The sequence below is a fragment of the Paenibacillus lautus genome (assembly GCF_050482385.1).
In the GTDB taxonomy this organism is placed as follows: Bacteria; Bacillota; Bacilli; order Paenibacillales; family Paenibacillaceae; genus Paenibacillus_AQ; species Paenibacillus_AQ lautus_B.
In genome coordinates, this window is record NZ_JBCNHV010000005.1 from 346029 (window position 1) to 403699 (window position 57671).

The 57671-nt window shown below is 47.2% G+C and carries 53 protein-coding genes (2 of these 53 cut by a window edge); 9 read left to right on the plus strand and 44 right to left on the minus strand.

The window, feature by feature from the left end; genetic code table 11:
- Positions 1 to 1296, minus strand: partial view of a helix-turn-helix transcriptional regulator gene (locus ABEW73_RS09245; RefSeq protein ID WP_430164523.1) — the 5' portion only. Its footprint begins 93 nt before the window's first position; the window shows 1296 of its 1389 coding nt (coding positions 1-1296); it begins with the start codon at positions 1294 to 1296; its stop codon lies beyond the left edge, outside the window.
- Between the two features lie 295 nt (positions 1297 to 1591).
- Entirely contained in the window at positions 1592 to 2353 is a 762-nt protein-coding gene (locus ABEW73_RS09250) for a hypothetical protein (RefSeq protein ID WP_430164526.1), read from the minus strand.
- A gap of 238 nt (positions 2354 to 2591) precedes the next feature.
- Between ABEW73_RS09250 and ABEW73_RS09255 the strand changes: the two genes are divergently transcribed.
- Entirely contained in the window at positions 2592 to 2984 is a 393-nt protein-coding gene (locus ABEW73_RS09255; RefSeq protein WP_430164528.1) for a hypothetical protein, read from the plus strand.
- A gap of 119 nt (positions 2985 to 3103) precedes the next feature.
- Here the strand turns inward: ABEW73_RS09255 and ABEW73_RS09260 are convergent, their stop codons facing one another.
- The 13 genes from ABEW73_RS09260 to ABEW73_RS09320 form a co-directional block, all read right to left on the minus strand.
- A complete protein-coding gene (locus ABEW73_RS09260) occupies positions 3104 to 3280 on the minus strand; it encodes a hypothetical protein (protein ID WP_430164530.1) in 177 nt (58 codons plus the stop codon).
- A 524-nt stretch (positions 3281 to 3804) separates the two neighbouring features.
- Entirely contained in the window at positions 3805 to 4143 is a 339-nt protein-coding gene (locus tag ABEW73_RS09265; RefSeq protein ID WP_430164532.1) for a DUF3221 domain-containing protein, read from the minus strand.
- A gap of 39 nt (positions 4144 to 4182) precedes the next feature.
- On the minus strand, positions 4183 to 5469 hold the full coding sequence (locus tag ABEW73_RS09270) for a S1 family peptidase (RefSeq protein ID WP_430164534.1): 1287 nt from the start codon (positions 5467 to 5469) through the stop codon (positions 4183 to 4185).
- Between the two features lie 416 nt (positions 5470 to 5885).
- Positions 5886 to 6296: a GTP pyrophosphokinase gene (locus tag ABEW73_RS09275; protein WP_430164537.1), complete on the minus strand. Its 411-nt coding sequence runs from the start codon at positions 6294 to 6296 to the stop codon at positions 5886 to 5888.
- A gap of 2 nt (positions 6297 to 6298) precedes the next feature.
- The gene (locus ABEW73_RS09280; RefSeq protein ID WP_430164539.1) at positions 6299 to 8890 is read right to left on the minus strand and encodes an ABC transporter permease; all 2592 of its coding nucleotides are present in this window, start codon (positions 8888 to 8890) and stop codon (positions 6299 to 6301) included.
- Positions 8887 to 9570: an ABC transporter ATP-binding protein gene (locus ABEW73_RS09285; protein ID WP_430164997.1), complete on the minus strand. Its 684-nt coding sequence runs from the start codon at positions 9568 to 9570 to the stop codon at positions 8887 to 8889. Before ABEW73_RS09285 ends, ABEW73_RS09280 begins: the two co-directional genes overlap by 4 nt.
- 24 nt (positions 9571 to 9594) lie before the next feature.
- Positions 9595 to 10533, minus strand: a complete 939-nt coding sequence (locus tag ABEW73_RS09290) for a VanZ family protein (protein WP_430164541.1) — start codon at positions 10531 to 10533, stop codon at positions 9595 to 9597.
- A gap of 101 nt (positions 10534 to 10634) precedes the next feature.
- Positions 10635 to 11636 carry a sensor histidine kinase gene (locus ABEW73_RS09295; RefSeq protein ID WP_430164543.1) on the minus strand — a complete coding sequence of 334 codons (1002 nt, stop codon included), beginning with the start codon at positions 11634 to 11636 and terminating at the stop codon, positions 10635 to 10637.
- Complete coding sequence (locus ABEW73_RS09300; protein ID WP_430165000.1) at positions 11637 to 12320, minus strand: response regulator transcription factor; 684 nt, start codon at positions 12318 to 12320, stop codon at positions 11637 to 11639.
- 322 nt (positions 12321 to 12642) lie between these two features.
- Complete coding sequence (locus ABEW73_RS09305) at positions 12643 to 13437, minus strand: ABC transporter ATP-binding protein (RefSeq protein ID WP_076322082.1); 795 nt, start codon at positions 13435 to 13437, stop codon at positions 12643 to 12645.
- On the minus strand, positions 13437 to 14357 hold the full coding sequence (locus tag ABEW73_RS09310) for an ABC transporter permease (RefSeq protein WP_096774428.1): 921 nt from the start codon (positions 14355 to 14357) through the stop codon (positions 13437 to 13439). The genes ABEW73_RS09305 and ABEW73_RS09310 overlap by 1 nt, the downstream gene beginning before the upstream one ends.
- 61 nt (positions 14358 to 14418) lie before the next feature.
- A complete protein-coding gene (locus tag ABEW73_RS09315) occupies positions 14419 to 15459 on the minus strand; it encodes an ABC transporter substrate-binding protein (RefSeq protein WP_339290737.1) in 1041 nt (346 codons plus the stop codon).
- Positions 15460 to 15742: 283 nt separating this feature from the next.
- Complete coding sequence (locus ABEW73_RS09320) at positions 15743 to 16381, minus strand: SGNH/GDSL hydrolase family protein (protein WP_430164548.1); 639 nt, start codon at positions 16379 to 16381, stop codon at positions 15743 to 15745.
- Between the two features lie 201 nt (positions 16382 to 16582).
- On the opposite strand from ABEW73_RS09320, the gene ABEW73_RS09325 reads away from it, so the two are divergent.
- Positions 16583 to 17488: a rhodanese-related sulfurtransferase gene (locus ABEW73_RS09325; protein ID WP_430164551.1), complete on the plus strand. Its 906-nt coding sequence runs from the start codon at positions 16583 to 16585 to the stop codon at positions 17486 to 17488.
- 103 nt (positions 17489 to 17591) lie between these two features.
- Here ABEW73_RS09325 and ABEW73_RS09330 read toward each other — a convergent pair whose 3' ends face one another.
- The 7 genes from ABEW73_RS09330 to ABEW73_RS09360 all read right to left on the minus strand — a co-directional run bounded on the left by ABEW73_RS09330 (position 17592) and on the right by ABEW73_RS09360 (position 26204).
- A complete protein-coding gene (locus ABEW73_RS09330) occupies positions 17592 to 17846 on the minus strand; it encodes a DUF1450 domain-containing protein (RefSeq protein ID WP_009590675.1) in 255 nt (84 codons plus the stop codon).
- Between the two features lie 85 nt (positions 17847 to 17931).
- Positions 17932 to 18723, minus strand: a complete 792-nt coding sequence (locus ABEW73_RS09335) for an SDR family oxidoreductase (protein WP_430164554.1) — start codon at positions 18721 to 18723, stop codon at positions 17932 to 17934.
- A 73-nt stretch (positions 18724 to 18796) separates the two neighbouring features.
- Positions 18797 to 19879, minus strand: coding sequence for a lactonase family protein (locus ABEW73_RS09340; protein WP_430164556.1), 1083 nt, complete (start codon positions 19877 to 19879; stop codon positions 18797 to 18799).
- 417 nt (positions 19880 to 20296) lie between these two features.
- Complete coding sequence (odhB, locus tag ABEW73_RS09345; RefSeq protein WP_430164558.1) at positions 20297 to 21571, minus strand: 2-oxoglutarate dehydrogenase complex dihydrolipoyllysine-residue succinyltransferase; 1275 nt, start codon at positions 21569 to 21571, stop codon at positions 20297 to 20299.
- 5 nt (positions 21572 to 21576) lie between these two features.
- Positions 21577 to 24453: a 2-oxoglutarate dehydrogenase E1 component gene (locus tag ABEW73_RS09350; RefSeq protein ID WP_430164561.1), complete on the minus strand. Its 2877-nt coding sequence runs from the start codon at positions 24451 to 24453 to the stop codon at positions 21577 to 21579.
- Positions 24454 to 24674: 221 nt separating this feature from the next.
- Positions 24675 to 25577 carry a DUF72 domain-containing protein gene (locus tag ABEW73_RS09355; RefSeq protein ID WP_430164563.1) on the minus strand — a complete coding sequence of 301 codons (903 nt, stop codon included), beginning with the start codon at positions 25575 to 25577 and terminating at the stop codon, positions 24675 to 24677.
- Between the two features lie 117 nt (positions 25578 to 25694).
- Positions 25695 to 26204: a metallophosphoesterase family protein gene (locus ABEW73_RS09360; protein WP_430164566.1), complete on the minus strand. Its 510-nt coding sequence runs from the start codon at positions 26202 to 26204 to the stop codon at positions 25695 to 25697.
- A 242-nt stretch (positions 26205 to 26446) separates the two neighbouring features.
- On the opposite strand from ABEW73_RS09360, the gene ABEW73_RS09365 reads away from it, so the two are divergent.
- Positions 26447 to 27082, plus strand: coding sequence for a LysE family translocator (locus tag ABEW73_RS09365; RefSeq protein ID WP_430164569.1), 636 nt, complete (start codon positions 26447 to 26449; stop codon positions 27080 to 27082).
- On the opposite strand, the gene ABEW73_RS09370 is transcribed toward ABEW73_RS09365, so the two are convergent.
- Complete coding sequence (locus ABEW73_RS09370) at positions 27079 to 28455, minus strand: amino acid permease (protein WP_430164572.1); 1377 nt, start codon at positions 28453 to 28455, stop codon at positions 27079 to 27081. The two genes, ABEW73_RS09365 and ABEW73_RS09370, sit on opposite strands and share 4 nt — an antisense overlap.
- A gap of 224 nt (positions 28456 to 28679) precedes the next feature.
- Here ABEW73_RS09370 and ABEW73_RS09375 point away from each other — a divergent pair, with 224 nt between their 5' ends.
- The 3 genes from ABEW73_RS09375 to ABEW73_RS09385 are packed head-to-tail and all read left to right on the plus strand — an operon-like array spanning position 28680 to position 32337.
- Complete coding sequence (locus ABEW73_RS09375) at positions 28680 to 29792, plus strand: GerAB/ArcD/ProY family transporter (protein WP_430164575.1); 1113 nt, start codon at positions 28680 to 28682, stop codon at positions 29790 to 29792.
- Positions 29789 to 31201 carry a spore germination protein gene (locus ABEW73_RS09380; RefSeq protein ID WP_430164578.1) on the plus strand — a complete coding sequence of 471 codons (1413 nt, stop codon included), beginning with the start codon at positions 29789 to 29791 and terminating at the stop codon, positions 31199 to 31201. The genes ABEW73_RS09375 and ABEW73_RS09380 overlap by 4 nt, the downstream gene beginning before the upstream one ends.
- Entirely contained in the window at positions 31198 to 32337 is a 1140-nt protein-coding gene (locus ABEW73_RS09385; protein ID WP_430164581.1) for a Ger(x)C family spore germination protein, read from the plus strand. Before ABEW73_RS09380 ends, ABEW73_RS09385 begins: the two co-directional genes overlap by 4 nt.
- Positions 32338 to 32427: 90 nt before the next feature.
- Here ABEW73_RS09385 and ABEW73_RS09390 read toward each other — a convergent pair whose 3' ends face one another.
- From ABEW73_RS09390 to ABEW73_RS09405, 4 genes are all read right to left on the minus strand, one after another.
- On the minus strand, positions 32428 to 33903 hold the full coding sequence (locus ABEW73_RS09390) for a PTS transporter subunit EIIC (RefSeq protein WP_430164584.1): 1476 nt from the start codon (positions 33901 to 33903) through the stop codon (positions 32428 to 32430).
- Between the two features lie 360 nt (positions 33904 to 34263).
- Positions 34264 to 34761: a PTS sugar transporter subunit IIA gene (locus ABEW73_RS09395; RefSeq protein WP_430164587.1), complete on the minus strand. Its 498-nt coding sequence runs from the start codon at positions 34759 to 34761 to the stop codon at positions 34264 to 34266.
- 1 nt (position 34762) lies between these two features.
- The gene (locus ABEW73_RS09400; RefSeq protein WP_430164590.1) at positions 34763 to 35650 is read right to left on the minus strand and encodes a PRD domain-containing protein; all 888 of its coding nucleotides are present in this window, start codon (positions 35648 to 35650) and stop codon (positions 34763 to 34765) included.
- A 274-nt stretch (positions 35651 to 35924) separates the two neighbouring features.
- Positions 35925 to 38609, minus strand: coding sequence for a CHASE3 domain-containing protein (locus tag ABEW73_RS09405; RefSeq protein ID WP_430164593.1), 2685 nt, complete (start codon positions 38607 to 38609; stop codon positions 35925 to 35927).
- A gap of 308 nt (positions 38610 to 38917) precedes the next feature.
- On the opposite strand from ABEW73_RS09405, the gene ABEW73_RS09410 reads away from it, so the two are divergent.
- Positions 38918 to 39424: a cupin domain-containing protein gene (locus ABEW73_RS09410; protein ID WP_430164596.1), complete on the plus strand. Its 507-nt coding sequence runs from the start codon at positions 38918 to 38920 to the stop codon at positions 39422 to 39424.
- A gap of 68 nt (positions 39425 to 39492) precedes the next feature.
- Here ABEW73_RS09410 and ABEW73_RS09415 read toward each other — a convergent pair whose 3' ends face one another.
- Positions 39493 to 39870: a DivIVA domain-containing protein gene (locus tag ABEW73_RS09415; protein ID WP_098746829.1), complete on the minus strand. Its 378-nt coding sequence runs from the start codon at positions 39868 to 39870 to the stop codon at positions 39493 to 39495.
- Positions 39871 to 40108: 238 nt separating this feature from the next.
- Between ABEW73_RS09415 and ABEW73_RS09420 the strand changes: the two genes are divergently transcribed.
- On the plus strand, positions 40109 to 40672 hold the full coding sequence (locus tag ABEW73_RS09420; protein ID WP_430164599.1) for a TraR/DksA C4-type zinc finger protein: 564 nt from the start codon (positions 40109 to 40111) through the stop codon (positions 40670 to 40672).
- A gap of 66 nt (positions 40673 to 40738) precedes the next feature.
- Here the strand turns inward: ABEW73_RS09420 and ABEW73_RS09425 are convergent, their stop codons facing one another.
- The 7 genes from ABEW73_RS09425 to hrpB all read right to left on the minus strand — a co-directional run bounded on the left by ABEW73_RS09425 (position 40739) and on the right by hrpB (position 49083).
- Complete coding sequence (locus ABEW73_RS09425) at positions 40739 to 41299, minus strand: ArsR/SmtB family transcription factor (RefSeq protein WP_430164602.1); 561 nt, start codon at positions 41297 to 41299, stop codon at positions 40739 to 40741.
- Between the two features lie 81 nt (positions 41300 to 41380).
- Positions 41381 to 42652: an MFS transporter gene (locus tag ABEW73_RS09430; RefSeq protein ID WP_430164605.1), complete on the minus strand. Its 1272-nt coding sequence runs from the start codon at positions 42650 to 42652 to the stop codon at positions 41381 to 41383.
- A gap of 194 nt (positions 42653 to 42846) precedes the next feature.
- The gene (locus tag ABEW73_RS09435) at positions 42847 to 43851 is read right to left on the minus strand and encodes a Gfo/Idh/MocA family protein (protein WP_430164608.1); all 1005 of its coding nucleotides are present in this window, start codon (positions 43849 to 43851) and stop codon (positions 42847 to 42849) included.
- A 42-nt stretch (positions 43852 to 43893) separates the two neighbouring features.
- Complete coding sequence (locus tag ABEW73_RS09440; RefSeq protein ID WP_071220214.1) at positions 43894 to 44253, minus strand: helix-turn-helix transcriptional regulator; 360 nt, start codon at positions 44251 to 44253, stop codon at positions 43894 to 43896.
- A gap of 294 nt (positions 44254 to 44547) precedes the next feature.
- Positions 44548 to 45744, minus strand: a complete 1197-nt coding sequence (locus ABEW73_RS09445; RefSeq protein ID WP_430164611.1) for an acyltransferase — start codon at positions 45742 to 45744, stop codon at positions 44548 to 44550.
- A 198-nt stretch (positions 45745 to 45942) separates the two neighbouring features.
- Positions 45943 to 46494, minus strand: a complete 552-nt coding sequence (locus ABEW73_RS09450; protein ID WP_430164614.1) for a general stress protein — start codon at positions 46492 to 46494, stop codon at positions 45943 to 45945.
- A 78-nt stretch (positions 46495 to 46572) separates the two neighbouring features.
- Positions 46573 to 49083, minus strand: coding sequence for an ATP-dependent helicase HrpB (gene hrpB / locus ABEW73_RS09455; protein ID WP_430164617.1), 2511 nt, complete (start codon positions 49081 to 49083; stop codon positions 46573 to 46575).
- Between the two features lie 182 nt (positions 49084 to 49265).
- Between hrpB and gluQRS the strand changes: the two genes are divergently transcribed.
- A complete protein-coding gene (gene gluQRS / locus ABEW73_RS09460) occupies positions 49266 to 50243 on the plus strand; it encodes a tRNA glutamyl-Q(34) synthetase GluQRS (RefSeq protein ID WP_430164620.1) in 978 nt (325 codons plus the stop codon).
- Positions 50244 to 50367: 124 nt separating this feature from the next.
- Here gluQRS and ABEW73_RS09465 read toward each other — a convergent pair whose 3' ends face one another.
- The 9 genes from ABEW73_RS09465 to essC form a co-directional block, all read right to left on the minus strand.
- On the minus strand, positions 50368 to 50748 hold the full coding sequence (locus tag ABEW73_RS09465; RefSeq protein WP_430164623.1) for a DnaJ family domain-containing protein: 381 nt from the start codon (positions 50746 to 50748) through the stop codon (positions 50368 to 50370).
- A 108-nt stretch (positions 50749 to 50856) separates the two neighbouring features.
- Entirely contained in the window at positions 50857 to 51654 is a 798-nt protein-coding gene (locus ABEW73_RS09470; protein ID WP_430164626.1) for an SDR family oxidoreductase, read from the minus strand.
- A 160-nt stretch (positions 51655 to 51814) separates the two neighbouring features.
- Positions 51815 to 52657 (minus strand): hypothetical protein, encoded by an 843-nt coding sequence (locus ABEW73_RS09475; RefSeq protein WP_430164629.1) that lies wholly within the window; start codon positions 52655 to 52657, stop codon positions 51815 to 51817.
- Positions 52658 to 52669: 12 nt separating this feature from the next.
- Positions 52670 to 53422, minus strand: coding sequence for a vWA domain-containing protein (locus ABEW73_RS09480; RefSeq protein ID WP_430164632.1), 753 nt, complete (start codon positions 53420 to 53422; stop codon positions 52670 to 52672).
- A gap of 44 nt (positions 53423 to 53466) precedes the next feature.
- Positions 53467 to 55551 carry a hypothetical protein gene (locus tag ABEW73_RS09485; protein WP_430164635.1) on the minus strand — a complete coding sequence of 695 codons (2085 nt, stop codon included), beginning with the start codon at positions 55549 to 55551 and terminating at the stop codon, positions 53467 to 53469.
- Positions 55552 to 55716: 165 nt separating this feature from the next.
- Positions 55717 to 55983 carry a WXG100 family type VII secretion target gene (locus ABEW73_RS09490; protein WP_430164638.1) on the minus strand — a complete coding sequence of 89 codons (267 nt, stop codon included), beginning with the start codon at positions 55981 to 55983 and terminating at the stop codon, positions 55717 to 55719.
- Between the two features lie 157 nt (positions 55984 to 56140).
- Complete coding sequence (locus ABEW73_RS09495) at positions 56141 to 56653, minus strand: WXG100 family type VII secretion target (protein ID WP_076322113.1); 513 nt, start codon at positions 56651 to 56653, stop codon at positions 56141 to 56143.
- A 27-nt stretch (positions 56654 to 56680) separates the two neighbouring features.
- Complete coding sequence (locus ABEW73_RS09500) at positions 56681 to 57487, minus strand: hypothetical protein (protein WP_430164641.1); 807 nt, start codon at positions 57485 to 57487, stop codon at positions 56681 to 56683.
- A gap of 16 nt (positions 57488 to 57503) precedes the next feature.
- On the minus strand, positions 57504 to 57671 hold the 3' end of the coding sequence (gene essC / locus ABEW73_RS09505; protein ID WP_430164643.1) for a type VII secretion protein EssC. 3810 nt of this gene lie beyond the right edge of the window; 168 of the gene's 3978 nt are visible here — the last part of the coding sequence; its start codon lies beyond the right edge, outside the window; its stop codon occupies positions 57504 to 57506.

Here is a 57671-nt window from a genome sequence, read left to right on the forward strand (position 1 = left end):
AGAAATATGACGATACTGTTCAAATAACCCCATACATCTTAGCATGCCATTATTACTATTGATTGTAATGGAACTTCCCAAACTTTCCAATATAAATTCTATTCCTTTATCGAACTCCTCCGAATTTATATAATAAATACCTAATTCGGCTAATAAACGCGTATGTCTCTCTAATGTTACTTGCTTACTCACTTTACCTATGTAATTTCGTTGTTGCTTATAAACTAAATATTCTTTGTAATCCTCCAAGATATCGTCTACCTGAAATTTATGTCGATTAGCTGCTATCATTATGTTACACATAGCCACGAAAATTTCATCTTCACGTGTCGATACGTATTTCACATATTCAGAAAGCACCTCTGCTTGCCCGACCATTAACTGGTACACATATCTATTAGCAACTGCCCACTCTTTAAACTGGTTAATTATTTGTAGTTCTTCATTATTTGTGTTACTTACCCATGAAGGATCTGCATATTGTGATACATAGTATAATGCCTTTTCGTATTCTCCACGCTCACTATAGCTATTTTCTAATGATAAATTTGCGTATAAAATATAAAAGACAAGAGGATTCTTCCTTCTTACTTCAATATAACTTTTAGTCTCACTATACTTAAACTCAATCATTGCTTTATGCAACATTAGCTCAGCGAATTCCTCTACTTTATCCCATCTATGAATAGAACCATTTACATTAATTAAATCAACTAGCGCATCCAATTGATATACTTCATCTAATCTATCAATATAAGGTTCGAAGTATACTGCAGCCCGAGAATTGATCTCCTGATCATCGCCTAGCCCAAGCGTAAACAACCGATACTGACACAGGGCCAACCGCTCCGAATGCTGAAATCGTTCACTCTCCGCCACACTTTTATACAGCAGTACAGCCGCCTCATGTTTTCCCTCTTTGAAAAAAAACTCTGCCGTTTCAAAGAGTAAGGGTGAATACGAGATATTATCCATCGTCATCCGGACAGCCTTGTCCAGACAATCCAGCTTCCCCAGCTCCGCGCAGCGGTGAAGAAACGGACCCAGCCGACGCCAATCCGGCGTAGCATGAAAGATACATTCTTCTATATACAGCTCGTAAAAGTAACCCTCTTCCAGACCCATACCTAACGTAATCCGGTCCAACTGCTGCATGGAAATCGGGCGGTTGCCATTCAGAATATTGCTGAGCGTGCCGCTATTGACCCCCGATATCTCAGCAAACCGATTAATCGTCATTTCGTGCTTATGTAGAAACTCTTCCATTTGTTCGCGAATCGTGGCTGTCCTTTCCAAGCTAACACCACCCTTTAGGATCAGAACCCAAATATTAGTATATTTCTCTATACAGTAATCATATTGATTAATATTCCAGCGGTCAATACTTATTTACGTCATTTTATTACAAAAAATACCCAATACCATTTAAAAATACCAAATTCAATACTTTTCTTTACTATTATATATCGTCATATTGATCACTACGATGAGAAAAAGCGCTCCGAAATTTTCGGAAGCGCTTTTAAGTTGGGCTATATAATAACGGCCCTGACTTCAACTAAGTCAGGGCCGTTACTTACTATATCCTCTCCTAGCTCCTTCTTGCCTGAATTAATGTGAACCAATTCGAATCCCCATTAAATACACCGTGTACTGTGTATACAGGCTGATAGAAATTTTTCGTGTCATACATAAACGAAAGCTCAACTCCTGTTATATCCAGCTGATCCCCCTTTTTAATAACGAGTTGTTCAGGCTTTAATATTGCATTTCTTTTGATTTGTGGAAATTCGCCATTCTTTATACGCTCATATACTTCTGCAGGAGACAATATATCTACTTCCTTAATATATTGATTCTCTTGGATCCCATTATTTATCAAATAGATACTGCCATCTTGTTTAAGACCGAGCAAGAGTTCGCCAGTCCAATAACTCTCGTGTACACCCGCTTTATCCGGGAGGGACCATTGAAATTCTCCGTCATCCAACGCTGTAAAATCAGCGTCTTGAGGAAGTAGCCCAAGATCGGCCATCATGGTTTTCGCCTTTGCGAGCATCGGTTCTTGGTCAGCGAATGAAGTTCGTTCTGGTATATCATTGTTCTCGGTTAACGACCAATTTCCCTCTTTGGATTGATAGAATGTATAGGGTGTTCCTGATTTGTCTTCCAATAGAACCTCACGATCGCCATCCCAATCCTTAACCTTCAACTCAGATAATCCTAATTTCTGCTGCAGCAGGGCTTCTACTCCATCCCGCTGAGTGATTTTCTTGTAGACGGGGGCGACTGAAGGTGCCGTGCTTAGCTGAAGGGATGTTGTCAGCGTGTTAGCATGTTCATCAACCTCCAAATGTAGTGTTGCAGGACTTACCCTTCTCCCTTCGACTGTATAATTGCAGGTGTCTGGGGAGACTTGTCCCGGATGCCGAGCGCCCAGATTTGTTTAAGCAGCTTACCGTGACTGACGTTATCAAAGAAACCTTTGATGTCAATGTCGATCACTTGGCTGAACCATAAGTTCTTTGTTGAAGTAACATTATATAAAAAAACATGCAGGGATCCCAGGAATCCATGAAGGAAGTATTGACTTGCCAGGGCATTTAAATAATAAGACTAACGAAGTATTAAGAATATATGGTCCGCCGGCTTCTCACCGCCCAGACTTTGATAATGCTGATTATGTACTTCGAAAAGATCAAGGAACCATTGTTGTATGGGGAGAGAGCTGGGGTTGTGATGGTTTTTATGTCCCTGCAGACAGAAAGCTAAAGCAATTGGTAACCGGCTTTGTAGATGGGCCAATCGCAGTTAAATTCGTTCCTCCTTTTACTGTAACTATCACCCAAGAAGGCGCCGTTTATATTGTTGATCAACCAAACTTTGGGATATTTAAACCTGAAGAATTTTGCCGACATACGGACTACCCAAAATGTTTGAATTGGTATATACCAAACGAGGTTTATCCCGAAGTCGAAAAATGAGCCACTCAAAACTCATAGAGGTGGATATCCTTATAGTATGACAAACTATGCTACGATGTGTTTAAGAGGCATTAGAAAAAGGCACCTGAATTATCCAAGTGCCTTCTTCTCTTTCTTCTTTATCTTTGTTGGGCTTTTTCCTTACGCATGATTTCAATCATGGATTTCCGGATTTCCAATCGCTCTTTTTTGCTGTCGACCGGCGAAGCCAGAACGGATTGACCAGAGTCTGTAATTCGTTCAAGCTCTTCTTCGAAATTTTTGGGGATTGGTTGGACTTTAATTTTAATGCTCACAAGTTTTTTCTGACTCCATAAGTTTTTGATTAAACTCCTCGATTTTTTTAACTAATACATCCATTCAAACAGCACTCCTTCTTGTTTCAAATATTTGGGTCAGGCAGAAAAAAAGCAACTTAACGAAAAGGACCCATTTACCTTAATAGGTAAGCTGCCATATAGGCAAATAAGTCACTTTCGTTAAAGTGCATTCATTAAGATAATCCCTTAAAGCGCATGCTAGGGACTGATAAAGATAGTAGTTAACTATCTATAATAACAGGATGTTTGCTCGATTAAAAGTTCTGTTAATCAAAAAGAAGCGGGATGACCCGCTTCAATTGGAACAAAATACACCAAGTTTATCAACTTTTATAGTGCTTCATGGAGCTTGACACATAAAAGGAGCAACTGTAACCAAAGGTATTGTTTATAACCATCAATTAAAGATTTGGATTTTCGAAAAATTCTCTTTTATTAAGAATATTCGTTATTCAATCCTAAAGATAAAGTACAGTGTAAGATCTTATCCAAGTTATCTTTTAATGATCTAGCTTAGTGATGTTTTTAGCAGTGACCTGTCCTGGATATGAATCTTCTATAGAATTATATGAGATCTCAACTTTCTCACCGATTGTAAACTTAGAAGAATCAATTCCACTTACCCATAGTACTTCTTTATATTTTTTCAATTCTATTAATACCTTGTAATCTTCTTGCAAATCTTCTTTCTTCAATCCAGAAATGACAAGGATTTTTTTGTTTTCTACATCAATCTCTTTAACAACGCCAGTCAATGTCTCATAATCAGATTTAGAACTACTGCAAGCAGTTAGAAAGAACAAACATAAACATATTAACAATGCTTTTTTCTTATGCATAAAATCGCTCCCAGTTAGTATCACTATTGTTTTCTCAAATTAATTTAATATAGCATTCATTTGAAGTCGACTTAATACATTACCTACATGTGAATATGTTCCTTCGCCATTATGTCTCCCTTTATGAACTCCTTTTAAAACAGAACTATAGTAGATTGGACCTCCACTGTCTCCTCCATAAGAACTGTAACTGGCACTCCTTAAACCTGTAAAATTCACACCTTCAATAGTATAAGAAACAGATTTACTTTTCAGCACACCGCATGAAACTGGATTGTTATATGAAGACGCGCCTGAGATACAAATCATTTCCCCGACAAATTCATTACTACTATTTTGAACAGTATCAAAATATCCTCCTCTTGAATTACTAGTGTACAAATGATTGCTATATGTTAGAGAAGATATACCAATTGCTGCTGCATCTACATTACCACCGTATATTCTTGAACCCATTGAACCAACACTATTTGTTCCTTGTTTGAAGCTATTCCCAGCATTACCACAATGGGCTGCCGTAATAATATATCCTGAACTAGTACTTGGGAATTTTGCCATAAAGCCAAGGGTACACAGCCCACCATTTGTTGTATTAGTAATAGCGGTACCGGCTTGAAGAGGATTATATGTTGAGTTTCTATTTTGATCTTCAACCAATGCAGATTCTCTGATTAATAACATATCAGGATTAAAAGCATCTTCAAGTATTTTCTTTTTTTCTGAATCTAGATTCTTAACTCCTACTTCTACTTTTTGTTCTGGCAAATTTATTAAGGTATCGGTGATTAACACTCCATTATGCTCAATATTTAATAATATTAATAATCTTTCATTAAGATCAATCAGTTCTTGTTCTGAATACTTAGCTAAGAAAACGTTAATCAATGTAGGATCCCCATAAATATTTATCAAATCAGATTCAAGTTTTTCTTTATCATTCTTATCCTTAGTTCCAACATTTAAGACTCCACCTAATTTTTGATCAATAAATACAATTGTTTCATCTCTAGTGCTATTGGTTGATAAATAATTTTTTACCAAAGGTAACTTATTCAATTGATGATCAATACGATATGTTAGTTGTTCTTCCTCTTCTCTTGTTAATTTAACACCAAATTTTGTTTCGTTCATATTTACATTCTTAGACAGAAAGCTCTTATCTTCACTAATTTGAGTATTCAATCCGAATTCTTCTCTGAATTTCATTTCATTTGAATAATCAGAGGAATAGGAATCAATTTCAACTTCGTTTGCACTTACATTAACTGAAGACATGACAAGACCTATTGATAATATGAATGTGAACATTTTGTTTTTTATCTTCATGAAATTCACCTCTTTTCTAGATTTCTAAATACCGTCTTTCTAGCGCCTCCTGTCAAGTTTACCTGCTATCGAGTAATTAAGATTAAGAAAAATTTTTTCCTCTTAGTTTTATAACAACATCAATAGGTATTCAGCTCCTTTTTTATTTTTTTTCAATACACTATTAATAACCATAGTACTAGAGAAAAAGTTACGGATAAATTTGGGTTATTTCTCAAAATCTATATTTAGAAGTTGCTTTGTGTGAAAACTAGCCTTTTCTATTAAATTCGCGCTAAAATCCTGCCAGTTAGTTTTAACAAAAAAGCAACTGATCACATTGACCAGCTGCTCGACTGTGTTTGTTTAACTATCTATCCGTTAGCGCATCGACTTTTATTCGAATTATTAACGGTCTTGCTTAGAATATTAATTTTTTACTTTACATATTCAATCAACATTAAATAAGCTTGCTGGTATCTTTGCATTCTCTTCATGTCTGACTCTGTAGGAGACGTAATCCTACTCCAGTCCATATTATCTTTAACATCTGCAAGTTTTACTTTACATCCAATTGGGTTTAATCGTGCCCTTCTAATGAAATCCCAATAATTTTCTTTTCTTTGTGGAGAAATATGAATTCTTGTGACACTTTTAACAGCTGTCACAATTATCTCGGAGAATCCTAATCGGACCAAATCAACTTCCTTAATATCCGAATCCTCCAAAACATCATGTAATACACCGACAACCCTTTCTTCTTCACTTTCCAGCTGCAACGTATATGACTTTATTTTAATGATGGTTGACACTATCTTTCCTTGCAGCTTCAAGTCAGAGCCGGTCACTTTTATATACTCTCCTGTTTTAACGCGTCGATAATGTTATCCTTTTTTACTTTCGCGCTGGAATATAGCATGGCAGAACCGACAATGACAAATACGGCGGCAATGACAGACAGAATACTCATCCAGGGAAGGACGAATCCGTAGCTAAATTTGTTCGCAAATGCCCTATAGATCACATACATCACGACGAAGCTGATAGGAAGCCCGAACAGAAGCGATTTGGCCCCATAAAAAACACTTTCGTAGTTCATCATTTTCGCAAAGCCTTTTGGCGTCATTCCAACGGATTTCAGCATCGCAAATTCCCGCTTACGAAGAGCGATGCTCGTTGAGATCGTATTAAAAATATTCGCAATCGAAATCACTGAAATTAATACGATAAAGCCATAAGAAAAGACGGACATCAATAGTATCATCTGTTCTTCCTGTTTTCTGGATTGGTACACATTGTACACATACAGATTAGGCTCTTTCATTTCCTCGATTTCCTGCTGCGTTTTCAGCGGGTCCGCACTTTTCAAATAGAGATAGGTTTGAACGAACTCCCCGCTCTTATCATCTGCCAGTTGATTCAGGACCCGTTCCGAGACGACGATATTTAACCCGCCTGTTCCGATTAAGCTCATCCCCATCGGAGATCGATCCGTCAACGCCGCGATGTACACTTTACTTACATCCGTCTCTCTTTCCGTTTCCTCATGGATCGTTGTCAAATCGAGACTTTGCCCGACATTCGCATGGATAGCCTTCGTTTGGACGTATTTTCCCGTATCCATATCTTTATAATCGATGGTATCGATCACGATGGCGGCGGGATGATTCGGATCCGTCAGTAACTCGTAATCTGCTCCGACTGCATTGGCATAAGCCCGCAGGTTCGAATCGTTTAATGCAGCGATTTTAATATCATAAGGATATTTTCCGTCCTTCAGCATACTCTTATCCTTCTTAACCGCCTCCTGCAATTCATCGGCGATAGACGCTTCTTGGATCCAAGCGTTCCTGTACAACTCATGAATCACGCTGTATTCCGACACATCCGAAAGGGATGCAATGGATTGAACCAACCGATCGTCTATTCTTTTTCCATTGCCGTAAGAGAGTTCAATATCATAGTTGACGCCTTCCTGCGACATGGCCAAGGTTTGTTTCAGATTACCGGTAAAAAATGATACCGTTAGAAACAAAACGATGCTGATCACGAGTGAAAATACGATGGCATGGTATCTCCGCTTGTTTCTTTTTAAGTTTTTCAATCCGATCTCCGCTTCGATTCCGAAGAGCCTTCGAATCCATTTCGACGTTTCCACGCTTTTGCCCGTAAGCTTCACATCGGTTGTTTGACGAATCGCATCCATAGCGGAAATCCGGGATGCTTTGACGGCCGGGTAATACGTCGAAATGAAAATCGTCAACATTGAAACAGCACAGGCAATCAAAAGAGATAACGGCGTAACGATTACCGTTAGCCTTTCAGTAATTCCTAAAGCCCCTTGAATTATAGCGTTAATGAACTGAAAGGTTATGCCAATCCCGGCAAGTCCGCATAAGATCCCAACGGGAATGCTGATCAAACCAATAATGACACCCTCAAAAAACACCGAATTTCTCTTCTGCCTTTTCGTAGCCCCCACGCTTGCAAGCATCCCTAAATGGCGGGAACGTTCCGAGACGGAAATCGCAAAAGCATTATAGATCAGTGAAACCGAGCCGATCATAATGACTGCCATCAGGATCACCGATAAGGAGAACATCGTGCTGTACGAGGCTTCGCTTTTGGAGACGCCATAATAATGAAGCAAATCGTGGTGATATTGGACCGTTTCGATATGGTTGTTCTCTGCCAGCTTTTCTGCATGAGCGAACAAGGACTGATTGACTTTTTGCAAGACAACCGCCGCATTGACTCGATCGTTTGCCCCGATGAGGTTTTCATCGACATAGCTAATGGTTGTATACCCCGGGGCCCACGCCGGTTCCCATACGGGATGTTTGATGAAGCCTACAACCGTGTAATCCCTTGTCGTTTTATGTTGCAGCGTTTCGTTCTTTTCGTTATCTACGATACGCAGCGATTCATTTTGACCTAGCAGTTGATCGTTCCCTACCTCGAATCGTTTGCCGACGCGAAGTGTGAGACGATCCCCGATTTCGTATTCCACCTTGGCGTTCGTCGCAGCGGCTTCAGAAATCACAACTTCCTTGTCGGTTTGCGGCAGACGCCCCTTGCTCAATTCAATCGGAAATTGCGCTAAACCTTGTGCATCATACGCCTTGATGAACAAATACGGTTTATTGGGATTTTGTCCCCCTTCCAATGGGGCATAACCAAGATCGTTTGTGATCGCAACGTTCTTGGTTGCGTCATCGTTTTTTATCGCTGCAAGCTGTTCCTTGTTTACATCCTGATATAGGACATGCCATTCCCCTTCATCCGCGATGGTCTGCCTTTTCATTAAATCCAAGTAAGAAAAACCAAGCGTTGCAACAGCCGTCACCATGGCAACTGACATGATGACACCGATGATGGTTACAAGCGTTCGTCTCTTGTTTTGCCTCAAATGTCTGACGGTGAGTTTATTGACAATATTCAAGGGCGAATCACCTCGTCTTTGGCAATCCTTCCGTCTTCAATCGAAATGACTCTGTCAGCTTGCAAAGCGATTCGTTCGTCATGCGTGATCACGATCAGTGTCTGATGATAGGATTTATTCAACATTTGCAATAAGTCGATGATCTCGCTGCTATTCTTGCTGTCCAAATTTCCGGTCGGCTCGTCCGCCAGCATAATGGCAGGATTACTAATGAGCGCTCTGCCGATCGACACCCTTTGCTGTTGTCCGCCTGATAATTGATTGGGCAGATGGTTTAAGCGATGTTGCAGATTCAAAGTCTTCACGAGACCATCCAACTGCTTCTTATCTACCTTTTGGTTATCAAGCAAGAGTGGGAGCGTAATATTCTCTTCCACCGTCAGGACGGGAATCAGATTGAAAAACTGGTAGATCAGTCCGATTTGTCTGCGCCTGAAGATGGCCAGCTGCGTTTCGTCCAAGTTATACATGTCCGTATCCTCTACGAGGACTTTGCCGCTCGTCGGCCGATCCACACCGCCCAGCATATGCAGCAGCGTGGATTTCCCCGATCCGGACGGACCGATGATCGCGACAAATTCACCTTTTCGGACCGAAAAGGAAACATCGTCAAGCGCCTTTACCGCCGAATCGCCTGTGCCGTATATTTTAGACAGATGCTCTATTTTTAAAATTTCCATTGTCATATCTCCCTCCCTTCATGCTCAATTCCAGCTATATACCATCTCTTTATATCCAACATCCCACAGGGTTACATTTCCCTCAATGGTTATCGTAAGCTCATTGGCCTGAGGGAGATAAATGGAGCCCATATCTGGCTCATGGCGTCCGGCTTCTACAGATACAGTCAGGAACTCTTGTCCATCGGCGGTAACCCTAATGCTGCCTCGGGAATCCTCCTGATCGGGAATTCCATAATTCAAAAAGAGGTACACCTCCTTCTTATTGCCTAACGTGTACCTGTACGTTTCCTTGTTTTTGCCTTCAATGCTGTACACATTATATTGGGGTTCCACATCTTGACCGCCTATCTTAAGACGGTTCGGTTTCGTTCCCGTTGATGGATTGCCGTTACTATCCTTCCATTCGTTTATCGCCACAAAGGGGCCCATCTCTTGGGTGAACGCTTGGTCAACTATCCCGAAGATCCCCCACACCCCGAGCATCAAGACAATGCTGGAAATACCCGTAGCAGCAATATTTCTCCAGTCGTTTTTTGTACGAAAGCCAAGTTTGTACGCCCCGAATCCGATGGCTGCGCCCGTTGAGTTCTGTATGACGTCGTTCATGTCGAAGCTGCCGAGAAAAGTTAGTGCCTGAATCGTCTCCAGCAGCAGGATGGATAGGATGAACAATGTCATGAAGCGAACAAAGCTAGTCCGATATAACAACGGAATCAATATGCCAAAAGGGATAAAGGCTGCGATGTTCCCGAAACCCACAAAATCCATCAATGTAGGATGTAGAAGATCTGATAGTCTTGGCAACCTGAAAAAACTGTCAGGCAAAAACATAAAGGTGTACTCGGAGATTTGATCTACTTTACCTACTCTGCCGAAAGCGAAAAACAAAAAATAAAGAATAAACAGGGTGTAGAATATCGTGATAGCAAAAATAATTTTGCGTTGTTGTTTCAAATGCATGGTCGTACCTCCATCGTTCATCTGTTGAATATCATTGTATCTGTCTAAAATGACTTTTCAGTGACGATGGAGGTGACAATTCAGTCACTTACGGAGTGCCGCTAAATCACGTGCTTATAAAATTTAATCCGAAACTGCGTACCCTTGTCGCTGCTGCTCGTCACATCGATCACGCCGTTCTGGCTTGCAATAATGCTGTAAGCCATCGCAAGACCAATACCGATGCTCCCCTCGCTCGCATTTTTCCCTTTATAAAAACGCTTAAAAATATAAGGAACATCTTCTTTTGGAATTCCTTTTCCGTTATCAGCAATGATAATTTCCGTAAATAGCGCATTTTCGGAAAAAGAAATGGTTATTCGTCCGCCTTCATGCGTATGCTCGACGCCGTTTTTCAAAATATTGATAATCGCTTCGGCCGTCCATTTAAAATCACCGATAAAAGAAACATTGTCATCGCCGTTGATGGAAACCGTTTGGTCCTTGATTTCCATCGGAATCAAAACCGGTTCTAATGCCTTTTGTATAAGCTCATGCACGAATACTTGATCTTTTTTGAACTGGATTGTCTTTTCCTCGATTTTCGATAGCTTCAATAAGGAAGAAACAAGCCAATCGATTCGTTCAAGCTGAATACGGATATTGCGGGTGAACTCCGTTCTTTTCGCTGGAGGTAGGTCAGGTTTGCTTAACAAATCCGCCATCACCGTCATGGAGGTAAGCGGCGTTTTAAGCTGATGCGAGATATCGGATATGGCATCCGTTAGCCCCGTTTTGTCTCGCTCCAGGAGCGATCGCTGCTCTGATAGCATGAGCGTCACTTTATAAATATCATTCTTTAAAATGCTAAGCTCGCCTTCCTGATTATCGCGAGCGTCAAGTGAATAATTACCGCTGCTAATTTCACGCAAATAGACGGACAGCTTTTCAAGTTCGCGGTATCTCCATCTCGTGAATAACAGACTGCTTCCCATAAGTAAAATAGACATGATGAAAACGAGCGCTGCAGCTACAGACGAAATGAAAGCAGCCGCAACGCCCCCCGCTAAACTGATGGAACCCATGATCAACAATAACATTTGAATCTCTCGATTGCGTAGCATCTAATCACCGACCTTATATCCTAAACCGCGTACCGTTTTGATCATCGTGGGATGCTGCGGATCATCCTCCAGCTTTTCCCGCAGCCTTTTGATATATACCGTTAGCGTATTGTCGTTCACGAAGTCGCCTGCCACGTCCCAAATCTGCTCTAACAGCTGATTTCTTGACAGAACTTGTCCAATATGGTTACCAAAAATCAACAATAAGCGATACTCCAGAGCGGTCAATGAAATTTCGGCGCCGTTTTTATACACTTTTCCTTCCAGCGTATTCATGCGAACCTGGTCAATGTTAATGATCCCTTGGGTCTGAGACGACTTATGGTATCTCCGCAAGACGGACTTGATCCGCGAGAGAAGCTCGCGAATACGAAATGGTTTTGTAATATAATCATCCGCTCCCATGTCAAGCCCCATCACGACATTGACCTCATCGTCGATCGCCGTTAAGAAAATGACCGGAATATCTCGTTGTTCTTTCACCATGCTGCACAATTCATAACCGCTTCCATCCGGAAGCGATAAATCAAATAAGCATAAAGCGAATTGATCTATATCTTCCGCGAGCACTTTTTTTGCAGATGCGACATCATAGCAAAGAACGGTAGAAAAGCGATCTTGCTGCAGCGAATATTCCAGACCGGACGCGATCGTTTTATCATCTTCCACTAATAATATTTTCATTTGCAGATCATCTTTACGAACGACCATGGAAGAATAAGCCTCCTACATTCAAATGTCCGCTAGTTCAAGATTAGCGGTCGTCAGGCATTTTTAAAGCACACTCTTGATCTTTTTCCGGATTAAAGATGTGGCTCACCCAACATTAACACGTTATCAGGAATCCATGCAAAAAGCGATGGAATTGAAAACAGTCCTATCATTAAGCGACATCAGTAGTTAACTGGCCAGGAAGAAATTAGCGTATAGAAAAACGCTAAGCCTGTCAAGATTGAAGGCTTAGCGTTATATTCATTATCATGTTTCCCGTCTCAACGCAAGATGCTTACCCAAGAACCAAACGATCGTCCGACAACTTATGGCCGCTAATCTGCTCAAATTCCCCGAGCAGCTGCGCCACCGTCAGGGATTTCTTGCGCTCTTGGTCTACATCCAGAATGATGCGTCCCTTATCCATCATAATGAGGCGATTGCCAAGACGGATGGCTTGCTCCATGTTATGCGTGACCATGAGCGTGGTAAGCTTCATGTCGCGCACGATGTCATCGGTTATTCGGGTGATCAGCTCCGCACGCGCCGGATCGAGCGCTGCCGTATGCTCATCCAGCAGCAGAATTTGCGGCTGCGTAAAGGTCGCCATCAGCAAGCTTAGTGCTTGACGCTCCCCTCCCGACAGCATCCCGACTTTGGCTCGGAGCCGATCCTCGAGTCCAATGCCAAGCCGCTCTAAGTGCTTGCGGAAGCCCGCCCGCTTGGAGGCTGTAACGCCTATGCTGAGCCTGCGGGACTGGCCCCTACGATATGCCATCGCGAGATTCTCTTCAATGGTCATATGCGGCGCAGTGCCCGCCATCGGATCCTGGAATACCCGGCCGATCCAGCGACTGCGACGAAATTCCGGCAGATGGCCGATCGAAGTGCCGTCAATGCGCACTTCGCCTGCATCCGGTCTCATTACCCCGGAAATGATATTCATCAGCGTGGATTTGCCTGCACCATTACTTCCGATAACCGTTACGAAATCCCCCGGATTCAAGTGAAGATTGACATCCATCAAGGCAATCTTCTCATCCACCGTTCCCGGATTAAACAGCTTGGACACATGGTTCATTTCCAGCATCAGAGCGCACCTCCTTTGGTCTTCCCTTGCGTAGCTAACAGTTCGGTTGAGCGCCTCCGTGCCTGTGAACGCTGCTTCATCGCCCGGTTGATGGTCGGAACCACGAGAGCGATAATGACGATGATCGCGGTGATCAATTTTAAATCTGAAGCTTCAAGCCATGGAATCTCATAGGCAGCGGCAACAACAATCCGATAAATAATCGAACCGCAGACTACAGCCAGCGTCGTCCGGAATACCGAACCGGTCCCAAGCACGGCCTCGCCAATGATAACGGATGCCAAACCGATCACAATCATACCGATACCGGAGCTAATGTCGGCAAAACTGGATTGCTGGGCAACCACTGCGCCGGATAAGGCCACCAGACCGTTTGAAATGCTGAGCCCCAGAATGGTTGTGGTGTCCGTGTTCGCACCAAAGCTGCGGATCATCCGCTTGTTATCCCCTGTCGCGCGCAGCGCTAGACCAAGATCCGTGCGGAAGAATGCATCGAGCAGCAGCTTGCCGATGATCACAATCACTAACATAATATAAATCGGATCGATCGATCCGAAGATATTCGCTTCCTGGCTCAACGAAATATTAGGCTTACCCATAATCCTCATATTGATCGAATACAGGGCAATCATCATAATAATGCCTGAAAGCAAACCGTTGATTTTACCCTTGGTATGCAGCAGGCCTGTACAGATACCGGCTAACATACCTCCGGCAAACGCAGCCAGCGTAGCAAGCCATGGATTCACACCGTTGGTAATCAGAATCGCTGCAATCGCTGCGCCTGTCGTAAAACTTCCATCCACTGTTAAATCCGGAAAATCCAAAATTCGGAACGTGATATATACGCCGAGTGCCATCAACGCATACAGCAGCCCCAATTCAATCGGACCATCCAGCCTCATCACGAAATCCAGCATGTCATTGACCTCCTTAAGGATTAAGAAGTAAGGCGCGGGCTGTTATCTCCGCGCCTTACAGTTACTCGATGATGTTGTTATCCGGGTCTTTGACTTCCTGTTTCATGGCGTCGGTCACTTCAATACCATAGTCAGCCGCAACCTTCGTGTTCAAGATCAGATCCAGCTTATCCGGCTTCGTCACTTCCATGTCCGCCGGATTTTTGCCGTTTTTCAGGATCTCTACAGCCATCTGTCCAACCTGATAGCCGTGGTCGTAATACTTAAATCCGACGGTTGCAAAAGCCCCCTTCTCCACCGTATCGCGGTCGCTGGAGAAGAACGGAATTTTATTCTTTTGTGCCGTTTGGATAATCGCGTCAACGCCGCTGACCACAACGTTATCCAACGTGATATAGTAAGCATCTACCTTGCCGACTAACGATTCCGCGGCCTGTTTCACTTCGGATGTGTTCGTTACAGCCGCCTTAACCAGCTCGATGCCATGCTCGGCGAGCGCCTCTTCAGCCGTCTTTGCCATAACCACTGCATTGGCTTCCCCTTCATTAATGACAAGGCCGATCTTCTTCACATTCGGGAAGTTGGTGCTGATGAAATCCATCAGCTGTTTAGCTGCCTCCGGGTTGGTATCCGATGCACCGGTGACGTTGCCACCCGGCTTCTGCAAGTCGCTTACCAGCTTTGCGTCAACCGGATCGGTCACCGCTGCGAACAGTACCGGCTTTTCCTTTACGTTCTCAGCCACTGCCTGCGCGGATGGGGTTGCGATAGCGACCACCAGATCCGATTTCGTATCCTTCAGCTTCTGGCCGATCGACAGGTTGTTCGCTTGATCGCCTTGCGCATTGTTGTAATCGATTTTAAGCGTGTTGTCTTCCTCGGAAATTCCGGCTTCCTTCAAAGCCGCCAGAATGCCTTCCCGCGTTGCATCCAAGGATGGATGCTCTACGATCTGCGAAATAGCGATGCTATAGGATTTCTTCTCCGCTTCTCCCCCGCTGCCCGTTTGAGTCGTACCGCCGCCTTCGGGCTTGTCCCCGCATCCTACCGCTGTAACCAGCAGTGCGGAGAGTGTAAGTGATAACCACATTTTTCTCTTCATCATGATTCCCCTCTCATTTGTTAACCGCTTCAATAATTTTCTACATAAAGCGACAACGCTTCCCCGCTTTCATAGACGAAAGCATTAAAGTCAAAAAATAAGTCGTTCCTATTGAACAACGGTCTATTATGAACATTTTATATGTACCCAATTGTTTTCGTCAATCAAGATTTTCAAAGGGTTGACGCTTTCCATAAAGAACATCCCCGGATGTCACATGCTTCCGGGGATGCCAGCATAACGAACCATATTTATATAGTAGAAAAAAATCTTAAAGCAACCTCTACAGAATGGAACGGCCCTGCATGGTCGCAAGCCAAGCATCTGCCATAAGAGCATGCCCTGCCGGCGATGGATGCACGCCATCGGGCGCCCAATAACTCATCTCAATCTTGGCGCTGGCTGCAGCAAAAATGCCGTCGAGCGGAACGTACAACGTCTCAAATTCTCGCGATAATTCGCGAACGGCCTGAATTTTGGGGTCCAGATCTTCCCGCCATTCCTTCTTCGCTTCCGTAACGGGCAGCAGGAAGGGCTCCATGAGAATGAAACTCGCGCCGGTCAGCTCGCGGGTTTGGATTAGCAGCTCCCTGTAGCCTTCATAATAAGCTTCCACGGACGTTGCTTCACCACGGTTATACTTCCAGCCGGTCTCATTAATGCCGACTAGAATGGATACCCATGTCGGATCCAGGTCAATGCAATCTTCCTCCCAGCGCCCCCGCAGATCGACGACCCGGTTCCCGCTGATTCCGCGGTTTACAAAACGCAGCCTTTTCAAAGGCAGCTCCATACCAAGCCGGGCAGCAGCCATCAGCGCATATCCATGCCCCAAACTGTCCGACTCCTCGTAATTTCGCCCGCAATCGGTAATGCTGTCGCCTTGAAACAATACGAGTGCATTTTGCTCGATATGTACCATGCTGTTCAACGCCTCCAATAATTGAAAGTGTTCTCAAGCTCACCCCTTCATCATAACCGCTTTCATGCAATCGTGAAACCCCTTAAATTCACATATCATGGCAAACTTTCTATACATTTAAGTTGACTATGTGGAGTGAATTCACTACAATTCTATAGGTACACGTATGGCTGAATATATAAAAGAACAGGTGATTAAATCATGTCAGAGCAACAGAACTATCAGATCCTTCTCTATTATAAATTTGTTCAAATCCCGGACCCTGAAGCGTTCAAAGACGAGCATCTGCAATACTGCAAAGATCTCGGACTCAAAGGACGTATCCTGGTTGCCTCCGAAGGCATTAATGGTACGGTATCCGGTACGATTGAACAAACTGAGCAATATATGCAGGATATGCACGCCAACCCGCTATTTGCGGACATGGTATTTAAGATTGATCCTTCCGAAGGTCATGCATTCAAAAAGATGTTTGTCCGTCACCGCGAAGAACTCGTTACCTTCCGTGTGGAGGATGAACTCGACCCTAACGAGATCAGCGGAACCCGTTTATCGCCTCAAGAATTCTATGAATACTTGCAGCGTGATGATGTGATCGTCATCGACGGACGGAATGACTACGAATACGATATCGGCCACTTCCGCAATGCGATACGTCCAGAGGTGCAATCCTTCCGTGAGTTTCCGGAGTGGATTCGCGAGAACCTGAGCGAGCACAAGGATAAAACCATCCTGACTTACTGCACAGGGGGCATTCGCTGCGAGAAGCTGACCGGCTTTATGCTGAAGGAAGGCTTCAAGGACGTTGCCCAGCTTGAGGGCGGCATTGTCACCTACGGTAAAGACCCTGAAGTACAAGGCCGTCTGTTCGACGGGAAATGTTATGTATTTGATGAGCGTATTGCCGTGCCGATCAATCAAACGGACGAAGATGTCATCGTTGGTAAATGCCACCATTGCGGAAAGCCGGAAGACCGGTATATCAACTGCGATAATGACGCTTGCCACCTGCAGCATGTATGCTGCGAAGAGTGTGAGGAGCTTCATCAAGGCTGCTGCTCTGCGGAGTGTGAAGAGATTGTTGCTGCAAGCCACAATGCTTCCTGAGTCCAAACCAGCCATAAATAGTGATAACCAAACAAAAGGGCAAGGTGCGAATCACTCGCACCTTGCCCTTTTTACTATACGATCTCGTCTGCATTCAGACGTATTATATATCATGGAAAACAGCCAGTTCAGCTTCGATAGCAGCTTTGATCTTCTCGACGCATTCTTCCGTCGTTGCCGCGAATACACGTTTACCATTCACCAGTGCATATGGCCGCAGCTTGCACAGACCGCAAAGATTCATGCAATCGGCCCGCAGGACAGCGATTTCGGGATACAATTCCTCAAGATGCTCAAGTTCCAAAGCACTCATCAAGTTGCTGTCGCATATTTCCACAACAACAATCCCCATCCCCATCTTCATCACCACTATTCCATTTGACAATATGTTCATTTATTATGAGGAAAACGCCCGGTTTTGTCAAATCGGTCTTTGTGGAAGATCAATGAATGAGGGATTCCGCTCCGTCGATATAGATTTCAGTACCTGTAATATGGGAAGCGTCATCGGATGCAAGAAATGCGACAAGCTGGGCAACCTGTGAAGGTTGTCCCGGTCCATCCGCCAATGGCTGGTCACCTTCCGGATACTCAATCGGGATCGTCACCTCATCAAGCTCTGGCTTCTCGATGGTGCTCTCATCAATGTTGGTTGAAATGGCCCCTGGACAAATGGCATTGACCCGAATTTTATAACGTGCGAGCTCCAGTGCCGCCATCTTCATGAAAGCAACCTGCCCGGCTTTCGTGGTGCTGTATGCAGAGAAACCAAAGCCGGTAAACACCCGGTTACCGTTGATGGAGCTGGTAATGATGATGCTGCCTCCACGCTTCTTCAAATAAGGAATCGCGTATTTTACCGTGGCAAACGTTCCTCTTAAATTGGTATTGATCGTAGCATCCCATTCATCAAGCTCCATCATCTCGATCGGCGCCTTGGTCCCATTGATGCCGGCATTGGCAAACACGATATCTATCTTTCCCCACTTCTTGGCAGCTTGGCTGAAGCAATCCTTCAGCGATTCCGCTTTGGAAATATCGCAGTTGCCGGTTAGCGCTTCGCCCCCGCTTTGTTCAATCGTTTGCTTCACCTTCTCCACGCGTTCACGATCAATATCGATCAACAGCAGTTTCGCTCCTTGCTCCGCCAAAAGAAGGGCTGCGGCCTGGCCGATTCCGGAACCAGCACCGGTAACGATGGCTACCTTACCATCCAAACGTTGTTTTGTTGACATTGCCACAACCTCCTCGTTTAAGTTTTCCTGATTATAGATAACCCAACGAGTCGGTGTCTGAATCTTGGCTGGCCTAAAGCTGGAACACCGCCGGTTTTACACATACCGGTTTGGATTGCGACACTGTATATCCTGTAAAGGCAAGCTTGCCGTCTTCCGGATTCACATTAAATAGTACGAGGTTATTCCCGTCTCTATTGGCAACAACCAGGAACTTGCCCCCAGGCATCAGCGTAAAATGACGCGGGTGACCACCTTCCGTCGAAATATATTGAACCGGGCTTAAGCGACCGGTATCTTCATGCACGGAGAATACGACAATGCTGTCGTGTCCGCGGTTCGACCCGTATACCGTTTTGCCATCCGCCGACACGGCAATCTCGGCGCAGTAACTCTCTCCGTCAAAATCCGCAGGCAGCGTCGATATCGTTTCCAATATTTCTAAACGGCCTTCGTTCGGGATGTAGCGAAGCACCGTTACACTGGAATTCAACTCGTTAATGACATAAGCGTAAGCGCCGCTTGGGTGGAACGCCAGATGACGAGGGCCTACACCCGCTTCCAGCTGGGTTTCACCATGAAAGCTCAATTCTTGGGTATTCTCATTTACCGTGTAAGCGAGAATTTTGTCCAGTCCCAAGTCTTGTACGAACACGTATTTACCATCCGGACTGTAAAACGCCGAATGCGCTCTGGATTGCTGATCTTCGCGTACAGACACGAGATCCGCATGTTTCTTCTCATCCAGCAGTCCACCGACTTGTCCATCCTTACCGATCGGATGAAGGCCTACCAAGCCTCCATGATAACTCGAAACAATCAGATACTTACTCGCTTCATCACGCTGGATATGGCAAGTCGAGCTGCTCACACTGCGAACACGGTTCCGTCCGGTCAGCTTGCCGGCCATAGGGTCAATCTCAAAGCTGATGATCTCGCCAGCCTTACCGTCTTCCTCTGAAATTTCACCAATGGCATATAAACGTCTGGCTTCCGGGTCCACGTTCAGGAAGGTCGGATTCTTAATACCGGATACCTCTTCAAGCAGCTTCAGTTCGCCGCTATCCTCGTTAAATTCATATACGCATACTCCGTTTTGGTTGTCTTCCGCATACGCACCTGTAAACAGCAGCGTACGCTGTGATGGATTCGCCATAATGCCTATCTCTCCTCTCATTTATCTATACTTATCATTTTTTTATGTAGTGTACTTTCAGTTACCATGTTAACTTCAACCCCAATGAAAATCAAATGACTTGACGTCTGATGCCTGTTTGTCTTTTGTCATACCGGGTATGTATGTATTATATCGACTGAAGGAGGTTTGCCCATGAAACAACCGAGCAGCGAGGAAGTACGCAATCAGCAGAATACGAAGAATGACTCTTAGGAACAAAGGGACAAGGTGAAGAAACATCAGGATATAGAGCCTCAGGCTGAGAACTGGAACCCTCGGGATCTCCCCGATCCAAACGATAACAGTGAATCCAAATCATAATCGTTTATATAAGAAGGCCGCATGGCAATGTCCATGCGGCCTTCTTATTATGAATGTGTCGCAAAGCTTGGATGATTAACCTTCCAATAGCAGCGACTCTGGATCTTCAAGGAGCTCTTTCACCGTTACCAGGAAGCGAACCGCTTCGGAACCATCAACGATCCGATGATCATAAGACAGTGCGATGTACATCATAGGACGATTCTCCATACGCTCAGCATCAATCGCTACAGGACGAAGCTGGATTTTGTGCATGCCGAGGATACCCACCTGAGGCGTATTCAGTATCGGCGTAGACAACAGCGAGCCGAAGACGCCGCCATTCGTAATCGTAAATGTACCGCCTTGCAGCTCAGACAAGGACAGCGCATTATTACGAGCCTTCCCAGCAAGATTCCCGATTTCCTTCTCAATCTCGGCAAAACCAAGACGATCTGCATCGCGAACGACAGGAACGACAAGTCCTTCTTTCGCGGATACCGCAATACCGATATCATAGAATTTCTTTACGACGATATCGTCGCCGTCGATCTCGGCATTCAGATGCGGGAATCTCTTCAACGCACCTACAACCGCTTTGGTAAAGAAGGACATAAAACCGAGGCCTACGTCATGCTTCTCCTGGAAAGCTTGCTTACGACGCTTGCGTACATCCAGGATCGCGGTCATATCCACTTCATTGAAGGTAGTCAGCATCGCAGCCGTATGCTGTGCTTCGACCAAACGATTCGCAATCGTTTGACGACGACGGGACATGCGAGTCCGTTCTACCGGCTTTCCATACTCAGCAGCCGGAGCCTGTGCTGCCGGAGCAGCTGTTGAAGCTGCAGGCTTGCTTGGTGCTGCAGGCTGCTTGGCTTCATTATGATTCTTCACATCATCATGGTAAATCCGACCGATCGGGTCGCGGCCCTGTACCTGGTCCAGATCAATCCCGCGTTCACGAGCCAGTTTGCGTGCGGATGGCGATGCAGTCAGACCCGCTCCTTCCTCGTTCTGAGCCGGTACCGGCGCTTGCGGCTTCGGTGCTTCTGCCGCGGGTGCCGGAGTTGCCTCCGTTTGCGCGGATGCAGGAGCTTCAGCAGCCTTCGGTGCCGGTGCGCTTGCAACGCCTTCCTGTGGAGAAATTTGACCGAGCACTTCACCGATCGTTACATTCTCCCCTTCTTGACGAAGGATTTTTTCCACAACGCCTTCTGACTCTGCGCTAATTTCAAGATTAACCTTATCCGTTTCTAACTCGAGCAGCACATCACCGATGTTAACGCTATCCCCTTCTTTAACATGCCATTTGAATATCGTTCCTTCGGTGATGGATTCGCCCATAGCTGGTACAGTAATTTCGCTCACAGCCGCTACCTCCCCAATGAGATCTGTTGATTTATAGTTTTACGATTAAGGGCAAAAGAAATGATGGTCTGTTGCTCATAAGCATGAACATCCTGATAGCCGCTAGCAGGGCTCGAACGCTCAGGACGTCCGCTGTAACGGACCTCTGTGCCTTTAGGTGCAATTTCACGAATTCTTGGTTCCATGAAGCTCCAGCTGCCCATGTTCTGAGGTTCTTCCTGAACCCACAGAATCTCTTTCAGGTTCGGATACTTCTGCATCACACGGGAAATTTCTTCTCTCGGGAATGGATATAGCTGTTCCACACGAAGAATATGAAGCCAGGACTGATCCTGATCCTTCTGCTTATCCAGTGCGTCCTCCAAATCGATTGCAACTTTCCCCGAGCACAGAACAAGACGCTCCACCTTCTTCGGTGATTGACCAAGACCCGGCTGCTCCATCACTTTCTGAAAACCACCCTCACTGAACGCGTTCACGGGCGATGCCACGCGCGGATTACGAATCAAGCTCTTCGGAGCCATGATCACCAGCGGTCTCGCATCTTCGGTTTCGGTCAAGGAAGCCTGTTTGCGCAGCAGATGGAAATACTGGGCAGCGGAAGTCAGATTCGCAACCGTCCAGTTATCTTCACCACTCAGCTGGAGGAAGCGTTCCAGTCTTGCACTGGAGTGCTCAGGACCATTCCCTTCATACCCGTGAGGCAACAGCATCACCAAACTGGACTTCTGTCTCCACTTCGAGCGACCGGCTGTGATGAACTGGTCAATGATAACCTGGGCACAGTTAACGAAATCGCCATACTGCGCTTCCCAGATAACCAAAGTCTCAGGAGAGTACACATTGTAGCCATATTCAAATCCAACAACAGCTGCTTCAGTCAACGGGCTGTTATGGATCGCGAACGAAGCCTTAGCTTGCGGCAACCGGTGCAGCGGGCAGAAGGTCTCTCCATTAACCGCATCGTGAAGCACGAGGTTACGATGGGCAAATGTTGCACGTTCGGCATCCTGTCCCGTAATCCGGATCGGCTTGCCGTCTGCAAGAATCGTAGCGAAAGCCAGCGTTTCGGCATGGCCCCAGTCCACCTTCTCGCCTACGTCGAGCGAATTGCTGCGCCGCTCCAGAATACGTTGAAGCTTCGGATATACCGTAAAGCCTTCCGGCCACTGCAGGAGCTCGCGATTAATCCCGCGCAGCACTTCTGCAGATACATTCGTAGCTACTTCCGGTTTGGATTTACCGTCGGTCGCGTTCAGACCAAGCAGGATCTGATCAACAGGATCCTTTGACTTCACGCTATCGTAAGAATTCTTCAAGACCTCCAGAACGTTATTCTTCAGACCGTCCACTTGTTCTTGGCTCAGAATGTTTCCATCCACCAGCTTCTTCATATAAATCGTGCTGACGGTTGGATGGTTTTTCACCTTCTGATAAATAAGCGGCTGGGTGGTTTCCGGATCATCGGTTTCGTTATGGCCATATTTCCGGTAGCCGACAAGGTCAATCAGAATACTCTTCTTGAACTTGTTCCGATAATCGCTTGCAAGACGAGCAACCGCGATACATGCTTCCGGATCATCGGCGTTCACGTGGATAATCGGAATCTCATATCCTTTCGCCAAATCACTCGCATAATGAGTCGATCTGGAATCCTTGCCTTCTGTTGTAAATCCGATACGGTTGTTCACGATAATGTGAATCGATCCGCCCGTACGGTACGCCGGTAGTTTATTAAAGTTCAAGGTTTCCGGCACGATCCCTTCGCCAGGGAACGCGGAATCACCATGAATCTGAATGCTCAGCGCTTTGTTTACATCCTGCTTCGGATATCCCGCTTCACTGCGATCCTCCTGAGCAGCACGAGCGAAGCCCTCTACCACCGGATTGACATATTCCAGATGACTTGGGTTGTTCGCAAGGGTAATCCGCACCTGCCGTGCTTCATCCTTCTTCAAATAACGATCTGCACCCAAATGATACTTCACGTCACCAGTCCAGCCATAGTTAATGCCCATGGAGCCTTCGGATGGAACGAGGTGTTTATTTGGAGAGTGCATAAACTCCGAGAAAATCTTACTGTAATCCTTGCCCAGTACATGAGCCAGGACGTTTAAGCGACCGCGGTGCGCCATCCCTACGAGAATGGAGTTGACATCCACCTCGGCCATTTGGCGAACGATTTCGTCAAGCAGCGGTACGAGTGCTTCGTTGCCCTCAACAGAGAAGCGCTTCGCACCTACGAATGTGCGGTGCAGGAACTCCTCGAATTGCTCGGCCTCAAGCAGCTTCTTCAAAAGCCCTCTGCGCTCTTCTACGCTCATGGCAGACAAATAACGTCCCGATTCAGCCTGCTCATTGAGCCACTTGCGTTCTTCTTCATCGTGAACGTGGCTAAATTCATAGGCAATGGAGCCTGTATATAGTTGTAACAGCCGCTGGATTGCCTCTAAGCCATTCTTGATATCGCTAGGAGCCTCCTCCCAGACGATCTCTGCAGGCAGGGCTGCCAAATCCGCTTGACTGAGTTGGTAGCTTTCTGGTTGAAGCAGACGCGTGTCAGCTTCGTTTCCAATTCCAATTGGATCAATGTCGGCGGCCAGATGACCATAGGTTCTAATGTTCCATACCAGTTTGCCGGCAGCTACCCCTTTTTTCAGTAATTGCGGGTCGTAGCTAACACCTTGTCCCTGCGAATCCGCTTTCTTTTCATTGTTTTCCAAAGATGGAGGCGGTCCCCAGCTGGCGAACAGCTCACGGTATCCTGGCTCCACAGATTGCGGGTCTTGCAAAAACTTCTCATACTGATCTTGAATGTACCCCAAGTTCGGACCGTGATATTTCTGCCAAGGTCCCTCTGTCATTCTGTCAAGGGTCTTCATCGCTGACTCCCTCCGTCAGATTATTTTGATTGCTCAAGGACGGAATTTCTAATTTTACATTAAATAAACGTTTTCTTACGATTACATTATAATACACTTGGCCTCAATACCGAAAATACCCTTTATATATAATAATGATCTCAGAAACAGATGAATTTGCGTCAATTTCTTGACGATTTGTTCACGCTCCTCCAATTCTCTGTATAGGATTCCAATTAAAGTCAGTTATCTGTAAAAATATCCACTTCCAGCCAGTCCATCTGCCGCAGCGGTTCAGGTCCGGTATCCATGCCCAGCAGCTGGAGAAGCTGTTTGGCATTGTCGGAAGCATCTCCTCCCGAATTGTTATTGAATATAATCCAGCATTGCTTCGACTTCTCAAGCAATTGCTCTATCCATACCTTCCACTGCTCCAATTCCTCTAAGCTGTAACGGTATAAATACCGCACCTCGCGCCAGTTGGGCTGGCCGCTGGAGTGCCATCCTTCAGCGTTACGGCCATGCATCCGGATCATCACAGCCTCTGTACCCGATGTCTCCAGCACGACCGGAACGGATCCAATGCCCGCTTGCGGCTCGTCGGCGATGCTGTGAATCCAGCCCTCGCTTCGCATAAACTCAAGAGTCTTCTCCCGAAACTCTGGCGCATACCAGCTCTGATGCCGAAATTCCAAAGCTACGGGTACATCCTTCATCCACTCCCGCGTACGCTTCAGAATGTCCACGTGTTTGCGTTCGCACCCGAACCAGGGCGGGTATTGAAACAGAACGGTCCTTAATTTGTCCGCAGCGCGCAATTCCTCAACTGACGTGAGCAAATGATCAAACATCGCTTTGACGCTAGGATATCTGTCCTTACCCTGGCCGCGTGCATGACCTGTCATGCCTTGATAAGCTTTTACAATAAAGCCAAAGTGGTCTGGGACGGCAGCTGCCCACTTATTCATTTGTTCCGGTGACGGTATGGCATAGAACGAATTGTCCATCTCCACGATGGGAAAATGTCGGCTGTACATTTCCAGCCTGTCCGCGGCCCTCGCCCCTTCATCATACAGCTTGTCATGATCTCCCCATCCGGACAGACCCACCTGAATCACATGCTCATGCTTTTCTTCCTTTAACATAACAATCCTCTCATCCACATGATTTACCATATCGGGGACTTCTATTAATTAACCGCATACGGGTAATTTCAAAAGCAGGCAACCCCTTACTGTTTTTACCAACCGCTTTCCTCACAATCACTTCTGATCATAAAAAATATGTTGTGCCTCCAGCATTCCGTTCACGATGTGTATCCTTCCATATGAATACCGGGGCTGCCGTCTTTTGTCCGTGGCGGAACCGGGATTGAACAGTAGCACCCCTTGCACATGTTCTTTAAACGGTATATGGGAATGGCCGAACAAGATGCAATCCACCTCCGTGTCCGCAAAAGCTTTTCTTGCGCGGGAGGGGGTTGTTCCTCCCTGTCCGTGCCCATGCACCATACCGATGCGTTTACCTTCGATTTCGACCAGCCTCTTGTAACCTAGCCGTTCTATGATCCGCTCGTCATCAACATTTCCGGCTACTCCTTCCACCGGAGCATATTGACTAAGCTGTTCATAGAGCTCCCAATTGGACCAGTCGCCAGCATGAAGAATAAGATCCGAATGCCTCACATCTTCAAGGAGCAAGGCAGGCAGCTCTTTCGCTTTTCTTGGCATATGGGTGTCTGACAATACCGTAATCCGAAATGGAAAACTCATCTTGATCGACCCCTTCTTCATCATTTTAAATGCTGAAATACCTGCTGTCTGGCACTAATCTATATCCTACCAAATAAACGAATTCAAATAAAACCGCGCAGGTGAGCTGGGCGGTTTGTTGGTCTGTTACGACAGAAAAAATTTCCAATCCTAAGTTTTAGTTTGTCCGGATGCTGAATAGAATGTACGAACATGAAGGTACAAGCATTCTTATCCATGTTCATGACGAGAGGTGGAAGTCAATGAGTATTTTTATTAGCTACATGATCCTGGGACTTTCTCTATCGGCCCCCGTAGGCCCGGTCAATGCAGCGCAGCTCGATAAGGGGATTAAGAAAGGGTTTTGGCATGCATGGTTGTTCGGTATCGGTGCGGTCCTGGCGGATATCCTTTATATGATCCTGGTCTACCTGGGCGTTGTTCACTTTCTGAATACGCCGTTTATGCAGACCTTCCTGTGGCTGTTCGGTGCCTTTGTTCTTATCTACTCCGGGCTGGAAAGCATCCTGAATGCCAATAAAGTGACGATCAGTCAAGAAAACAATGAAGATTCGTTATGGAAAAGCATGCTCTCCGGGTTTCTCTTGTCCGCGTCCAATCCGATGACGATCCTGTTCTGGCTGGGCATCTACGGCTCTATTCTCGTTAAAACCGCAGCGGACGACGGATCCGCCAACCTGCTTCTCTACAGCCTGGCCGTCATCTCCGGGGTTGTGCTATGGGATTTGTTCATGGCTGCGCTCGGCAGTGTATTCCGTCGATATTTAAGCAATAGAGCCCTCTCCCTGGTCTCCATTCTATCCGGAATCTCGTTGATCATCTTCGGCGTTTATTTTGGAATCCGTGCGCTTGCGCTGCTATACCCGCTTATATTCTAACGGGCTGGCTTGGGACGGAACTTGGGCTTGTCCGCCTCCCTGGCGTGGCCTTGAGCTGATTTCCTCCACACGGAGCGCATACATAGGACAACCAGTCCGATTACCACGATAAACCCAAGACTGATCCAGAGCCCCGGTCGACTCATAGGGTGCAGCGCGGTTCCACTGACAGCAGCCGCGATCAAGAGCATCCCGATGTATCTTTTGATCTTGCCCCATATCGTAAGCTCTATAAGCCGGCCAGCCGAAATGAGGATGAAGAACCAGTTATACAGCAGCATAAGTCCTGCACCGGTGGTTAAATATTCATAAATCTTGCCTGGCATGAGCAACGACAACACAATGGATACAATCAATCCGATAGCTGTAAGGGAAAGTGCGTAGATGGGCGTATCCCGCTTAAACTTTTTCCTGGAAAAAAGCTTGGGAGCGTCCTTATCTTCGGATAACGTAACGAGCATTGTGGTCACAGCGTACAACGAGGCAACCATCGTCGAGAAGCCGGCTATAATCAATACAGCATTAAATATATGCGGGATAAAAGGAAGATGGTAGGAGCTTAGCGCCACAACAAAGGGACTTTTCGTTGTGGAGAATCGATTCCAGGCCACCATGATCACGGCCATGCCAATAGAAAGAACGTATACGATGGATAGCAGCAGAATCATCACTCTACCCGCTTTGGGTGCTTCCTTCGGATTCTTCAAGCGAATCGCCATGACCCCCATGACTTCAATTCCGCCGAAGGCATAAAACGCAAAAATCAAGGACGACCACATGCCCTTGCCACCTGCCGGAAAAAATGCGTTCATACTGCCTGGAACGTGCGGCTTCACCCCTCCTTTTAACCACCCCATCAAGGCGGCAGCAGCAATGACAAGAAACATGACAATCGCGGCGACCTTAATCACAGCCAATACATTCTCCAGCCGGTCGAAGCCTTTGTTGCCGATCCATATGACAAACAACCCCAATACGGCATAACCTGACGCAAATATCCACATCGGAACGCCAGGATACCAAAAACGCGAGAAAATCGCCAGCGCCGTCATCTGACTCCCCATGATCAACACTTCGGAGCACCAGTACATCCACCCTGTAGAGAAGCCTGCCCATCGGCCATAGGCTTTTTTGGCATAGGTTCGGAACGAGCCCTTCTGCGGGTCCTCGGCCGTCATCCTCGACAGCACATCAAACACGAAGAAGGTGGCTGTCGCCGCCAATATAATCGATAGAAGAAAAGCGGGTCCTCCAAGCCGGATACCTAATGCGGATCCGAGAAAATACCCTGTACCTATCGTTGAAGCAACCCCAAGCAGCGATAGCTGCCACCATCTCAAGTCCCCTGTCTCCGTCTTCGCCCCTTTGTTCACGGTTCTGTCCTCCAGATTATTGTTATGAAGTTCGTTCAAAACTTTCCTTATTATGAAGGGAACCACCGTGATTTATGTACCGCATGCCCCAGCCTAAAAATGTCTTTCGGCAAAAGAAAGCCATGAAATGAAGCTCATATCCAGCCTGTAGCTGGGTTCTCTCGCATATTTTGGTTGTTCCCCGAGAACTCTAAACGGAAGAAAGCTGAATTGGGGGATCACACATGTCAGTAGTTCGCGGTATTCCTATGAATCAGGCGTTTATGATTATGATGCTCACGGCCGGCTTGACCAATCATGTCATGATCATCCCCGTGCTTCTGGAGAAATCCGGACGGGATGCCTGGATCACCATTATCGTGTCCGCCGTATTATTCCTGCCCTGGATTCTGCTTATATACGGAATCATCCAGAAAATCGGCACCCGATCCATCACGCAAGCGCTGGACGAAAGCAGCGGCAGACGAGCTCGAATCCTGACGATGAGTTTGTCCGGTTTGTATTTTTTCACCTTTGCCTTTTATACCTTAAAGGAAGTTATCGATTGGACCAAGTCGACCTATATGGTTCAAACTCCCGTTATTGCTACCGCACTGATACTTATGGTGTTATGTCTTGTCAGCGTAAATCACGGCATAAAGACCATCGGTGTTTCAGCCGGAATCTTGCTTCCTTTCGTGGTAATGCTAGGCATATTCGTATCCTTGTCCAACCTGAGAGTGAAAAATTACAACTATCTGCTGCCGGTCCTTGAAGACGGCTTGATGCCGGTTCTGAGCGGGATCCCTGTTATGTTCGGGGGACTGTCCCAATTTATATTCATATTATTTCTTCGTCCTCATCTTCATAAAAAGCCCAGTTTCCTTACGATCCTGCTGATCCATCTTGTCCTCATCTTCCTGACGTTTGGACCCACGATCGGCGGCATTGCCGAATTTGGACCGGAAGAAATGAAGCTTCAGCGGTATCCTGCCTATGAACAGTGGCGTCTCGTAAAGTTAGGCAAATTCGTGGAGCATGTCGATTTTTTATCGATTTTCCAATGGCTTAGTGGAGCTTATATCTCCATTTCGATTTCGATATTTTTTCTTTGCGAAACCCTGCTCCCCAAGTCTAAGCAAAGTGTCGGCGTATTAGCCATCTCCACGCTGCTTATTATTTTGTGCGCTTCTCCGATCAGCAATCTCAAAATGTATTATGCAATGGCTGACTATTTTTTACCGGCATCCACTCTCTATATCACCGTCTTAAGCCTCCTCATGTTCATCCTGATCCGCAAGCCGCAACAACAGCAACAACAGAGTTCCACTTCAGCGAAAGGAGAACCTCAACAATGACCATAACAGAACAACTGCTCCGAGAGCGTTATACCGATTCCGATGACGTCTATATTGTTTCTTATCCGGGTGCGGAAGGCGATACGCTGCCATGGGCGATCATGGTTTACAGTCCGATGATGTGCGATTCGCAGACGATGTCCAAGATTCTGCTGCCTGTTATCAGCAAAGAATGGAATTTATCCGTTTCCCAAATGCAACCGTTCGATCCAAAAGATTTGGAATATCATCTTACCCTTGACGCATCCGAGGCTAACGTGGAATCGGTTGATGACATTGTTTATTCAGGTTATGTTGCGTTGTATTTTCCTAAGGACAACAAGCTGTATTCTTATAGCGCAAGCAAAAGTATTGGACGTTCGCCTGAAGAGAGTGCCGCAGAGACCTCTGTCAAAGGACCTAGAGACGGATTTGTTGAGGAACTCGATATCAATGTATCCCTTATTCGCAAACGGCTGAAGTCCCCCGGTCTCGTCTATTCCTCCTTTAAGCTGGGGGACAAGAGCAAAACCTCTGTCGGCATCATGTATTTAAAGGACAAGGCGATACCGGAGACCGTTAAGTCAGTAGTAGATAAACTAAATAATTTCTCCGGGGACCCTCCCGTTGGCATCGGCGAGCTTGCCGAGCATTTATCGCCCTATCGATTCACAGTGCTACCCATGTTCGATTACACGGGGAGGACGGATCTAGCTTACGATTCATTAACTCGAGGCCGAATGATCATTATCATGCAGGGAAGCCCCGTGATCTTGATTGCGCCTGCCAGCTTCATGCAGCTGCTGTTTGCCGCTGAAGATCCTCAAATGCCGTTTTATTTCGTTATGCCCTGGAGAATTTTGAGGCTGGTTGGATTCTTGATCTCCATTTTACTTCCAGGATTTTATATTACTTTGATGTCGTTTCATCAGGATCAAATCCCCTTTCCCTTGCTCGCCACCATCGCCAACACTCGGTTAGGAATGCCCATACCGACCGGAATTGAAATGCTGGTCATTCTGTTCCTGCTTACCTTGCTGCGGGAAGCTGGCATGCAGATGCCTTCTCCCATCGCATCCACCATTACGGTTGTTTCGGGCATCATCATTGGTGACGCTGCGATTCGGGGCGGTTTTTTCTCGCCGACGATGACGGTAGTCGCTGCACTTTCCTTTGTTGCGGGTTCCACTCACTCCAATCAGGATTTTGTTGTCTCTCAGACAATTATTCGCTTTTTTGTCCTTACCCTTTCCTCAATATTCGGGTTATTCGGTTTCTTCATATCGGTCTTCTTAATCGTTCAATATGCAGCAAACCATAATCCGTTCGGACAGCCGTTCCTTGCCCCCTTCTCTCCCTTCTCCAAATCCAAAATCCTGGGAAATCTCATGCGATTTCCGGGGAAACGGAAAAAAGGCGGAATGCTATGAAACGGGTGTGGATTCTCGTATGTATAGTATCTTTGCTGCTCGCAGGCTGCTGGGACAACAAAGAAGTTCAGGATATCAACTATATTACGGCATTGGGTGTCGATTATCAGGACGACAAGTACATTGTCTTTGTGCAGATGCTGGACTTCGCAACGATTGCCAAACAAGAAAGCAACAAGCAAACTGAGAAAGCGCCGATTTGGGTCGGCCGAGGAACCGGTACCACTTTGGCTGAAGCCCTGATCGATTTGTATACATCGAGTCAGCAGCGGGTTTCTTGGGGGCATGTCACGGCTTTGGTGCTTGCGGAAGCGGTGTTAAAACCTAAGCAGTTGTCCCAAGTGTTCGATCTGACCAACCGTTCGCAGGAAATCCGCTATACGAAATGGATCTATGGTACCAAGGACAATTTGGAGGATCTCTTTACGGTATCACCCTTCTTCCAGCTCTCACCTCTGCATTCGCTGCTTCATGAACCCAGTGAAAGCTATGTCCAGTTCTCATTTATACGTCCGATTCAATTCGTGAATTTTATTCGGCTCTACCGGGAAAAAGCCGCTACCGTCGTATTGCCCTCGCTCCATATTTCAAATCAGAACTGGTCGGAAAATCTGAAGCAGCATCCGATTTTAGAAGTGAACGGCGGCTTTCTGATCAAGAACAAAGAATTGATGGGTTGGCTCAATCGATCCGATCTGCTGGGGACCCGCTGGTTAGCGTCGAATCATACTCATGCTTCCGTCATCGTTCAGGCGGATGGCGAAGCCATTGGGAGCATACGGCTGGAGAACCCCCAATCCTCCATTGAGGTCATCCGCAAGCCAAACGATGTCTCGTATCGAATCAAGTTGAACGTCATCGGGAGGGTACAGACTATGTATAAGAAGGTCGGAATAAAGGAGATGAAGCGCTTAACGGAAGATTCCCTGCGAAAAGAAATGCATAATACCTTCCATAAAGCTGCATCGATACACGCGGATCCCTACGAGTTATGTCTCCAATTGTACCGAACCGATCCGAAGCTCTGGAAGAAATTAGTGAAACAGAAAAAGGAGATCTATGATGAAACACCTCTTGAACTTGAGGTTGACGTCAACCTCCGATACTGGGGACAGCGCAAAAGCTTGGACCGATAAACGCGGGTATTCGTGCTACTGCATTTACCTGAATTGTAAAAACAACAAAAAGAAGCAGACCTTTAGCGGCCTGCTTCTTTTGCTGTTCTCTTATTTCTTCATAATTTTCTTGATGTCGTCCTTGATGGATTCTGCCTGCGGTCCGAATACGACCTGAACCGCGCCTTGACCCAGACGCATGACACCCGATGCGCCTAATTTTTTCAACTCCGAATCCTTAACAGCCTTCTCGTCCTTAACTACGAGGCGCAGGCGTGTGATACAAGCATCGACGCTGACAATGTTATCTTCTCCGCCGATGTTTTGCAGAACCTTGGCCGCTTTGGACTCATTGGATACTGCACCAGATGGGGACGGCGCTGCTGTATAAGCATCGTCAGAAACCGGATCCAAGTCGTCGTCATCCTCGCGTCCAGGCGTTTTCAAGTTCAGCTTGATGATCAGGATTCTGAACAGCAGGTAATAAACAACACCAAAGGCCAATCCTACCGGTATGAGCAGCCAAGCATTGGTAGACTGCTTCAGATTCACCAGGTAGTCGATCAGACCCGCCGAGAATGTGAAGCCCAAATGTACATCCAGGACATACATGATCAAACCGGAAAGACCTGTCAAAATCGCATGCACCACGTACAAAACTGGTGCGATGAACATGAACGCGAATTCAAGCGGTTCGGTGATACCTGTCAGAAACGACGCCAGAGCCGAACCGATAAAGATGGAGCCGACGAGTGCGCGTTTGGACGGCTTAGCGGTATGCATAAAGGCTAGTGCCGCAGCCGGCATCGCAAACATCATGATCGGGAAGAAACCGGACATGAACATACCAGCCGACGGATCTCCCGCAAAGAAACGCCACAGGTCGCCGTGAACGACTTCGCCCGCGGCATTCGTATAATCGCCGATCTGGAACCATGCGATGGAGTTCAGTACGTGGTGCAGACCCAGCGGGATCAGCAAGCGGTTAGCCGTACCGAAAATGAACGATCCGATGCCTCCAAGACTGACAACCCAGTTGCCGAAAGCGGAAATGACATCTTGGACCGGGCTCCAAATCATGCCGATCAGGACGGCGAGCACCATCGTGGAGGCTGCGGTGATAATCGGAACGAAGCGTTTGCCCGCAAAGAAGCCCAGCCAATCCGGCATTTTTATGGTGTGGAATTTATTATACAGGTAGGCGGACCACAGACCGACAAAGAAACCTCCAAGGACACCCATATTCAGCTTCACGTCATCTGGTATGAACGGCATTTGCAGTGGCACTTTGTCAAGCACTGCTATAAACACCATGTACCCGATAAGAGCGGAAAGAGCCGCAACGGCGTCTCCGGCGAATCCAATCGCAACACCGATCGCAAAAATAATCGGCAGATTGTTCAGAATCGCGAGTGCCCCGGAAGTCATGAATGGAGTTACGAATTGATTTAGAAAAGCCCCGAGAGCTCCCAAAGGTATATCTTTTTGATAGTCGATCAATCCAAGCCCCTGCAAGATACCTGCCGCAGGCAAGGTGGCCACCGGCAGCATAAGGGACTTACCCAGCTTTTGCAATTTAGCCAGCATGTAAATCATCCTTTCAACTTCAATAATTTAGCTTTTTTCTGAAACCGTTTACATAATGCGTCGAATGAATAACCATTTATTCCCTTCCACTCAAGGAACAAAAAGACTCAGAAAATCCTCCTCCTTGGTAGTACATGTATTGATCATTTTAAGGCGGCATGGATGCCATCTGATTCTATTCCGACAAAAAAAGCCAAGAAGAACGCATGACTATAATTGTTATAGTCCGCTTCTTCTTGGCTCATGCCCATGTTTATGGTAACACGCCTTAAAACGTATTCATTTGATGTTGTTATCTTAATTCACGACTTCCTGTTTTGTCAATAACCAATATTACAATCAATCGCCTATAGAATTGAATTATTTCAATTCTATGGTCAGGACAGGGTCCTGGCCGGACACGACATTACCGGTCTGACCGTCAACCTTGGAAGCCACCTCATCGGCATTGGTCACAATAACCGGGGTAATCGTCGGATAACCTGCGGCTTGGATTGCAGCCATGTCGAATTCGATGAGCGTCTGACCCGACTTCACCTGATCACCCGCTTGAACATGGCTTGTGAAACCTTCGCCTTTCAAGCCGACTGTATTAATCCCGATATGGAATAAATATTGCAGACCGGTCGCTGGATCCTCCAGCATCACGGCATGCTTGGATTTGATGACATGTGCCACAGTTCCGTTAAAAGGCGCAATTAATTTGCCCTCGGTAGGCTCGATGGCTATGCCTTTTCCCATATGGCCAGCAGCAAATGCCTCATCGGGCACTTCCGATAAAGGCACGGCTTTACCTGACAATGGTGCGGTGAGTTGAATGGCAGTAGCTGTTTTTTTCTTTTTCCAACGATCAAACATATTAAGATTCCTCCCTGGGTTGATTCTTTTGTTGTAGCCGGCCTGTGAAGAGCCGATATAGATGCATCGCTAGAAAGCAAACCTCCGCTTCAGGTACTTTCTTGCCGAGTTCTTTCTCCATCATGCCTGCGAGGCGTGTTGCCAGACCGTATTCGTTCGTGAACTTGGAGCGGATTTGGTCCGCGAACGGGTTATCCACATGGATTTCTTGATTCAACATACGATCTACCGAGAACCTCAAATGCATCAGAAGACGGACATAATCCATGCTCCCCCGGTCAAAAGCGACCTGCCGTTCCTCTTCGATATACCTTACCAGGTTTCCCACCACATTGGATGCCTTCACCAGATAGCCCACGGGTACATGGCTGACGGCGGAATACACATGGTAGGTCAAGAAGCCGATCTCGTCCTCCGGAACTTCGATATCGAAAGCCTTGCCGATTAATTCCGCTGCCTTGGCTGCGATATCATATTCTTTTGGGAAGCTGATCCGGGTTTCTTCAAGGAAAGGATTAATAATATCCATGCCTTTACGGATTCTGTATATCGTAAACTGGATATGGCTTGGAAGTGCCAGGTACACCTTGTCATTTAATGTGCCCGGAAACTCTTGTCCAATGAGATTGAGTATCTGATCTGTAATCTCCATCACCTGTGGATCAAATTCTTCCAGCAGATGGTGAGCTTGACTCCACTGCTCCCGATCCTCCAGCCTGAAGAGTTTCTCAATCCGCTTGTCGTCCGAAGCGATCGTTCCGCCTGCTTTGGCGCCGAAGCCAATCCCTTTGCCCAAAATGACGTATTCCGATTCTTTCTTACCGCCGGTGACCATCACGACATTGTTACCAATAACACGAACGACTGTAAACAACTCGATCCCGCTCATAAACTTCCCCCTTTCCTTTAAGTTTAATCAGAGAAACGGCGAAGGATTCATGTTCGTAGAAATGCTGCATACTGATTCCCCAAAACATTAAAAAAGCCAAGAAAAGACCCCATGTGAAAGCTGTCTCTTCTTGGCTCATGCCCTGTTAAGGTAACACGCCGTCTTATGATCCTGCTATGAATCCATCATAAAACAATTGGCTCGCATTCGTCAACATACGACATTATGACAATATCCGAAGCTACCGCCACAGGTAAATATTCGATCGCTTCCCTTATTTCCCAATCCATTTCTGGAGCGTATGGATCACTTCTTGGATATGAATGGGTTTGTGAAGATATCCATTCGCGCCATCTGCGAGAAACTGATCCGTATCCCTCATTGTGTTGGAGCTCATCACGATAATGGGAAGCTGCGCCCATTCCGGGTTCTCGCGAATCCGCTTCATCGTTTCGACTCCGTCCATTTCCGGCATGACCATATCCAGCAGCACCGCATCGATGGTTTGATGTGTGTATAACATCTCCAAGCATTCGAATCCGTTCTGGGCTGTATGCACGGTCATCTGGAGTTTCTCCAGCACATTGGTCAAACCGTATACGTTCCGAATATCATCATCCACGATCAATACGGTTTTGTGTTCCAATCGGCTAGTTACTTCCATGTCGAATGCCTCCATTGGGAGATCACTCCAACTGGCGTTGCTTGAAGCGGCAGCCACTTCAGGCAGCATAAACATACTTTCGCTGCTGCCATATTCCGTTAGCAGCGGTAAATATAAAACAAACGTGCTCCCGATTCCTTCCTCGCTCTCCACGGTAATATACCCACCAAGCAGTTTCGCCAAATGCAGCGATATGGATAAGCCGAGACCCGTTCCCCCGAATTTTCTGGCCGTAGCCTCTTCGCCTTGCTGGAACGCTTCGAAGATCGGTTGAAGATGCTCTGCTGCTATCCCGATTCCGGTATCCTCAACGAAAAAAGCAATGACGTCGCCACTGATCACAAAATCCGAGGTCACAATCGAATTCATCTTCTTCACTCGTAGTTTAACACTGCCACTCTCCGTAAACTTAATTGCATTTGAGAGCAAATTACGCAGAATTTGATGGAGCCGCATCCCATCGCTGTACATCAGGTCAGGCAAGTCGTCGGCCATCTCAATATCAAATTCCAGATTTTTGGATTCCGCGCTTTTGGAGAAATAACCTTCCATCAGTTCTGGCAGCTCCGTCAAATTTACCAAGTCCATTTCGATTTGCATCTTTCCGGCCTCGACCTTGGACAGATCCAGAATATCATTGATTAAATTCAGCAATTCACTGCCTGAATTATGAATGACAGAAGCGTAATGCTGTTCTTCCTCCGTCAGGTTCCCCTGCTTGTTCTCAGCTAAAATCTGGGAAAGAATTAACATGCTGTTCAGCGGTGTCCGCAGCTCATGGGACATATTGGCCAGAAATTGAGATTTGTACTTTGAGCTCTTCTCCAGCTCTTTCGCGTATTTTTCCAATTCGCTGGCTGCGATTAATGCGGCCTCTTTCTGGGCCCCCAATCGTTCGTTCAGCATATGCATTTCCACGGAATGGGTTTGCAGCTCCTCGGTCTGGGCCTGTAGTTCTTCGGTCTGACTCTGAAGCTCCTCATTCAGCGTTTGGGATTCATGATACAATTGTTGGATTTCCATTTTACTCTGAATCGAGTTCAATGTTACCCCAAGCTGAACATTCAGTTGTTCGATCAACTGAATTTCCAAGTCATCGAAGGGCTTGAACTTGGCCAATTCAATGACCCCAAGAACTTGTCCTTCAAACATAACGGGCGCTAGCAGCAGCGTGGTAGGCTCGGCATCACCCAGCCCCGATTCAATCCGCACATAGTTAGGTGGTATATCGTCCAGAATAATCATTCGCTGCTCCAGCATACATTGTCCCACCAAACCTTCGCCTGGCAGGAAACGGTCTCTGACCTTGTTCCAGGGCTCACCATCCGGATCGGCAAAAGCAGCTGCCTTTACCAGTTCCGATCCACCCCGGTTAATAAAAACGGCACCGTACGGCAGCTTCATAATCAAAGCCAGCTTATGAATGAAAAATTGTACGGCTGTCTCCACGCGATCGGACGATTGAAGAAGCGTCGACATAACCGAAATATGATCCTTGGCCCAGTTCTGTCTGCCCACCTGTGCAAGAAGTTCGTTGGTTGTGTCCGCCAACTGGCGGACCTCATCTTTGGATCGCACATGAATCCGTTGGGAGAGGTTACCGCCTCTGACAATATCGGAGATGATATGAGTTACCTGCGTGATCGGCCTTACGATGCTCTTCGATATCACCCAAGCTCCACATATGGTAATCAGCGCTGCACCAGCCCACAGGAGATACATCGTATACAATAAACGGGTATTGCTATCCTTCATCTCTTCAATCCTGCTGGTTGTCAGTTCACGTTCTTTGCTTCGAAATGAGAGGAACAGCTCATGAATGGAGTTCATGGCTTGCTGGCCGGGATCGTTAATAAAGAAATGAAGAGCCTCCTCATCCTGTCCGAGCTGCTTCAATTGGACCGCAGGCTGACCGGCGTTGGTAATCCACTCCTTGATATTCTCCTTAATATTTTCCAGATGGTTGGCTTGCTCTGAATTATCGCTAACAAGCTTGTACAGCTTGTTATAGTTAATCTGCCAAGACGACAGCGCTTGGTTGAAAGGTTCCAGGTAGGTGTCATCCCCCGTTATCACATACCCCCTCTGACCGGTTTCCATTTCAAGTAAATTCTTCTCGATTTCGTGCGTGAGATTATGTACTTCGATATCATGCTTCTCTATAAAATCCGCCTCTTCCTGCAGAGAAGAGATGCGGTCTGATACAATCCAGAGAAAAGCTCCAAGACATAATAATATTATTAAATATCCAACTACAATCTTGCTGCGGATGTTGAATTTCAGGTTGTTAGACAAATGGCTAACCTCCCTTGTCATCTATCAGTCTAAGTCTGCTCCTATTCTCATAGTAATTGTTATGAAAATGGTTTACAAGCAAAACCAGTTTTGATGTCATCAATGATTCTTTAGTCGTAGGCAGTCAGATTTATAAACGTGTGGGCATATATTATAGATGAACACGCTTGTACAACATAATAGGCTCTCATTCACAACAAAGGAGGCGTTACTCGTATGATGACCTTTAAAGCGCCAGCGGGAATACTGCATTGACGAGGCATGTTTATCATTCCAGGAAACAGGCTGAGCGTATAGCAGGCCTCGGAGTGGCGAATGTGTCGTCACTGGAGCTGCCTCTTCTGCAAGGCATGATGATGTCAGAAATCCACCTTGAACGTGGTAAAGGCCTCTCCCCCCATAGCCACCCGGACACGGACGAATTGTGCTACGTCATTCAGGGAGAAATCAGCTATTCCCTGATCGATCCGGTTACTCATCAGAATCTCGTATATCAGATCGTACCCGGTCAGGTGGTACACGCCCCCATGGATTGGTGTCACTGGATAACAGCGCTAACGCCTGGAACGATCTTGCTATTGGTGTATAACACTGAGCGCCCACACCAAATAGACATTGCGTCGGTCTGGGCGTATACGCTCATGGGAGCAGAAGCGTTGCAATGTGATGATACGTACAAGAAACCTCACTCGAAGGCGCTCATTACACCTGTCTCGCTACACAAAATGGAGAGTGACATTTCGGATGATCCTCTGCCGGCGCCACCCTTACTCATAACCGGGCACCCAAACAACAAAACCACACGCAGCCGGTAATCGGCCAAGTGTGGTTATTGTTATTGGGACGCTTCTTATGTAATGATTTCGCTCGCGACGATATGGCATCAATCAATATAAAATCTTTGTTCAGGGCGGATCTGCTTCTTAAGGGTATGCAAGTCGGCTTCCAGCTTCGCCACTGTCTCTTCAATCTCTTCCGGGTTCAAGGCCGGGCGCTCTGCCTCTGGCTTAACGCCAGCCCTGAGATCGCGAATGGTGATTTGCTGCTCCTGCCATTTATCCATAAGATCGGAGATGGTGGCATAAAACCGCTCATAATCTTGAATCACTTCGTCTAGAAAGGAATCCACTTCCTCCTGATCATAACCCCGTAGTTTATTCGAAAAATTCTTTTCATGGATAGACAAAGCGTCCAGTTGAATGCCTAGTTGCTTAAATAGCTTTTTCTGTTTATCCAATCGGCGTTTCATGTGTTCATCCATAATGATTTACCTCCAAATATTGGCGCAGCCCTACTTTTTTTAGCCTTCTCTCTCTATCTTTGTTTATATCACATTAAGCACTGCGATTAAAACAATCCAGGGCTTTTTTGGAGAATGTTCCAAAAACGATGGGCTGCCATTCCCATAATTCATGTGATTGTTACCAATCCATTTCGGGTATTGATTTTACATAAGAAGCTTTATTGTGTACTTAGCGAAAGAGAGGAGCGACTTATCAATGACAACGATGACAAAACAACAATACAATGAACTTAAACGACGGTTGCTCAGTGATAAGGAACGATTGGAAGAGCAATTGGAGTCCCGCGATGAAACCAATAGGGATCATTCCCTTCGGGACTCTACGGGAGAGCTGAGCGCAGCCGATAATCATCCCGCCGACGTAGGGACCGAGGTTTTCGAACGCGAACGGGACCTGGCCATTCAGGAAACGCTCGATCATGAATTGGAGCAGATTATGTCTGCCTTGCAGCGAATGGACCAGGGCGAATACGGTACCTGTGTCCAGTGCGGCCTAGAAATTCCGTACGAGCGGCTGGAAGCTTTGCCTTATACGGCCTATTGTCTCGAACATACGCCGCGGAAAGATATCAACGACAACCGGCCGGTTGAAGAGGATGTCATGACCCCGCCCCCTTCCGGAGCTGGCGTCAACCGCCAAGCGGCCGACGGTAAATTTGATGACGCTGGCGCGTGGGATGCCGTAGAAGATTACGGAACGTCCACCTCTCCCGGCATGTCCATTAAACCTGGACAAAACGATTATAAGAAGAATGTATGAACCTATCCAGTAAAATAGAAGGGAAAGCTGGTACCTGCACGATAGGTACCAGCTTGTTTTCCGTGATCAAGATTCTTTATGTGTCCGAACATTGGAAGCAAAAAACTCATATTCGTCGTAACCTTCACCGCGTTTCTTTTTATAGGGGGTCAACATTTTATCCAGTTCAACAAAAAATTCACGCGCTTCTTCCTCGCTCATATACAAGGTTGTATTAGTCAGCGTGGAGGTTGTTTCGCCCTCTTGACTCATATTTTTAAAGAAGCGGTCTCTATTCTGGTCAAACAACTCGGATAATAGTTTGTTCGTTTCGGTTCGAATTAATTCCTTGATAACCGGCTCCTCGGAATTTGCCCCGCGTTTGATCTTTACCGTACCGACAAAAGGCTCATAATATTTAGCAATGATACCGTTGATCTCCTTCGTGGATACGATCTTGACCAGTCCGATTCGCTCCAGTTTTTTCATATGATAATGAACTTTAGCAGGCACATCCCCGATTTTGTCCGCAACTTCCTTTACCGTTGCCGGACGGTCAATCTTATTCAATACATTCAAAATCTGGAGCCGATATGGATCTGAATATATTTTGATCTCTTCCAGTGTAGTCAATTCCTTCGTTTCCACACCGTACACCTCAGCTTCATGTTATTTTTCGCTTCTTTTCATTATAGGCCGAGAATATCGAAATTACAAAACGCAAAAGATTTAAATGGCACGGAAACTCTTCTTCCGAATGAGGAATATGACGGGCAGTATCATGACGATTCCCATGATCGAATACAGAATGGGAGGAGAGTAATGCTCCGCTACAACTCCTGTAATCAAGCTTCCCACAGGAATGGCAGCCGTGCACGCCACCGCCATAAGGGCACCTATTCTGCCGAGCATATGCCTAGGCGTTACTTCCATCAGATACGTCGAGATAGGGGCATTCAGCATGGAGACGGCGAAACCGGCAATGAACATACAGACCGCTGCAGACTCCACGCGCCATGCCGGCAGATGTCCTGGAATCCCTAACGCAAAATAACCGATTCCGAGCAGGACAGATCCTGACATGATCAACGTGCTCTTTTTGAAGCTCTTGCCGTAGCGTCCAATCCATAGCCCGCTGCAAATCATGCCGATCAGGAGGGCCGTTCCTAGTACACTCAGACCTCCGGCTCCGGCACCCAATGTCTCCTTAACATAGACCGGCTGCAGCACATTCAGGGGTGCCAAACAGAAATTATTGATCATAGCGAGCATAGTTGTTATGAGGAGCAGCGTATGCTGCTTCACAAATAGGAGAGCCTCTTTAATGTCGCCTAGCACCGTTTTAGTCATCTCTGTCTGTGTGGAGGCTTCCTTGGCTTCAGCCTGTTCGGCTGCCTCTGGATTCGGCATAAAAGCGATAATAGAGGCTGCAATGAGAAACGTTACGGCATCGATCAGGATCGTTCCCGAAATTCCGATCAGAGCGATAAGGGCTCCGGCGATTGATAAACCGATTAATTCTGCGCTCCGACTTACGGAAGTTGAGAAAGAATTGCCTGCAAGCAGTTTATCCTTGGGCAGCAACCGGGGGACGATAGAGGTCTCGGCGGGTCTGGAGAAGCATTCCAGGGTTGAATTTAGAAACGTAAACAGAAACAAATGCCAAACTTCAAGAGAACCCACAGCGTACAGAAAAGCCGTTAGTGAAACCGCAATGCCGCGACTGAGATAGGTTAAAGCAAGGACGAGTTTCTTCGGCCAGCGATCGACATAGGTGCCGGTAAACAAACTGAAAAGCAGCCCGGGCAGAAAGTTAAAGGCAAACAATGTACCCATTAATAGTTCTGAACCTGTGAGCATATAGACCATCCAGCTGTAAGCGATGGAATCCAGGGAATCCCCGAATCGGGTAATGGCCTGGGCAGATAAATAAATCAGGTAGGGACGGATTTTCAAGAGCTGACCAAATCCTTGCTTTTCTAAAACAGCGGCATTTTGCATGATTTCCTACTCCTCTTCGTTAAATGGATAACATCATTAAACTTTTTCAATTCATTAAAATAATATTTACGTTAAAATTATTTTATCGTTAAGTTTATTTTAATGATTTTGAAGAGGAATGCAATAGGTAAAAAAAATAAATCGCCATCACGGCGATTTATGGGGTCTAACGAATATTTTAAGAGCGTTGCTCCTTATTTAATGACCACTCGCGATGAGGATCTGGCTGCTTGAAGACATGCTTCAATGGCTCTGATATTGCTGATGGCATCTTCCGGACCATAGGGGAGCGGCGTGCCGTCCATCACGGCCGCTGCCATAGCATCCGCTTGCAGTGCAAAATGGTTGTAAATCCCTACCTTCTCCTCACGGGATCCCTTGGCCGTATGAACGCAGATCTGGGCCATGTCCTCCATCCTCTCCCATCCAAAGGCTGAAGGAAGCTCAATCCTGCCATCGGTTCCCGCGATCTCTAAAGAGCATCTGGAATATGTCCACATCCCGCAATCAAATGTAAGCCCCAGTCCATCTTCAAATTCCACCATCCCGTGGACCATCATGTCCACACCGTCATGCTCCTCAGAGAAAAAAGCATGGGCCGTTACAGCCTTGGGCTCCTGCCCATATATCATTCGCGCCGCCGAGATGGGATAGCATCCCACGTCATAGATCGAACCTCCGCCCATATCCTTGCTGTAACGAACATTGCTTTTATCCTCCGCATTGTTGAAGGTGAACGATCCGTGAATTCCGCGAAGCTGGCCGATTTCGCCGCTTTCGATGATTTCGCGTACACGTGCGTGTTTCGGATGATATCGGTACATAAAGGCTTCCGCGAACAGCACGTTGTTTGCTTTAGCAGCCTCAGCCATTTCACGGACATCCGCTTCGGTCAGGGCTGCCGGCTTCTCGCATAAGATATGCTTGCCCGCTTGTGCCGCTTTAATGGTCCAAGGTTTATGAAGGTGATTCGGCAAAGGAATATATACCGCATCAATGTCGGGGTCCTCCAGGAGCTCGTCATAAGATCCGTAGTATTTCCCGATATGATATCGATCCGCGAGCTCACTTGCTTTGTCTGCATTGCGGCTAGCGACCGCCCCGACCTCACAGCGTTCCGATTTCAATATGCCTGGTATCATTGAATTTCTTGCAATCCGAGCAGTACTCATAATTCCAAAGCGCAATTTCTTGCTCACGAGGTCATTCCTCCTTTGGCTGAATTCCATTCAGATGGTATTCTAAAAATTATCGTTGACCGCTTTATGAAGAATCCCCAAACATCGATCCAAATCTGTTTTAACCTGTTTTTTGTAGAGTTTAGCTTTCTCGGCACCGTCATCGGTAAAATGATAAAGAACGATTTCTTGAAAATCGACCCGCGGATCATTCCCTTTCAGCTGCTTCGTACGGTATAATACACCCTCTTGCACCAACTCATGCAGAGCCCGGTAAATTTCGCTTTGCGGCGGTGAATACCCATGGCTCTTGAATTCTTGCCGCAGTTCTTCCAGCATCTGATATCCATATCCGCGCTGCTGCTCCACCATGGTTATGAGATATACTTTGATAAAAGCACGCTGGGCGATCATAAATGCCATCTGGACGCCTCCTCCTTCACGAGCTACTTGTCCCATAATATACCTAATTATAACCCACAGTTTCCCAGTTTGCACAATAGGAAGCATCCCTCTCTTTTTAAACCAAGAAGGCGTAGATTGAAACGTAGTTGGGTGTTGGATGAAGAAGAGTGATGCAAGAGCGTCAATGTTTATACTATTGTGAATTTTTCATATGTTGAAATTATATAATGTAGGGTTTTTCATCTGCTGTTTTTGGGTGGTTGGTGGATCAAAGGATTAAAAACCCCACCCTCGAAGGGTGGGGTTAATTCTTCACATCCCGGTGGATGTGCCGGTGGTTGGACGCGATTTGCCGTATGGGCGAACCCCGCGATTTTTTCTTGCTCCAGCGATTCCGACAAGCCACTTCCCGAACGGCAGCTTGGCGAGCAGGCGAGTGGCACCATAAGCCACGCCCACGCTGATGATCCATGAAGAGAGTATCCGAACCAGAGGATGCATGCTGATCAGCAAAGATTCGTCGACTGCATAGCTTATACGCAGTGTCAATAGATGAATCAGGTAAGCACCATACGAATAGAGCCCAATGGAGGTCAGAAGCGCATTCGCTCCCGCTCCGGCATGACGACATATCCAACCGGCCACATCGTACATGACCAATATAGAACTAATCAGGAAAAGTGCCATCATCGGGCGAAGCAGCGATAAGGAATAGAACGAGATCGCGCCATTCGCGGCGGAACGGATCTCATTAACGGCCTGGATGAGCATCCATCCGAACAAAAATGCGAAGACGAGCCATATGGCCGGCCGTGCCTTTTGCAGCCATTTTTTCCAAGCGTCATGGTATAAACCGGCCGCCGCCCCCAGCGCAAAATAGAAGAAATAATAGAGTGCATTCCGATCTGCGTAGGTTGTGAACAGCTCACTCCATACCGGGATATTCAGGCTTCCCATCCATTGGCCAATATCATTGATAATTCCTGTTAAACCCACGTACAATAGCCCGGATAAAATCAATATCGTAAGCTGCGTCTGCCAGCCCCATCGCTTCTTTATTCCTAATATAGCGGAGCGGAACAGCGGGTACAGCAAATAGAATTGAAACAGCATAATGATGTACCAAAAATGCGAGCTCGATTTTCCGGTTAACCATACTTCCCCAAGATACTTCCAATCCTCAATTACAGCAGGATTAAATTTATGATTGATCAATAAAGTAATCCAGGTCCATACCGCAAACGGAACGTAGATATCACCAAAACGCCTTTTGATGAACCTTCCGTAATGCAGCTGACCTTTATCGTTATAAAACAGCACCATGCCGGTAATAAAAATAAAGACGGGCACAGCAAATTTCGTCGCCATCAGAAGAACTGCCATCATCAAACCATCGCCTGTCGTCATTCCCGGCGCGACAGAATAGTGTGCGATGGAGTGCTGTAAGACTACAGCCAGGAAAGCAATTCCCCGCAAGCGCTCGATTTCCGGTATTCTTTCTTTGGGCATACTGCTCCCCCTTCGTCTGACTTCGTGTGAACACTCCTCATTGTAAGGGACACTGCCCTTAATCGGGTAATCCAATTATTTACTGATCCTAAGGACCCTCGAATGAAGGTCCACTTTGTTATTTACTTCTGCGACTCAGCCAGCTGGGATTGATATCTATAGAAAAACCCGGTTCCAATGAGAACCGGGTTTGTTTCCTTACAGCAGCGTAGTGCCTCGCGGTGGAAGCGAATCGTCCCGATCCGGATCAACGGCACCGGCACGACCCTCGTTTCTATAATCATAATCGCGGAATATATCGTAGATGCCTGTATTTTCTTGATCAGCGTCAACCAGTACCAGAATCCGTCCTTGCTCTATATAGGACTCGTACTCTTTCGCCTCATCTTCCGGGATGCCAAGGCCGATAAAACCACCGACCAGCCCCCCGGCTCCCGCACCCACTGCTGCGCCGGTAAGCGTTGCTGCAATAGGTCCTGCGGCAAGAATCGGACCGATGCCGGGAATAGCCAAAGCCCCAAGTCCTGCCAGCAAACCTGCCGTACCCCCAAGTATGCCGCCTGTTGCTGCGCCTGCAGCTACTCCTTCTGGCGCCATTGTCCCCGTCTGCTCGGCAATCATGTCTGCTTCGCGTTTATCCTTCGCTATAATGGAAATGGCATCGTTCGGAATCCCATGCCGCTGAAGGTGCTCGATGGCTTGAGCCGCTTCCTGTTCCGAACGGAATACTCCAACAATTTTCTTCTCCATGATAAACCCTCCTCATCGGTGGTCGTTCATATTTAACATTACCCGACGGAAGGAGAATTTAAACGTGACGCTGCACTGTTAAGCCTTGGGCCGGGTCCGATGGGTTGCAGTGGCCTCCATGGGATCATCAGGCCAATAATGTTTAGGATATCTTCCCTTTAAGTCTTTTTTCACATCGAAATAGCCGCTGCGCCAGAAACTGGATAAATCCGAGGTTACCTGAACGGGCCTTTGTGCAGGTGACAACAAATGCAAGGTCAACGCAACTCGTCCATTGGCAATTCGCGGCGTATCCTGAAGTCCGAACATTTCCTGCAGACGAACGGCCAGGAACGGTTGTTCAGGATCACTGTAGTTAACTGGGATCAGGGACCCGCTCGGCACCCTGATATGAGTCGGCGCTTCCTTCTGAAGCTGCTGCTTTTGCTCCCAGCTAAGCATATGCTCCAAGAGCGTTCCCGGAGCAAGACGTCTCACATCATGTCGATTTCGTAGCCCTTCCAAATAAGGGAGCAGCCACTCCTCCGCCTGATTCAGCAGACCTTCGTCCGAAACATCAGGCCAATCCCCCTCGGGATCATGCCGGAACATAAAGGCGAGCCGCTCTCTCAGCTGTAACGCTGCCTTGCTCCATTGCAACAATCCAAGGCCCTCCTGTCTGATCCCTTGCAGCAAGGCTAGGGCTATTTCCTCCCCAGTCGGATTCGAATAGGCTTGCTCCTTGATAACGAGCGCTCCAAGCATCTGCCTCTGCCTCGCCCTGATGCTGCCGGAAGCAGCATCCCATACGACCTCTTTATGCTGTTCCATCTCATCATGATAATACTTATCGAGCCATAATTCATCCATTTCAGAGGCAAGCTGAATATTCCCGTCTGCACCTTGATCATCTATAGCAGCGACCACAATATAAGGGGCACGACTCATAGGCTGAACCGATACCAATTTCACGCCTCTGCCGCTTCGCATGAGGAACCCGGTTCCTCCCCTGTTCTTTGCGATCCGGTCTGGGTAAGCGAATGACAACAATAGTCCGCAGAGGTTCAGGTCCCCGCTTGTTGTATATGCGATATTTAGCTGTGTATGCAGTTTCCTGATCTCTTGTTTCATCCGCTGCAGTACGGCTTCATTGGACTTATCTTGTTCGCCGGACCGCTGCCCATCCTGTTCATACGCGAGAAGCCGCTCTACGCGCGAGCGCATATCCTGACCCCTTAAGGCTTCACCTCTGCTCATGATATCACGATCTTGAAGCAGTACAGCGATCCGGATGGCCAGCGATGTCTCGCCTAGTTCTTGTGCCTTCAGGAGCATATGGGCCAGCCTTGGATGAAGCCCGAGAAGCGCCATCTCACGGCCATGCTGCGTGATACTGCCCGAATCATCCAGAGCCGACAGCTGCTTCAATAACGTTTGACCTTGCGTAAGAGCTGGTCGAGGCGGCACATCAAGCCAGGCAAGCTGCTCCGGGTCGCGCGTCCCCCATACCGCCAATTCCAAGGCCAGCGGCGTCAGATCGGATTCACGGATCGAGGGAATGGTGCTTTCCGGCAGATGGCGATGCTCTTCCTCACTCCATAAGCGATAACATACACCAGCAGATACACGCCCAGCCCTTCCCCTCCTCTGATCCGCGGATGCCCGGGATAACCGTCTTGTAATCCGTTGCGGCAGTCCCGTTCTCGGCGAGAACACCTCCGTCCGCATATAACCGCTGTCAATGACGGTCTTGATTCCCTCGATGGTAATACTGCTCTCGGCAATGCTTGTGGAGAGTACAATTTTACGCCTGCCCTTCGAATCGCGTCTGATCGCTTCATCCTGCTTCTCCACCGGAAGCGCGCTGTATAACTCCCGAATGACGACATCTTGGCCTAAACTCATTCTTAATAATTCATTAGCGGTTCTCCTGATTTCGCGGGCGCCCGGCAAGAATACAAGGATATCGCCTTGCTGTTCGGCGAATGACCGCATGATGGCATTCGCAGCACCTTTATGTAACTCTTCAAGAGAGAATGAGCGCAAATAGTGAGTAGACACTGGAAAAGCACGCCCTTCGCTAACGATGACCGGGGCATCGCCAAGAAGCTTCGCGACCGGTTCTGCCTCAAGGGTAGCAGACATGACAAGCAGCCTTAAGTCTTCCCGCAGCACCGATTGGGATTCCATCGCAAAAGCCAGGCCGGTATCGGCCTGCAAACTTCGTTCATGAAATTCGTCGAATATAATCATACCGATGCCGGTTAATTCCGGATCATTCTGCAGCATGCGCGTCATGATGCCTTCCGTCACAACTTCGATCCGCGTGTTCTGCCCGATCTTGCTGTCCATTCGGACGCGATATCCGATCGTCTCACCAACTGCCTCCCCTAAAGAGGAAGCCATATAACTCGCAACTGAGCGGGCTGCGATCCTTCTGGGCTCCAGCATGATGATCCGCTTGCCTTCCAGCCAGGGTTCATTCAGAAATGCTAAGGGCACCTGGGTCGTTTTGCCTGCACCCGGTTCAGCGATCAAAACCGCATGGGTTCCAGTAGATAAAGCCATTTTCAATTGTGGAAGTATTCGGTGAATCGGTAATTCAGTCATGGATACATCTCCAGTTATCCTATTAAATATCAATATAATCCCTTAATTATATAAAACAGCCGATGTTCGTCAAGGGGAGCTCCTTGTTCGCCACGGCTGGAAAGTATCGATATAATTGCGCTACAATATGAATATCGTTCCCAAGTAAACATCAAGATTCATGGAGTCGGAAGGTGAAATGTATGGAGCAGCATGCCACATTTCGCGGTCGCTTTGCCCCTACGCCATCAGGCAAGATGCACATCGGCAATGCGTTGACCGCTTTACTTGGATGGCTGCAAATAAGGAGTATGAACGGCCAATATATACTCCGAATAGAAGATATCGATGTCCAGCGTTCCCGACAGGAACTTGCCGTCGAGATTATGAGAGATCTGGAATGGCTCGGTTTGGATTGGGATGAAGGTCCCGGTCTTGCCGGTGCCTATGGACCTTATCATCAGGCGGCGCGCCAGGAGCTGTACGAGCAGGAAATCGCCAAGCTGAGGGAATCGAATAAACTATACCCCTGCTATTGCAGTCGGGCCGATATCACGGCTGCAGCCAGCGCACCGCATGGCATTGCATCGGAAGGCCTCCGCTACCCGGGAACTTGTAGAGATTTAACTCGGGAGGAAGCGGCGCTTAGAGAGCTTCATAAGAAGCCTTCGCTGCGGATGAAGGTACCGCAAACGATCGTTTCCTTTGTTGACGGCATCGCCGGAGAGCAGTCCTACCGGCTATCCGATGGAGGAGACTTTGTGGTTCGCAGGGCGGACGATATGATCTCTTATCAACTTGCGGTGGTCGTGGATGATGCATTAATGGGCATAACCAATGTACTCCGAGGAGCCGATCTACTGGACTCCACCCCACGTCAGCTGCTCTTATACCAAGCGTTAGGCTACCAGCCGCCACAGTTTGCGCACACCCCGCTGATGGTGGATGCGGAAGGCAGAAGGCTCGCCAAGAGAACCCGCAGACTTAGCCTCTCATTTCTTCGCGGCCAGGGCATTATGCCCGAACGCATTATCGGCTGGCTGGCTTGGACCGCCGGTCTTCTGGATCATCCGGAATCCGTTCGCCCTGCGGATCTAATTCCTGTTTTTGACTTATCGAAAGTATCTTCTGCCCCGATAAAAATGACGGACCATGTAAAAAACCAGCTGTTTGAATCCTAAGTGCGGCTCACCGAAATAAAGGGATTCATGAGCATTATTCAAATTACGTTCCTTCGTATCTCGACAAACAATCAGCGCCAGCACGATCATTCTCGAAAAGAGAAGTAAGGCTGGCGCTGTTCTGTTATTCCTCATGGGTCAATCGTTCCCTGACCTTGGATTCATACTGCGTAAACGCGCTATTGCCGCTAAGTCCCCGCTGTTCCAGCAACCATTGCAGTCTTAGATGCTTTTCATTCAGTTTGCGTTGAAGCTGCTCCTGCTCACCCTCGTTTTGGGCAGCGCCGAGTAGGTCATACAACTGAACGCATTCCTTGCGAAGTGTAACTTCTTCAGGAACATAACCCGCATTTTTCATGATGCGGTAGGACATTCTCAGATCCTCTGGAATGTGCGAAAGATCATCGATCGGAAGTTTCTTCCCGGCATAAGGCAAATGATCGAGCTCTCCGTTGCGGATCGCTTCTTCAATCTTCTGCTCAGCCAATCTGGAAAAGATGCTCATTATTATTCAGCCTCCTCCTTTTCCCTTCGTCCTCCTCATCATATAGCAGCGCAGTTTATATTCCAAGTTCTAAATGCAGGGAACCTTCGGGGGTTCAACTGATCTCATTTACAACAGTGATTCCGCTCCATCTATGAAAATTTGCGCTCCAGTAATATGTCTCGATTGATCGGAAGCAAGAAACGCCACCAAATCCGCAACCTCTTCAGGTGTACCCGGACCGTCAGACAGCGGTTGACTCCCTTCCGGATATTCCACCGGAATCACGATCTCCTCCAGATCGCCCTGCTTCTTCGTGCTTTGATCAATGTTGGTAGAAATTGCGCCGGGGCAGATTACATTAACCCTGATTTTGAATTTTGCCAGCTCCAGCGCAGCCATCTTCGCAAAAGCCACTTGTCCCGCTTTGGTTGTGCTGTAGGCGCTCATCCCAAAGTTGGAGAAAGTTCGGGTGCCATTGACGGAGCTGGTAATGATAATGCTGCCCTGTCCCCGTTTCTTGAGGTGCGGAATCGCATATTTGACCGTCAGAAACGTACCATTCAAATTCACGTTCAGCGTCTTGGTCCATTCCTCCAGCTTCATTTCATCAATGGGCGTCATCACGCCGTTAATCCCTGCATTGGCGAATACGATATCCACGCTGCCAAAAATCTCCACCGTTTCGAGGACCGCCTTCTCCACCCGGTCTGGATCTGTGGTATCCACATCAAAGGCTCTGGCGGAACCCTCCCGAATCGAGTTGATCTCCGATTCCGCTTTATTCGTTCGGTCATCCAACAGATCAAATAAGGCAACATTTGCGCCTTCCTTCGCCAGCTGAATGGCCGCTGCCTTTCCGATGCCGGATCCAGCTCCGGTAATGATCGCTGTTCTCCCATGAAAACGTCCGTGTCCTTCATTCATTATCAACACGCTCCTTTTATCGTAACCCGTTATACATTCATCTGTCACAAGATTACCCAAATGGAGTTGTTTTATAATCATGATTCTAATTTTTTTGCACAAAAAAGCCGGACCCTTGGGTCCGACTCAGCGTTTATCATACCATAACCTTCTTGGGAACCTACCATACTATCTCCAGAAACGAAGCATCATCTTCCAGACCGTCCGTATGGCGAGCATTCATTAATACCTGCACCTGCTCATCAGGAATCGGCTCCTTCATTGGGTCCAGATCGTTGAGTCCATCGCTGTATAGCTGAAGCCGATATTCGGTCTCCGGGTCTAATTTGCACGAGAACACATGAGGACTGCCTCCGATCGGGCCACTTCGGGAAGACCAGCGTTCCGACGTTCGGAAATGATCTCCGAATACCGAGGTGATCTCGTCTTCCTTGCGCCACAAGCGTAGCCTGGAATCACCCTGCCAGGCGAGCCACAGCCTTCCTTTGCGACGAAAACCCGAAGAGAGCTCTATGCGACCACAAATATACATGGCTTCGCTTCCCTTGCGCTGCTTCTCTTCCAGTACTTCACGAAGCAGCTTTGGCGTTTCGGAACTGAGCGAATGAGTCCGCATTTCCCGATCGGCTTCATACGTAAGTTCCTTCAGTTTGCGTTCAAGCGATGCGCTCGTGAGTTCCTCCACCGTTTCCAGCCAGTTCATTAACCCCTGACCCAGCAGACGTGAAGCCACATCGCCTCGATAACTCAATCCGACACCATCACACAGTACAAAATGGCACACATCCTCATTCATCTTTAACGCAATGAAATCCTGACCCGTCTCGGAGAGCATGACAGATTCTGCCGCTCTGCCATACGCATAACGACATGTGAACAAATCTTTAATCTTCGTAATCGGTTCTTCCACCGTCTGCTTGCTCTCGTAATAAAACGATGCTGCTTGAGCCTTCCGCTTACGAATTCCCAACGATTCCATGTTTCTCGCGTATGATCGCTTCATCTTTTCGACCTCTTACCTTACCGGCGTGGCAGCTGACATCTGAAACCCGATGGACACCAGCTCAGAGCAAGTGCCTGGAAGCATCATCAAGGCTCCCGGGTTCAGTTGATAATCCGCCTCAAGCAGCATTTCTCGATAGCTTTCGGGAAGAACGGAAGACATCATTTTTAGCTTGCGCCCATGTTCATCCTCAAGCGATGTATCAGCCAAAATCCCCTTCCACCGGCGCGGTTCGGATATCGGCTGGCTCATCAGATGATCGGAAATGAAAATATTCTCCACGAGCACGTTGCCGTCCGGAACGCTCATGTTCATGATACGGCGAGCAATCGGTTCCGGATCCTCTCCCGTGGCCACACCATCCGTCATATGGCACACAAGCGGCGCAGGGCAATCCTGCATATTCGGAATCTCCGATTGCAGTATTTTCTCGGCTTGAAGGAACGCTTTCGCCGAATCGGAGAACCGCTTAGGTGTTAAATCCGGAAGCGAGCCGATCGCCGCAATTTCGTCAATGCCCTTGATTCCGTTTAACAAATCATAGACATCATCGCTGTATGCAAGGATGGCAATCCGGTACCGAGGCGTCAGGCGATTGCCCTTAGTGGAGCGAAACACCATTTGCCGAATGGCCAAGGACAATGCTTCGTATACGACGTCGATCCGCCTGCGGTCCTCCATCAGCATATTCATAGACGCGCTGATATCAATCAGATATATAATGAGCGCTGGTGTGCGCTGTGATGCTTGAATGGTATAGTTCATCGTGAATTAACATTCACCCCTGCATTTTCGTCATGTTTACGTCTTTATAGTTTTGGTATCCAGTGGCTGTCATTACTTATGAATTCCTGCAGATTGTTAAGGCGACTGCTCATTTTACCAACCGTCTTATAATAGGCTTTATCGTTGTTATACAGCTCAATGAACTCACGCGCGGCATTCTTAGCGCGGTCTTTGTTGCCGGCTACCTGCGCATTATACGCCTTATTATATAGGGCAACCAGTTCTACTACGTTTTGTGAACGCTGCTTCTGAAGCTTTGCGGCTTGGGCTTTTTGGGCAGCCCTGGCTTTCGCCTGACGCTCTGCCTCCGCCTTGGCAGCCGCTGCTTCCTGGGCCGCCTTTTTCTTCTTCTCTTCCATTTGGGCTAAGTACGCCTCATATTTGACTTGATTATCATATTTCTCTTGCAATGTTTGTTTCTTTTTCTTCTCTTCTAGCGATGCTAGGTAAGCTTCATACTTCGCCTGCTTCTCATACTTTGCCTGAAGGTTGGCTTTCTCCTGTTCTTTCAGTGCCTGCTCAGCTTCTTCAGCCTTCTTGGCCTCCTCTGCCTTCAAGCGCTCCTCTTCGGCTTTTTTAGCCTCTGCTTCTTTGTGAGCTGCTTCTTTCTGAGCCGCCTCTTCCTGCTGCTTCCGCGTCTCTTCCTCTTGCTTGCGCGCAGCTGCTTCTTTCTCCTGCGCTTGCTGCTCGGCTAATCGCTGGGCATCCAACTGACGGCTCTCTGCCTTCTCCGCCAAAATCTGGTTCACCGTAATCGCAGAACCTGCCAATATGACGATAGCCGCAGCGGTTGAGAGCATGAATTTACGGGATAACAACAGTGCTTTAAAACCTTTGTTGGATGATTCTTCAGCCGGACGAAGCTGCTCCTCGAGCCCCTGTATAGCGGCGGCAAGCTCCACTTCAAGCGGACTATCCTTCTTTACAAAATGGTACGCGGAGCGGAATATTTCCAACGCACCGGAAAGATTGCCCGCATCCTCCAGATCACGCGCCTGATGAAACAAGCGTCCAACCACACTGTCGTTGACTTCTCGGGTGCCTGGCTCAATTCCAAGCGAAGCCATAATCTCGGCCGGCACCTCTTGGGAAGTTTCAGGACGGGTTTCATCCGAATGGTCGTCATGGGCAGTTGCAGCTACTACAGCAGCTGGTACTTCCTCCACCACTTCTTCCTCACTTAATGAGGATAATGCAATCAGCCACTCACCAAAGGTAGGACAGCTGCTCAAATCCTGGCTGTCCCAGGTTCTGCCGAACAGATCCGAAATCCGTGTACCCCAACGCTGACCCAGCGACTTTTTCAGTAAAAAATAACGCTCGCACGGAGTCTGCATTTCATGCTGATCAAAATAACTTTCGCCCCAAGCCCGATTAACGATAGCCGGATCGCTCCATCCCAGCATTTCCGCAATGATAACAGCACCCGCGAAACGATCGGCATATGCACTCCACAACCCGCTATGTACCGTTCGATGAGCCGCATATCCAGGAGAGCCAGCAAGCAAAACATCAGGTCGATCCATTTTGGGGCTGTACATCTGCTCCACATCGACAAGTTCAACGGCGGCGGCGCCTTCCGGAAGCTTCACTTCCGAAAAAAACGGAAGCATGACATTAGGCGCAGACAGGTCACAGTGTGCTAATCCGCGCTGCTCCATGCTTGAACCGATGGCTGCCAATGCCTTGGCAAGCATCAGACTTTCAGAACGTCCCAGATTACGCTGATCGCTTATTACGTCAAACCAAGTACATCCATGAATCCATGGCATGATGACCGCGTAGAGCAAATCCGGATATTCCGCTATCAAATCTCCGTTTCTTTCGGGAGTGAGCACCTCTCGACTACTTACCTGCAAACCCGGTATCTCGCGATAATTCCCCATATGCTCGGATTGGTACACCATAGCCGGAATTCTGAACTTAGGAAAAAACACCTTTAGTGCTTTGGCTTCATGCAGCTCCCCATCCACAGGTAGCAGCTGATAGACGATTCCCTGCCGCCCAGCTTGGGCGTAGGCTACACCTGGCGCTGCGGGATGCTGTCCTACTGTATAAGCCGTTCCATTTACAACAATCCCATCGCCCGGGTTTGGCTGAAATGTCATGAACGTCATCCTCTCTTAACTCCGTTACCTAACTATATAACTCTATACTCTATTAACCAGATTGTTATATTCTAAACATCCAAAATTGCAAGAAAACCGGGTTGTCTTCCACCCGGTTTATTCTGCCTATTAAACTATTATAAAGCAAAAGTCTCCGAATGGGTATTAACGAGATTCGTCAGCCATACGGAATTTCTGAGCGATCGCTTTCAGCTCATTGCTGATACTGTCAAGCGTTTGGACGAAGGAGTTCATCAAGCGGCTAGCTTCCTGGAAAAAGCGCTGCTTCGTCATACCGTCCCATTGACCTTCCATACCGTTGATCGATTGAGTCAGGCTGTTAACGATTTGCTGACTTTGATCACCGCTCTGTTTAAATTGGTTCGCTACTTGCTCGACTTGCTCCGGCGTAATTAAAATACGTCCTGCCATTTATGTAACCTCCTAGAAATTCGTTTTCTGGTGACACTTGACATCTTAGCCCAAGAGTCTCAGTTTATCAAAATGTCCTCAGACCTAATTTCCAGTTACCCTATACGTCCCAATTTGAAACATTTACCATCCTGATAATCCCAAAAGAAATAGGGATTTAGTTGGCAATACCAAACGAAGATGGATCGGTAAAGGTCCAGCTTTGCCCGGCTAATGCGGCTTGTTTAGCTGAATCCCCGTTGTCTCCACTGGCCATGCCTACGGCAGCGGCTACCGAACTCGGGTTCGATATTACCGTCGAGGAATTACCATATTCCGGTAATATGGATGAACGCCCCTCCATGCCGGAAGCCGCAAACAGAGCTGTCGGTGATACTGTGCTTATGATTGCATGCTCCAAAATTGTATGGTACTGATGATCCGTTTCTTGAAATTGATCGGCTTTGCTTTGAAGATGCTTGCCCAGCTGAGCTAGAAGAGCTCCCAGATGCTCTCCAAGACTCCGGGCAGACTGCCACTCATCAATAACCGCCGCTTTGAGAGACGTCTCCCAAACGAGTGATTCCATAGCTTGGTTGAGCGTTCTCGTAATCGCTAAATATTCATCGCCACTATGCTGCAGCTGACGGCTTAACGTCCGGAGAGACTCCGGCTCGACAGAAATACGCATTGGTCCTCACCTTTCATACAGGCTCTGTTACTGTTTCAGCCACATAAGTAGCATATGACGAAACTGCTCTTTGGTCGCTGGCGCTGCGGTTAACCAGTCCTGGTCTCCCTCCAGGCTCATACGCAGCAGCCAATTCATGGACTCGTTCACTATAAATGCTGCATTTTGACTTTCCCAGCTGATTCCGTTCCATATCGACAGCTGGAGTTCCCCCGAAGACACCTTGTTTTTCATACATTTCGCTAAAGCGATTGAACCCTCTGCATCATCCGTCAACCTGGCCAAGCGATCGCCGATATCGTCACACTTCTGTTCGGAAACGGAGGTGAAAATATCTCCGAATTCCTTCCGGCTAAGCAATAAAGCCGGTATATCCCCCCAGTTTTGGTCGCTTAGGGCCAGATCCTGCACCAGCTGATCGCAGGTTTGTTCGATAGTACCCAGTTCACTAAGCAGGTAACATCGGTTGTCTTCGCCGCTTCTGCATACTTGTATTACCCGTTCGTCCGTAACATGCAGATATCCTTCAAACGCCGAATCCTGATTTTCATATTTCAACCAGCACGCACGTTCCGCAAGTCCGGCAATAGCCACTCTTGAGAAGACTTCGGGTGGAATCGACAATTCCCCGCCTTCCTCTTGAATCAAATATTGCTTGCTTAGGAGCGATTGTTTGGTTTTCTCCCACTCAACCGCGATTTCTTCCGTTAAGTATCCTACAAAAGGATCTTCAACACCAAGTAATCGGTCCGATCCGATAATTCCAGCCAAGAAGAAAAATTCCTTGTCGTTCAGCGTGATCGTTTCTTGTTTGGAAGCATGAATTGTCAACATTATGAGCCACCTCCCCTCAAACTACAACATGCCATCGGTCGCGAATTTCTGTGACCCATCTTTGGGCGTTCCATTCGTCATCGAACGGAACTGCGCCTTTTATTCTGGAAAATTTACGTTTTACGTAGTACCCCTGTCCTGGCGGAAGTATTTTTAGTCCTCCAGGACTATTGGTGGATTCGGA

Bases quoted from the DNA above. Each gene is read 5' to 3' on its own strand.
- ABEW73_RS09265 (WP_430164532.1), bottom strand. From the start codon at position 4,143: ATGCATAAGAAAAAAGCATTGTTAATATGTTTATGTTTGTTCTTTCTA.
- ABEW73_RS09270 (WP_430164534.1), bottom strand. From the start codon at position 5,469: ATGAAGATAAAAAACAAAATGTTCACATTCATATTATCAATAGGTCTT.
- ABEW73_RS09285 (WP_430164997.1), bottom strand. From the start codon at position 9,570: ATGGAAATTTTAAAAATAGAGCATCTGTCTAAAATATACGGCACAGGC.
- ABEW73_RS09290 (WP_430164541.1), bottom strand. From the start codon at position 10,533: ATGCATTTGAAACAACAACGCAAAATTATTTTTGCTATCACGATATTC.
- ABEW73_RS09295 (WP_430164543.1), bottom strand. From the start codon at position 11,636: ATGCTACGCAATCGAGAGATTCAAATGTTATTGTTGATCATGGGTTCC.
- ABEW73_RS09300 (WP_430165000.1), bottom strand. From the start codon at position 12,320: ATGAAAATATTATTAGTGGAAGATGATAAAACGATCGCGTCCGGTCTG.
- ABEW73_RS09305 (WP_076322082.1), bottom strand. From the start codon at position 13,437: ATGCTGGAAATGAACCATGTGTCCAAGCTGTTTAATCCGGGAACGGTG.
- ABEW73_RS09310 (WP_096774428.1), bottom strand. From the start codon at position 14,357: ATGCTGGATTTCGTGATGAGGCTGGATGGTCCGATTGAATTGGGGCTG.
- ABEW73_RS09315 (WP_339290737.1), bottom strand. From the start codon at position 15,459: ATGAAGAGAAAAATGTGGTTATCACTTACACTCTCCGCACTGCTGGTT.
- ABEW73_RS09320 (WP_430164548.1), bottom strand. From the start codon at position 16,381: ATGGTACATATCGAGCAAAATGCACTCGTATTGTTTCAAGGCGACAGC.
- ABEW73_RS09325 (WP_430164551.1), top strand. From the start codon at position 16,583: ATGTCAGAGCAACAGAACTATCAGATCCTTCTCTATTATAAATTTGTT.
- ABEW73_RS09330 (WP_009590675.1), bottom strand. From the start codon at position 17,846: ATGGGGATGGGGATTGTTGTTGTGGAAATATGCGACAGCAACTTGATG.
- ABEW73_RS09335 (WP_430164554.1), bottom strand. From the start codon at position 18,723: ATGTCAACAAAACAACGTTTGGATGGTAAGGTAGCCATCGTTACCGGT.
- ABEW73_RS09340 (WP_430164556.1), bottom strand. From the start codon at position 19,879: ATGGCGAATCCATCACAGCGTACGCTGCTGTTTACAGGTGCGTATGCG.
- ABEW73_RS09350 (WP_430164561.1), bottom strand. From the start codon at position 24,453: ATGAAGACCCTTGACAGAATGACAGAGGGACCTTGGCAGAAATATCAC.
- ABEW73_RS09355 (WP_430164563.1), bottom strand. From the start codon at position 25,577: ATGTTAAAGGAAGAAAAGCATGAGCATGTGATTCAGGTGGGTCTGTCC.
- ABEW73_RS09360 (WP_430164566.1), bottom strand. From the start codon at position 26,204: ATGAGTTTTCCATTTCGGATTACGGTATTGTCAGACACCCATATGCCA.
- ABEW73_RS09365 (WP_430164569.1), top strand. From the start codon at position 26,447: ATGAGTATTTTTATTAGCTACATGATCCTGGGACTTTCTCTATCGGCC.
- ABEW73_RS09375 (WP_430164575.1), top strand. From the start codon at position 28,680: ATGTCAGTAGTTCGCGGTATTCCTATGAATCAGGCGTTTATGATTATG.
- ABEW73_RS09380 (WP_430164578.1), top strand. From the start codon at position 29,789: ATGACCATAACAGAACAACTGCTCCGAGAGCGTTATACCGATTCCGAT.
- ABEW73_RS09385 (WP_430164581.1), top strand. From the start codon at position 31,198: ATGAAACGGGTGTGGATTCTCGTATGTATAGTATCTTTGCTGCTCGCA.
- ABEW73_RS09390 (WP_430164584.1), bottom strand. From the start codon at position 33,903: ATGCTGGCTAAATTGCAAAAGCTGGGTAAGTCCCTTATGCTGCCGGTG.
- ABEW73_RS09395 (WP_430164587.1), bottom strand. From the start codon at position 34,761: ATGTTTGATCGTTGGAAAAAGAAAAAAACAGCTACTGCCATTCAACTC.
- ABEW73_RS09400 (WP_430164590.1), bottom strand. From the start codon at position 35,650: ATGAGCGGGATCGAGTTGTTTACAGTCGTTCGTGTTATTGGTAACAAT.
- ABEW73_RS09415 (WP_098746829.1), bottom strand. From the start codon at position 39,870: ATGGATGAACACATGAAACGCCGATTGGATAAACAGAAAAAGCTATTT.
- ABEW73_RS09420 (WP_430164599.1), top strand. From the start codon at position 40,109: ATGACAACGATGACAAAACAACAATACAATGAACTTAAACGACGGTTG.
- ABEW73_RS09430 (WP_430164605.1), bottom strand. From the start codon at position 42,652: ATGCAAAATGCCGCTGTTTTAGAAAAGCAAGGATTTGGTCAGCTCTTG.
- ABEW73_RS09440 (WP_071220214.1), bottom strand. From the start codon at position 44,253: ATGGCATTTATGATCGCCCAGCGTGCTTTTATCAAAGTATATCTCATA.
- ABEW73_RS09445 (WP_430164611.1), bottom strand. From the start codon at position 45,744: ATGCCCAAAGAAAGAATACCGGAAATCGAGCGCTTGCGGGGAATTGCT.
- ABEW73_RS09450 (WP_430164614.1), bottom strand. From the start codon at position 46,494: ATGGAGAAGAAAATTGTTGGAGTATTCCGTTCGGAACAGGAAGCGGCT.
- hrpB (WP_430164617.1), bottom strand. From the start codon at position 49,083: ATGACTGAATTACCGATTCACCGAATACTTCCACAATTGAAAATGGCT.
- gluQRS (WP_430164620.1), top strand. From the start codon at position 49,266: ATGGAGCAGCATGCCACATTTCGCGGTCGCTTTGCCCCTACGCCATCA.
- ABEW73_RS09465 (WP_430164623.1), bottom strand. From the start codon at position 50,748: ATGAGCATCTTTTCCAGATTGGCTGAGCAGAAGATTGAAGAAGCGATC.
- ABEW73_RS09470 (WP_430164626.1), bottom strand. From the start codon at position 51,654: ATGAATGAAGGACACGGACGTTTTCATGGGAGAACAGCGATCATTACC.
- ABEW73_RS09475 (WP_430164629.1), bottom strand. From the start codon at position 52,657: ATGAAGCGATCATACGCGAGAAACATGGAATCGTTGGGAATTCGTAAG.
- ABEW73_RS09480 (WP_430164632.1), bottom strand. From the start codon at position 53,422: ATGAACTATACCATTCAAGCATCACAGCGCACACCAGCGCTCATTATA.
- ABEW73_RS09485 (WP_430164635.1), bottom strand. From the start codon at position 55,551: ATGACATTTCAGCCAAACCCGGGCGATGGGATTGTTGTAAATGGAACG.
- ABEW73_RS09490 (WP_430164638.1), bottom strand. From the start codon at position 55,983: ATGGCAGGACGTATTTTAATTACGCCGGAGCAAGTCGAGCAAGTAGCG.
- ABEW73_RS09495 (WP_076322113.1), bottom strand. From the start codon at position 56,653: ATGCGTATTTCTGTCGAGCCGGAGTCTCTCCGGACGTTAAGCCGTCAG.
- ABEW73_RS09500 (WP_430164641.1), bottom strand. From the start codon at position 57,487: ATGTTGACAATTCATGCTTCCAAACAAGAAACGATCACGCTGAACGAC.